This window comes from Geodermatophilus maliterrae (assembly GCF_041018925.1).
Classification (GTDB): domain Bacteria; phylum Actinomycetota; class Actinomycetes; order Mycobacteriales; family Geodermatophilaceae; genus Geodermatophilus; species Geodermatophilus maliterrae.
The window spans coordinates 1-55,861 of the sequence record NZ_JBFNXQ010000003.1 but is presented as its reverse complement, the minus strand read 5'-3'; the positions used below and the strand labels follow the sequence as shown (position 1 = coordinate 55,861).

At 73.5% G+C, this 55,861-nt stretch carries 56 protein-coding genes (1 of these 56 cut by a window edge); 35 read left to right on the top strand and 21 right to left on the bottom strand.

Annotated elements, in window-relative coordinates; translation table 11 throughout:
• Both ABQ292_RS01675 and ABQ292_RS01670 read right to left on the bottom strand, forming a co-directional pair.
• Positions 1-527 carry the 5' portion of a hydroxyacid-oxoacid transhydrogenase gene (locus ABQ292_RS01675; protein ID WP_369202587.1) on the bottom strand. The gene continues 766 nt to the left of window position 1, outside the view, so only the first 527 of its 1,293 coding nucleotides appear in the window; the start codon lies at positions 525-527; its stop codon lies off the left edge, out of view.
• Between the two features lie 81 nt (positions 528-608).
• A complete protein-coding gene (locus tag ABQ292_RS01670; protein WP_369202585.1) occupies positions 609-1,010 on the bottom strand; it encodes a cupin domain-containing protein in 402 nt (133 codons plus the stop codon).
• 186 nt (positions 1,011-1,196) lie between these two features.
• On the opposite strand from ABQ292_RS01670, the gene ABQ292_RS01665 reads away from it, so the two are divergent.
• Both ABQ292_RS01665 and ABQ292_RS01660 read left to right on the top strand, forming a co-directional pair.
• Positions 1,197-2,615 carry an MFS transporter gene (locus ABQ292_RS01665; protein ID WP_369202583.1) on the top strand — a complete coding sequence of 473 codons (1,419 nt, stop codon included), beginning with the start codon at positions 1,197-1,199 and terminating at the stop codon, positions 2,613-2,615.
• Positions 2,616-2,749: 134 nt separating this feature from the next.
• The gene (locus ABQ292_RS01660) at positions 2,750-3,508 is read left to right on the top strand and encodes a FadR/GntR family transcriptional regulator (protein ID WP_369202581.1); all 759 of its coding nucleotides are present in this window, start codon (positions 2,750-2,752) and stop codon (positions 3,506-3,508) included.
• 21 nt (positions 3,509-3,529) lie between these two features.
• Here the strand turns inward: ABQ292_RS01660 and ABQ292_RS01655 are convergent, their stop codons facing one another.
• From ABQ292_RS01655 to ABQ292_RS01645, 3 genes are read right to left on the bottom strand one after another with little or no spacing between them, the layout of a single operon-like run.
• Positions 3,530-4,306, bottom strand: coding sequence for a crotonase/enoyl-CoA hydratase family protein (locus ABQ292_RS01655; RefSeq protein ID WP_369202579.1), 777 nt, complete (start codon positions 4,304-4,306; stop codon positions 3,530-3,532).
• Positions 4,303-5,070 (bottom strand): SDR family NAD(P)-dependent oxidoreductase, encoded by a 768-nt coding sequence (locus ABQ292_RS01650; RefSeq protein WP_369202577.1) that lies wholly within the window; start codon positions 5,068-5,070, stop codon positions 4,303-4,305. The genes ABQ292_RS01655 and ABQ292_RS01650 overlap by 4 nt, the downstream gene beginning before the upstream one ends.
• A 14-nt stretch (positions 5,071-5,084) precedes the next feature.
• The gene (locus ABQ292_RS01645) at positions 5,085-6,275 is read right to left on the bottom strand and encodes a thiolase family protein (RefSeq protein ID WP_369202575.1); all 1,191 of its coding nucleotides are present in this window, start codon (positions 6,273-6,275) and stop codon (positions 5,085-5,087) included.
• 143 nt (positions 6,276-6,418) lie between these two features.
• On the opposite strand from ABQ292_RS01645, the gene ABQ292_RS01640 reads away from it, so the two are divergent.
• From ABQ292_RS01640 to ABQ292_RS01630, 3 genes are read left to right on the top strand one after another with little or no spacing between them, the layout of a single operon-like run.
• A complete protein-coding gene (locus tag ABQ292_RS01640) occupies positions 6,419-7,552 on the top strand; it encodes an acyl-CoA dehydrogenase family protein (protein WP_369202573.1) in 1,134 nt (377 codons plus the stop codon).
• 28 nt (positions 7,553-7,580) lie between these two features.
• Positions 7,581-8,627, top strand: a complete 1,047-nt coding sequence (locus ABQ292_RS01635; RefSeq protein WP_369202571.1) for an LLM class flavin-dependent oxidoreductase — start codon at positions 7,581-7,583, stop codon at positions 8,625-8,627.
• 31 nt (positions 8,628-8,658) lie between these two features.
• Positions 8,659-9,486, top strand: a complete 828-nt coding sequence (locus ABQ292_RS01630) for a mycofactocin-coupled SDR family oxidoreductase (protein WP_369202569.1) — start codon at positions 8,659-8,661, stop codon at positions 9,484-9,486.
• Between the two features lie 193 nt (positions 9,487-9,679).
• On the opposite strand, the gene ABQ292_RS01625 is transcribed toward ABQ292_RS01630, so the two are convergent.
• Both ABQ292_RS01625 and ABQ292_RS01620 read right to left on the bottom strand, forming a co-directional pair.
• Complete coding sequence (locus tag ABQ292_RS01625; protein WP_369202567.1) at positions 9,680-11,350, bottom strand: flavin-containing monooxygenase; 1,671 nt, start codon at positions 11,348-11,350, stop codon at positions 9,680-9,682.
• Between the two features lie 61 nt (positions 11,351-11,411).
• Positions 11,412-12,353 (bottom strand): alpha/beta hydrolase, encoded by a 942-nt coding sequence (locus ABQ292_RS01620; RefSeq protein ID WP_369202565.1) that lies wholly within the window; start codon positions 12,351-12,353, stop codon positions 11,412-11,414.
• A gap of 275 nt (positions 12,354-12,628) precedes the next feature.
• Here ABQ292_RS01620 and ABQ292_RS01615 point away from each other — a divergent pair, with 275 nt between their 5' ends.
• The 18 genes from ABQ292_RS01615 (at position 12,629) to ABQ292_RS01530 (ending at position 30,590) form a co-directional block, all read left to right on the top strand.
• The gene (locus tag ABQ292_RS01615) at positions 12,629-13,750 is read left to right on the top strand and encodes an NDMA-dependent alcohol dehydrogenase (RefSeq protein ID WP_369202563.1); all 1,122 of its coding nucleotides are present in this window, start codon (positions 12,629-12,631) and stop codon (positions 13,748-13,750) included.
• Positions 13,751-13,761: 11 nt separating this feature from the next.
• Positions 13,762-14,208, top strand: coding sequence for a nuclear transport factor 2 family protein (locus ABQ292_RS01610; RefSeq protein WP_369202561.1), 447 nt, complete (start codon positions 13,762-13,764; stop codon positions 14,206-14,208).
• A 27-nt stretch (positions 14,209-14,235) separates the two neighbouring features.
• Positions 14,236-15,702: an aldehyde dehydrogenase gene (locus ABQ292_RS01605; RefSeq protein ID WP_369202559.1), complete on the top strand. Its 1,467-nt coding sequence runs from the start codon at positions 14,236-14,238 to the stop codon at positions 15,700-15,702.
• 300 nt (positions 15,703-16,002) lie between these two features.
• Complete coding sequence (locus ABQ292_RS01600) at positions 16,003-17,217, top strand: ABC transporter substrate-binding protein (protein WP_369202557.1); 1,215 nt, start codon at positions 16,003-16,005, stop codon at positions 17,215-17,217.
• A gap of 64 nt (positions 17,218-17,281) precedes the next feature.
• Entirely contained in the window at positions 17,282-18,172 is an 891-nt protein-coding gene (locus tag ABQ292_RS01595; RefSeq protein ID WP_369202555.1) for a branched-chain amino acid ABC transporter permease, read from the top strand.
• Positions 18,169-19,122, top strand: coding sequence for a branched-chain amino acid ABC transporter permease (locus ABQ292_RS01590; RefSeq protein WP_369202553.1), 954 nt, complete (start codon positions 18,169-18,171; stop codon positions 19,120-19,122). Before ABQ292_RS01595 ends, ABQ292_RS01590 begins: the two co-directional genes overlap by 4 nt.
• Positions 19,119-19,925 carry an ABC transporter ATP-binding protein gene (locus ABQ292_RS01585; RefSeq protein ID WP_369202551.1) on the top strand — a complete coding sequence of 269 codons (807 nt, stop codon included), beginning with the start codon at positions 19,119-19,121 and terminating at the stop codon, positions 19,923-19,925. The genes ABQ292_RS01590 and ABQ292_RS01585 overlap by 4 nt, the downstream gene beginning before the upstream one ends.
• Positions 19,909-20,637 (top strand): ABC transporter ATP-binding protein, encoded by a 729-nt coding sequence (locus tag ABQ292_RS01580; protein ID WP_369202549.1) that lies wholly within the window; start codon positions 19,909-19,911, stop codon positions 20,635-20,637. The genes ABQ292_RS01585 and ABQ292_RS01580 overlap by 17 nt, the downstream gene beginning before the upstream one ends.
• Positions 20,634-21,176, top strand: a complete 543-nt coding sequence (locus ABQ292_RS01575) for a nuclear transport factor 2 family protein (protein ID WP_369202547.1) — start codon at positions 20,634-20,636, stop codon at positions 21,174-21,176. The genes ABQ292_RS01580 and ABQ292_RS01575 overlap by 4 nt, the downstream gene beginning before the upstream one ends.
• A gap of 50 nt (positions 21,177-21,226) precedes the next feature.
• Positions 21,227-22,894: an AMP-binding protein gene (locus ABQ292_RS01570; RefSeq protein WP_369202545.1), complete on the top strand. Its 1,668-nt coding sequence runs from the start codon at positions 21,227-21,229 to the stop codon at positions 22,892-22,894.
• A 10-nt stretch (positions 22,895-22,904) separates the two neighbouring features.
• Entirely contained in the window at positions 22,905-24,071 is a 1,167-nt protein-coding gene (locus ABQ292_RS01565; protein WP_369202543.1) for an acyl-CoA dehydrogenase family protein, read from the top strand.
• A gap of 14 nt (positions 24,072-24,085) precedes the next feature.
• On the top strand, positions 24,086-25,012 hold the full coding sequence (locus ABQ292_RS01560) for an HpcH/HpaI aldolase/citrate lyase family protein (protein ID WP_369202541.1): 927 nt from the start codon (positions 24,086-24,088) through the stop codon (positions 25,010-25,012).
• A 2-nt stretch (positions 25,013-25,014) separates the two neighbouring features.
• On the top strand, positions 25,015-25,530 hold the full coding sequence (locus ABQ292_RS01555) for a MaoC family dehydratase (RefSeq protein ID WP_369202539.1): 516 nt from the start codon (positions 25,015-25,017) through the stop codon (positions 25,528-25,530).
• Positions 25,527-26,999, top strand: a complete 1,473-nt coding sequence (locus ABQ292_RS01550; protein WP_369202537.1) for an aldehyde dehydrogenase family protein — start codon at positions 25,527-25,529, stop codon at positions 26,997-26,999. Before ABQ292_RS01555 ends, ABQ292_RS01550 begins: the two co-directional genes overlap by 4 nt.
• 22 nt (positions 27,000-27,021) lie before the next feature.
• Complete coding sequence (locus tag ABQ292_RS01545; protein WP_369202535.1) at positions 27,022-28,251, top strand: CaiB/BaiF CoA transferase family protein; 1,230 nt, start codon at positions 27,022-27,024, stop codon at positions 28,249-28,251.
• Positions 28,248-29,000 (top strand): SDR family NAD(P)-dependent oxidoreductase, encoded by a 753-nt coding sequence (locus ABQ292_RS01540; protein ID WP_369202533.1) that lies wholly within the window; start codon positions 28,248-28,250, stop codon positions 28,998-29,000. The genes ABQ292_RS01545 and ABQ292_RS01540 overlap by 4 nt, the downstream gene beginning before the upstream one ends.
• Positions 28,997-29,827, top strand: coding sequence for an amidohydrolase family protein (locus ABQ292_RS01535; RefSeq protein ID WP_369202531.1), 831 nt, complete (start codon positions 28,997-28,999; stop codon positions 29,825-29,827). Before ABQ292_RS01540 ends, ABQ292_RS01535 begins: the two co-directional genes overlap by 4 nt.
• Entirely contained in the window at positions 29,820-30,590 is a 771-nt protein-coding gene (locus tag ABQ292_RS01530; protein WP_369202529.1) for an enoyl-CoA hydratase/isomerase family protein, read from the top strand. The genes ABQ292_RS01535 and ABQ292_RS01530 overlap by 8 nt, the downstream gene beginning before the upstream one ends.
• A 270-nt stretch (positions 30,591-30,860) precedes the next feature.
• On the opposite strand, the gene ABQ292_RS01525 is transcribed toward ABQ292_RS01530, so the two are convergent.
• Positions 30,861-31,376: a pyridoxamine 5'-phosphate oxidase family protein gene (locus ABQ292_RS01525; RefSeq protein WP_369202527.1), complete on the bottom strand. Its 516-nt coding sequence runs from the start codon at positions 31,374-31,376 to the stop codon at positions 30,861-30,863.
• 99 nt (positions 31,377-31,475) lie between these two features.
• On the opposite strand from ABQ292_RS01525, the gene ABQ292_RS01520 reads away from it, so the two are divergent.
• The 4 genes from ABQ292_RS01520 to ABQ292_RS01505 are packed head-to-tail and all read left to right on the top strand — an operon-like array spanning position 31,476 to position 35,051.
• Positions 31,476-33,011, top strand: a complete 1,536-nt coding sequence (locus ABQ292_RS01520; protein ID WP_369202525.1) for an AMP-binding protein — start codon at positions 31,476-31,478, stop codon at positions 33,009-33,011.
• Positions 33,011-33,763, top strand: a complete 753-nt coding sequence (locus ABQ292_RS01515; RefSeq protein WP_369202523.1) for an enoyl-CoA hydratase/isomerase family protein — start codon at positions 33,011-33,013, stop codon at positions 33,761-33,763. Before ABQ292_RS01520 ends, ABQ292_RS01515 begins: the two co-directional genes overlap by 1 nt.
• Before the next feature lie 17 nt (positions 33,764-33,780).
• The gene (locus ABQ292_RS01510; RefSeq protein WP_369202521.1) at positions 33,781-34,197 is read left to right on the top strand and encodes a nuclear transport factor 2 family protein; all 417 of its coding nucleotides are present in this window, start codon (positions 33,781-33,783) and stop codon (positions 34,195-34,197) included.
• Positions 34,194-35,051, top strand: coding sequence for a mycofactocin-coupled SDR family oxidoreductase (locus tag ABQ292_RS01505; protein WP_369202519.1), 858 nt, complete (start codon positions 34,194-34,196; stop codon positions 35,049-35,051). Before ABQ292_RS01510 ends, ABQ292_RS01505 begins: the two co-directional genes overlap by 4 nt.
• A gap of 103 nt (positions 35,052-35,154) precedes the next feature.
• On the opposite strand, the gene ABQ292_RS01500 is transcribed toward ABQ292_RS01505, so the two are convergent.
• The 7 genes from ABQ292_RS01500 to ABQ292_RS01470 are packed head-to-tail and all read right to left on the bottom strand — an operon-like array spanning position 35,155 to position 39,446.
• Positions 35,155-35,463 (bottom strand): EthD family reductase, encoded by a 309-nt coding sequence (locus ABQ292_RS01500; protein ID WP_369202517.1) that lies wholly within the window; start codon positions 35,461-35,463, stop codon positions 35,155-35,157.
• A 43-nt stretch (positions 35,464-35,506) separates the two neighbouring features.
• Positions 35,507-36,103, bottom strand: coding sequence for a nuclear transport factor 2 family protein (locus ABQ292_RS01495; RefSeq protein ID WP_369202515.1), 597 nt, complete (start codon positions 36,101-36,103; stop codon positions 35,507-35,509).
• Entirely contained in the window at positions 36,100-36,522 is a 423-nt protein-coding gene (locus tag ABQ292_RS01490; protein WP_369202513.1) for an acyl-CoA thioesterase, read from the bottom strand. Before ABQ292_RS01490 ends, ABQ292_RS01495 begins: the two co-directional genes overlap by 4 nt.
• A complete protein-coding gene (locus ABQ292_RS01485; RefSeq protein ID WP_369202511.1) occupies positions 36,519-36,935 on the bottom strand; it encodes a MaoC family dehydratase in 417 nt (138 codons plus the stop codon). The genes ABQ292_RS01490 and ABQ292_RS01485 overlap by 4 nt, the downstream gene beginning before the upstream one ends.
• The gene (locus ABQ292_RS01480; protein WP_369202509.1) at positions 36,932-37,453 is read right to left on the bottom strand and encodes a hypothetical protein; all 522 of its coding nucleotides are present in this window, start codon (positions 37,451-37,453) and stop codon (positions 36,932-36,934) included. The genes ABQ292_RS01485 and ABQ292_RS01480 overlap by 4 nt, the downstream gene beginning before the upstream one ends.
• Positions 37,454-39,007: a class I adenylate-forming enzyme family protein gene (locus tag ABQ292_RS01475; RefSeq protein ID WP_369202507.1), complete on the bottom strand. Its 1,554-nt coding sequence runs from the start codon at positions 39,005-39,007 to the stop codon at positions 37,454-37,456.
• A gap of 28 nt (positions 39,008-39,035) precedes the next feature.
• Positions 39,036-39,446, bottom strand: a complete 411-nt coding sequence (locus ABQ292_RS01470; protein ID WP_369202505.1) for a nuclear transport factor 2 family protein — start codon at positions 39,444-39,446, stop codon at positions 39,036-39,038.
• Positions 39,447-39,619: 173 nt separating this feature from the next.
• On the opposite strand from ABQ292_RS01470, the gene ABQ292_RS01465 reads away from it, so the two are divergent.
• Positions 39,620-40,483, top strand: a complete 864-nt coding sequence (locus ABQ292_RS01465) for an SAM-dependent methyltransferase (protein ID WP_369202503.1) — start codon at positions 39,620-39,622, stop codon at positions 40,481-40,483.
• A 41-nt stretch (positions 40,484-40,524) separates the two neighbouring features.
• On the opposite strand, the gene ABQ292_RS01460 is transcribed toward ABQ292_RS01465, so the two are convergent.
• The 3 genes from ABQ292_RS01460 to ABQ292_RS01450 all read right to left on the bottom strand — a co-directional run bounded on the left by ABQ292_RS01460 (position 40,525) and on the right by ABQ292_RS01450 (position 44,293).
• Positions 40,525-41,784, bottom strand: a complete 1,260-nt coding sequence (locus ABQ292_RS01460; protein WP_369202501.1) for a cytochrome P450 — start codon at positions 41,782-41,784, stop codon at positions 40,525-40,527.
• 296 nt (positions 41,785-42,080) lie between these two features.
• On the bottom strand, positions 42,081-42,920 hold the full coding sequence (locus tag ABQ292_RS01455) for a mycofactocin-coupled SDR family oxidoreductase (protein ID WP_369202499.1): 840 nt from the start codon (positions 42,918-42,920) through the stop codon (positions 42,081-42,083).
• 77 nt (positions 42,921-42,997) lie between these two features.
• Complete coding sequence (locus tag ABQ292_RS01450; RefSeq protein WP_369202497.1) at positions 42,998-44,293, bottom strand: cytochrome P450; 1,296 nt, start codon at positions 44,291-44,293, stop codon at positions 42,998-43,000.
• A gap of 15 nt (positions 44,294-44,308) precedes the next feature.
• On the opposite strand from ABQ292_RS01450, the gene ABQ292_RS01445 reads away from it, so the two are divergent.
• Together ABQ292_RS01445 and ABQ292_RS01440 are read left to right on the top strand one after the other, a co-directional pair.
• On the top strand, positions 44,309-44,575 hold the full coding sequence (locus tag ABQ292_RS01445; protein ID WP_369202495.1) for a ferredoxin: 267 nt from the start codon (positions 44,309-44,311) through the stop codon (positions 44,573-44,575).
• 14 nt (positions 44,576-44,589) lie between these two features.
• Positions 44,590-45,777, top strand: coding sequence for an NAD(P)/FAD-dependent oxidoreductase (locus ABQ292_RS01440; RefSeq protein WP_369202493.1), 1,188 nt, complete (start codon positions 44,590-44,592; stop codon positions 45,775-45,777).
• Between the two features lie 63 nt (positions 45,778-45,840).
• Here the strand turns inward: ABQ292_RS01440 and ABQ292_RS01435 are convergent, their stop codons facing one another.
• A complete protein-coding gene (locus ABQ292_RS01435; protein WP_369202491.1) occupies positions 45,841-47,073 on the bottom strand; it encodes an MFS transporter in 1,233 nt (410 codons plus the stop codon).
• A 136-nt stretch (positions 47,074-47,209) separates the two neighbouring features.
• Here ABQ292_RS01435 and ABQ292_RS01430 point away from each other — a divergent pair, with 136 nt between their 5' ends.
• The 4 genes from ABQ292_RS01430 (at position 47,210) to ABQ292_RS01415 (ending at position 53,310) form a co-directional block, all read left to right on the top strand.
• Positions 47,210-48,544: an MFS transporter gene (locus ABQ292_RS01430; RefSeq protein ID WP_369202489.1), complete on the top strand. Its 1,335-nt coding sequence runs from the start codon at positions 47,210-47,212 to the stop codon at positions 48,542-48,544.
• 48 nt (positions 48,545-48,592) lie between these two features.
• Positions 48,593-50,140 carry a gluconokinase gene (locus tag ABQ292_RS01425; RefSeq protein ID WP_369202487.1) on the top strand — a complete coding sequence of 516 codons (1,548 nt, stop codon included), beginning with the start codon at positions 48,593-48,595 and terminating at the stop codon, positions 50,138-50,140.
• A gap of 46 nt (positions 50,141-50,186) precedes the next feature.
• Complete coding sequence (locus tag ABQ292_RS01420; protein WP_369202486.1) at positions 50,187-51,647, top strand: GntP family permease; 1,461 nt, start codon at positions 50,187-50,189, stop codon at positions 51,645-51,647.
• Between the two features lie 88 nt (positions 51,648-51,735).
• Entirely contained in the window at positions 51,736-53,310 is a 1,575-nt protein-coding gene (locus ABQ292_RS01415) for a glutamate synthase-related protein (protein ID WP_369202484.1), read from the top strand.
• A 70-nt stretch (positions 53,311-53,380) separates the two neighbouring features.
• Here the strand turns inward: ABQ292_RS01415 and ABQ292_RS01410 are convergent, their stop codons facing one another.
• Positions 53,381-54,004: an FMN reductase gene (locus tag ABQ292_RS01410; protein ID WP_369202482.1), complete on the bottom strand. Its 624-nt coding sequence runs from the start codon at positions 54,002-54,004 to the stop codon at positions 53,381-53,383.
• Complete coding sequence (locus tag ABQ292_RS01405; RefSeq protein ID WP_369202480.1) at positions 54,001-55,146, bottom strand: LLM class flavin-dependent oxidoreductase; 1,146 nt, start codon at positions 55,144-55,146, stop codon at positions 54,001-54,003. The genes ABQ292_RS01410 and ABQ292_RS01405 overlap by 4 nt, the downstream gene beginning before the upstream one ends.
• A gap of 238 nt (positions 55,147-55,384) precedes the next feature.
• On the opposite strand from ABQ292_RS01405, the gene ABQ292_RS01400 reads away from it, so the two are divergent.
• Positions 55,385-55,861: hypothetical protein (locus ABQ292_RS01400; RefSeq protein WP_369202478.1), on the top strand; the 477-nt coding region annotated here is incomplete at its 3' end.

Below are 55,861 nucleotides of genomic sequence, written 5' to 3'. Positions count from 1 at the left end.
TTCACCTTGAGCGCGAGGACGTCGAGCACGCAGATCGTGGTGCTCTCCGCGCCGGTGCCGGTGGTCGTCGGGACGGCGACCAGCGGAGCGAGAGGGTTGACCGGCGCCCGGCCCTCGCCGACCGGCTTGTTGACGTAGTCCATGAGCTCACCGGGGTTGGTGGTGAGCAGGTCGACCGCCTTGGCGGTGTCGATGCTCGACCCGCCGCCGACGGCGACGAAGGCGTCCCACGGGCCGTGCGCGCGGGCCCAGTCGACGGCGGCCTGCAGGCTCTCGTCGGTGGGCTCGACGTGGCTGCCGTCGAAGACGTGCGCCTCGATGCCGAAGGCGGTCATCTGGTCGGCCACCCGCTGGGGGTGCCCGGTCGCGGCCACGCCGGGGTCGGTGACGACCAGGACCCGGCGGGCCCCGGTCTCGCTGAGGTCGTAGCCGATCTCGTCGGCGGCGCCGGCGCCGAACTTCAGCCGGGGGGCGCCGTAGGTGAACACGCTCTCCGGGTCGGCGGGCTGGTAGACGCTGGCGGTCATGCCGTCATCGTGCACCGAGCGGGGCCGGTCGCGCCGTCCCCGGTGTCGTCGTCGCGGCGCCGGCACCGGGGACGGGACGGCTCAGGAGGTCGGGGGCTCGTCCTTCCCCGACTCCTCGGCCTCGTCGGCCTCCTCCTTGGTGTGGTGCACCGCGCCGTCGGCGTGCTCCGGCGGGCCGTAGACCGTGTAGAGGACCAGCGGGTTCGGCCCGGTGTTGAGGAAGTTGTGCTTCGTCCCGGCCGGGACGACGACGAGGTCGCCCTGCGCCACCTTCTTGGTCGAGCCGCCGACCTTCGCCTCACCGACGCCGCTGACGAAGGTGAGGATCTGGTCGATGTCCTCGTGGACCTCCTCGCCGATCTCCCCGCCCGGCGGGATGGTCATCACGACGAGCTGGGTGTTCGTCCCCGTCCAGAGGACCCGGCGGAAGTCCGGGCTCTCCTCGGCGACGGTCGCGATCGTGAAGTGGATGACGGACGCCATCGGCGCTGCTCCTCGCTGTCTGGCGGCACCCGGTCGGTGCCCTCTCGCGGAGGGTCCTGCCCCCGACCCGCACCGACCATGCGCCGCGCGCCCCCGACCCGCTGTGCCGGGGGCCCGGGCCCTGCTACGGTGCCCGCAACGTCAGTTCGGGAATCCAACTGATAAGGCGACCGCCAGGAGGCGTGCGTGTCCCGTTCCCCGCAGCCCCGGGCCGCGGCCACCGCGGTGGCGCCACCGGTGCCGGACGCCCGCGTGCAGCGCCGCACCCTGGCCGTCGTCGCGACCAGCACGCTGGTGGTGCTCGCCGCCTTCGTGACGCCGCTGGCCACCGCGGTGGCCACCGCCCGCGAGCTCGGCACCGGCCCGGGCGGGCAGGCCTGGCTGCTGTCGGCGATGAGCGTCGGACTGGCCGCCGCACTGCTGGTCACCGGCGCGCTGGCCGACGACGTCGGCCGGCGGCGGGTCTTCACCGCCGGGCTGGTCCTGCTCGCCGGCGGGGCCGCGCTCACCGCCGCGGCCGGGGCCACCGGGGTCTTCGTCGCCGGCCGGCTGGTGCAGGGCGTCGGGGGTGCGGCCGTGCTGGCCTGCTCCCTGGGCCTGCTCGCCCAGGTCTTCCCGCTCGGCCCGTCGCGGGCGCGGGCGGCCGCGGTCTGGGGCGCCGGCCTCGGCGCGGGCACGGGTGTCGGCGGCCTCGCGGCGGTCGTCCTCGACGGCGACACCGGCTGGCGGGCCACCCACGCCGCCACCGCCGTCCTCACCGTCGTCCTGGCCGTCGCCGCCCGGCTGCTGCTGCCCGGGTCGCCGCGCGGGCGCCGTCCGCGGGTCGACGTCGCCGGCCCGCTGCTGCTCGTCGCCGCGGTGTGCTGCCTGCTGGCGGGGCTGCTGGCGCCTCGCAGCGGCGGGGGCACCGGCGTGGCGGTCGCGCTGCTCCTGGCCGGGGCCGTCCTCGCCGCCGGCTTCGTGCTCGCCGAGGCGCGGGCGCGGGCGCCGATGGTCGACCTCGCGCTGTTCCGCGTCCGCGGGTTCGTCGCCGCCCACGTCGGGGCGCTGGTCACCGGCGCGGCCACCGTCGGGCTGATGTCCTACCTGGCCACGGTGCTGCAGCGGGGGCTGGGCGAGAGCCTGCTGGCGACGACGGTGCTCGTGGTCGTCTGGTCCGGTGTCGCGACGGCGACGTCCTGGGGGCTGCGCTGGCTGCCCGGCGTCGACGGGCGGCTGCTGCTGGCCGGTGGGCTGGCGGTGTCGGGTGCGGGGCTGGCCGGGCTCGCCGTCCTGGACGCCGGCAGCGCGGGCACCGTGCTGCTGCCCGGGCTGGTCGTCCTCGGTGTGGGCTACGGCGCGGCCAACGCCGCCCTCGGCCGGGAGGCGGTGGCGCACGTCCCGGCCGAGCGTGCGGCCATGGGCAGCGGCGCGAACAACACCGCCCGCTACCTCGGCGCCGCCGTCGGGGTGACGCTCGTCGTCCTGCTGGTCACCGCGGAGTCGGCGTCCGGCGGCGGCGCGGCCGCCCTGGTCGACGGGTGGGACGCCGCCGCCCTCGCCGGCGCGGCGGTCAGCGCGGTCGGAGCGCTGGCGGTGCTGGCACTGCGACCGGCCCGCAGCTGACGGGGTCGCCGACGCGGTCGTCGCGATCCCGGCCGGGTCGGGTACCGGCCGGGCAGGGAAACCGTGCTAACCATTCGTGGGGATCGGGGTCCGCGGAGGGTCCACGACCGGTACCGGCCAGTACCCTCGGGTTCATGCTCACCGCCCCGCGTCCCCGTGCCGACGGCCCGGGTCCCCGCCCGATCAAGCGGGGTGCCAAGGTCGCCGAGGCCCTGGCGCAGGAGATCGTGCACGAGATCGTCTCGCGCAAGCTGCCGCCGGGCACGCTGCTGTCCTCCGAGGCGCAGATGCTCGAGGACTACGGCGTCGGGCGCGGGTCCCTGCGCGAGGCGCTGCGCATCCTCGAGGTGCACGGGCTGATCACCATGAAGCCGGGCCGCAACGGTGGCCCGATGGTCATCGAGGTCGGCACCCGCGACTACGGGCGGATGTCGACGCTCTTCTTCCACCTCGGCGGCATGACCTTCGGCCAGCTGGTCGACGCCCGGCTCGTCCTCGAGCCGATGATGGCCCGGCTGGCCGCCGAGCGGCGGGGCCAGGAGCTGGTCGGTCAGGTGGCCGACCCGGAGACGACGGCGGTCGAGGACGACATCGCCTACTACGACGCCACCACGGACTTCCACCGCGGCGTCGCCTCGATGTCGGGGAACCCGGTGCTCAACCTGGTGTCGGTGTCGCTGGAGGACGTGTTCCGCGACCAGGTCACCGGCCTGCTCTCGCCCAACGACGAGCGCCGGCACGTGCTCGAGGTGCACGCCGCGATCGCCAGCGCGATCGCCGAGGGCGACGCCGACGCCGCCGAGCGGCTCATGCGCGAGCACATGCAGGAGTACGCCGACTGGGTGCGCCAGCGGCACCCCCAGCTGATGGACCAGGTCATCAACTGGCGCTGAGTCGCCGACCCGCGCCGGTCGTCAGCGCCCCCGCCAGACCGGGGCGCGCTTCTCGGTGAAGGCCCGGGCGCCCTCCGTCGCGTCCTCCGACGCCCGGATCGGCGCGTAGACCTCCCACTGGCGGGCGAAGGCCTCCTCGGCCGGCCACCCGGGACCCTCGCTGAGGATCCGCTTCGTGCCCTGCACCGCCAGCGGCCCGTTCGCCGCGATCCGCCGGGCGAGCTCCAGCGCCGTCTCCAGCGCCCGGCCGGCCGGGACCAGCCGGTTGACCACCCCGGCGGCGTGCGCCTCCTGCGCGCTCACCCGGTCGCCGGTCAGTGCCCACTCGGTCGCCTTGGGCAGCCCGGCCTTGCGCGGCAACCGGAGCAGCCCGCCGCCGCCGGCCAGCAGGCCCCGCTTCACCTCCGGCAGCCCGAACGACGCGCCGTCGCCGGCCACCACCAGGTCGCAGGCCAGGGCGATCTCGAAGCCGCCGGCCAGCGCGGGACCCTCGACGGCGGCGATCAGCGGCTTGGCCGGCGGCCGCTCGACCAGGCCGGCGAAGCCGCGGCCGGGCACGTGCGGCTTCTCCCCGGCGAGGAAGGCCTTGAGGTCCATGCCCGCGCTGAACACCCCGCCCGCGCCGGTGAGCACCCCGACGAACAGCGAGTCGTCGGTGTCGAGCTGCTCCATCGCCGCGCCGATGCCCTCGGCGGCCGCGGTGTCGATCGCGTTCCTCGCATGCGGCCGGTCGATGGTGACGACGAGGACGGCGCCGTCGCGCTCGACCCGGACCTCCGGTGAGCCGGGCGGGCTCACTTGGGCTGCATCCGGATGGCGCCGTCGAGCCGGATCGTCTCGCCGTTGAGCATCGGGTTGTCCACGATCGCCAGCGCCAGGCGGGCGAACTCGTCCGGGACGCCGAGCCGCCGCGGGTGCGGGGTCATCTGGCCGAGCGAGTCGCGGACGTGCTGCGGGAGCCGGGCGAGGATCGGGGTGTCGAAGGTGCCCGGCGCGATGGTCACCACCCGGATCAGCCTGCTGGCCAGGTCGCGGGCGGCCACGAGGGTCAGCCCGACGATGCCGGCCTTGGCCGAGGCGTAGGGGAGCTGACCGATCTGGCCCTCCCACGCGGCCACCGACGCGGTCAGCACGCAGACGCCGCGCTCCTCGCCGTCGACCGGCTCGTGCGCGGCCATCCGCGCGGCGGCCTGGCTGAGCACGTTGAACGTCCCGATCAGGTTGACCCGCACGATCGACTCGTAGAACTCCAGCGACCCGGGCGCGCCCTCCTTGTCGACGACGCGCATGGCGCCGCCGCGGCCGGCGCAGTGCACCAGCGTGCGCAGCGGGGCGAGCTCGTCGGCCCGGGCGACGGCGGCGGCCACGGCGTCGGGGTCGGTGACGTCGGCGGCGACGAAGCGCGTCTTGCCGCCGAGGTCGGCCGCGACCTCGGCGCCGGCCGACGTCGGCAGGTCGACGAGGACGGTCGGCACCCCGCGTTCGACCAGGCGGCGGGCGGTGGCCAGGCCGAGGCCGGAGGCCCCGCCGGTGACGACCGCGGACCCTGCAGTGACGTCCATGGACCTGCCCTTCCCTAGTTCTCCGCGGAGAGGTTCTCGATCACCATGGCGTTGGCCATCCCGCCGGCCTCGCACATGGTCTGCAGCCCGTAGCGCTGCCCGGTGTCCTCGAGGAAGCCGAGGAGCGTGGTGGCCAGCCGGACGCCGGAGGCGCCGAGCGGGTGGCCCAGGGCGATGGCACCCCCGCGCGGGTTGAGGCGGGCGTCGTCGACGCCGAACTCGGCCTGCCAGGCCAGCGGGACCGACGCGAACGCCTCGTTGACCTCGACGGCGGCGACGTCGTCGAGCGACACGCCGGAGCGGGCCAGCAGCCTGTGGGTGGCCGGGATCGGCCCGGTGAGCATCATCAGGGGGTCGTCGCCGGTGACGGCGGTGGCCACGACCCGGCCCCGCGGCGTGAGGCCGAGCGCGGCCGCACGCTCCTCGCTCATGACCAGCAGGGCCGCCGCGCCGTCGGTGAGCTGCGAGGAGTTGCCCGCGGTGATCTTCCAGTCGAGCCCGGGGAAGCGGGCGGCCAGCGGGTGGGCGGCGAACGCCGGCCTCAGCCCGGCCAGCTTCTCCGGCGTGCTGCCGGGCCGGATCGTCTCGTCGGCGGAGACGGTGCCGTCGGGGGTGCTGACCGGGGCCAGCTCGCGGTCGAAGACGCCGGCCGCGGCGGCCTCGGCGGCGCGGGCGTGCGAGCGGGCGGCGTAGGCGTCGAGCTGCTCGCGGGTCAGGCCCCACTTGTCGGCGACCAGCTCCGCGGAGATGCCCTGCGGCACCAGGCCGGGGGAGTAGCGGGCGGTGACCTGCGGACCGTGCGGGTCGGCGTCGCCGCGCGCGGAGCCCATCGGCACCCGGCTCATCGACTCCACACCCGCGGCGACCACCACGTCGTAGGCCCCGGCGACGACGCCCTGGACGGCGAAGTCGAGCGCCTGCTGCCCCGAACCGCACTTGCGCTCGATGGTCACCGAGGGCACCGACTCGGGCCAGCCCGCGGCGAGGACGGCCTGGCGGCCCGGCGTGGCCGACTGCTCACCGTTCTGCCCGACGCAGCCGACGAGGACGTCGTCGACGGTGGCCGGATCGAGGTCGCTGCGCTGCGCCAGGGCCTGCAGCACCTGGGCCAGCAGGTCCACCGGGTGCACGCCGGACAGCGCCCCTCCGGGCTTCCCGCGCCCCATGGGACTGCGGACGGCGTCGACGATGACGGCTGCGGGCATGGGACCGTCCTCCTGGGATCGCTGTGGTCGTTGACACAATAACCATGAGCACCAATAACATGGATGCATCCGGTCGGTGGCCTCCGCGCCCTGCCGGCCGCCCCCGGCGACGGCGCCGGGGGGACCCCGGAGGGAGCCCGAGGATGTCGTTCGACCTGCCCGCCGCCCATCGAGACCTCCTCGAGCGGGCCCGGAAGACGGCGGACGAGGTCCGCTGGCGGGCCGGCGAGGCCGACGCCGCGACCGACGTGGACCCGGTGATGCGGGAGGCGCTGCAGGCCAGCGGCCTGGTCGCGGTCACCGTGCCCGCCGCCCACGGGGGCGCCTCCGACACCGTCGACTCCCTGGCGGTCACCGTCGTCCGCGAGGCCTTCGGCGGGGTGTCGGCGCACCTGGACTCGCTGTTCGCCATGCAGGGCATCGGCAGCTACGCGCTGTCGGTGGCCGGCAGCCCGCGGGTGCAGGAGGAGTGGCTGCCGCGGGTGGTCTCCGTGGAGGCGGTCGCCGCGCTGTGCCTGACCGAGCCCGACGTCGGCTCGGACCTGCGGTCGATCACCACGACGGTCGCCGAGCGCGACGGCGAGCTGGTGCTCGACGGGCACAAGTCGTTCATCACCAACGCGCCCGCGGCCGCCTTCTTCACCGTGCTGGCCAAGGAGGAGGCGGGGTTCTCGCTGGTCTTCGTGCCGGCCGACACCCCTGGCGTCACGGTCACGTCCGGGCCCGATCTCATCGCCCCGCACGTCATCGGCGAGGTCCGCTTCGACGGCGTCCGGGTGCCGCTGGACGCCCGGGTCGGCCAGCCCGGGCAGGCGTTCCCGCTGGTGCTGCAGACGCTGGCCACCTTCCGGGTGTCGGTGGCGGGCTCGGCCGTCGGCCTGGCCCAGGCGGCGCTGGACGAGGCCGTCGCGCACACCACCGGCCGCGAGCAGTTCGGCACCTCGCTCGCCCGGCTCGGCCCGATCCCGCAGATGCTCGGCACCTGCTGGACGGAGATCGAGCAGGCGCGCCTGCTCACCTACGCCGCCGCCACCAGGGCCGCCGCCGACCCGCAGGGGGCGCTGCACTGGTCCTCGATGGCGAAGGTGGCGGCCACCGAGACCGCGGGCCGGGTGGCCGACCGCTGCGTGCAGATGATGGGCCGCTTCGGCGTGGTCACCGGCTCGACCATCGAGCGGCTCTACCGCAACGCCCGCCCGATGCGGATCTACGAGGGCGGCAACGAGGTGCTGCTCGGCCAGCTGGCCAAGACCCTCACCCGTCCCGCCCGCGGCTGACGCCGCCCCCGGAGGAAGGACCGAGTCCATGGTCGCCGTCGGCATGCTGCTCTCCGACGTCCCGAGCACCGTTCCCCCCGCCCAGCAGTTCGACGGCGTGCGCCGCATCGTCGAGGCCGCCCAGCGGGTGGGGATGACCTACATCGCCATCGGCCAGCACTTCCTCTACGGGGACCTGCGCTGGCTGCAGCCGGTGCCGCTGCTCGCCCGGCTGGCCGCCGACTGCGACCGGGGGACCCGGCTGGCGACGCAGATCATGATCGCGCCGCTCTACCACCCGGTCATGCTGGCCGAGGAGCTGGCCACCCTCGACGTCGTCACCGAGGGCCGGCTGGTGTTCGGCGCCGGCATCGGCTACCGCCCCGAGGAGTTCGAGTACCTCGGCATCCCCTTCAAGGAGCGCGCGGCGCGCACCGACGAGATCCTCGAGCTGCTGGTGAAGCTCTGGACGCAGGACGAGGTCACCCACTCCGGCCGGTTCTGGCAGCTCGACGGCGTCCGCCCGCACCTCAAGCCCGTGCAGAGCCCGCACCCGCCGATCTGGGTCGGCGCGCAGAGCGTGGCCGGAGCCCGGCGGGCCGGCCGCTTCGGTGACGCCTTCCCGGTGACGCCGGAGGCCACCTACGACGAGATCGAGGAGCGCTTCGCCGCCGTCCGCGAGGGCTTCGCCGCGCGCGGCAAGCCGTTCGGCCCGCAGCCGGTGCGCCGCAACGTGCAGGTGGCCGGCTCCCGTGACGAGGCGCTGGTCGAGTACGCGCGCGTGTCGAAGGGGAAGTACCTGTCCTACGCCAGCAAGGGCATGACGCACGCCGGCGACGCCGAGACCCTCGACCGCGACTTCCTCGCCAGCGTCGCGCAGCACGCCGTCGTCGGCAGCGACGCCGAGGTGGTCGCCCAGCTCACCGACCTGTGCACCCGCTTCCCGGTCGACCCGCTGCTGCTGCGCCCGCAGTGGCCGTCGATGTCGACCGAGGACACCATCGCCGCGATCGAGCGACTGGGGAGGGAGGTCGTCCCCGCCATCCGGGCGCTGCCGACCCCCCAACCCGAGCCCGTGCCCGCGGGCGCGGCCTGAGCCGGCAGGACCGACGGACAGGAGAGGCAGCATGAGCCGTTTCGAGGGGAAGGTCGCGCTGGTCACCGGGGGAGCCCGGGGACAGGGCCGGTCGCACGCGGTGCGGCTGGCGGCGGAGGGGGCCGACGTCGCGGTCGTCGACGTCGTCTCGCAGTTCGACTCCGTGCAGTACGCGATGTCGACGCCGGACGACCTGGCCGAGACCGAGAAGCTCGTCCGCGAGCACGGCCGGGAGTTCCTCGGCATCCAGGGCGACGTGCGCGACGAGGAGCAGGTGGCCGGCGCCGTCCGGCAGGCCGAGGAGCGCTTCGGCGGCATCGACCTGGTCTGTGCCAACGCGGGGATCCTGCCCTCGACCGGCCCGCACGCCCAGCGGCTCGAGGCCTGGCACGACACCATCGCCACCAACCTCTCCGGCGTCTTCTACACGCTGCGCGCGGTCACGCCGGGCATGGTCGAGCGCGGCCGCGGCGGGGCGATCGTCATCACCGGGTCGACGTCGAGCTTCCGCGGCGTCGCCTACAAGACCGAGATGCTCAACCCGGGGCACATGGCCTACGGCGCGGCGAAGTCCGGCGTCCTGGCGCTGATGCGCAACTACGCGATGGCACTCGGCAAGCACGGCATCCGGGTCAACACGGTCATCCCCGCGGGCGTGGACACGCCCATGATCAGCAACGAGTTCTTCACCAGGGACCTGCAGGCCGACGCCCCGCCCGGGTGGATGGCCAACGTCATGGAGCACGGCCCGGTGCAGCCCGGCGACATCTCCGACGCCGTCCTGTTCCTGCTGTCGGACCAGGCGAAGTACGTCACCGGCACCGCGCTGCCGGTGGACATGGGCACGCTGCTCATCTGACCGGACCGCGCCGACGAGAGGGGAGGGGCCCTGCGGCTTCCTCCCCTCTCTGCGCGCTCGTCGTCGACCTGCTGTCGTCCCGGCGCGTCCGGGGCCGCCCCGGGTCGACGTGCGGCGCCGTGGTCCGCGCCCGGGACGTGACGGACCCGCGGAGGTGTCCGGGGCACCTCCGCGGGTCTGCAGGTGGAGGAGCTCAGCTCATGCCGGCCGGCACCTGCTGCGGACGGCGGACGAAGCCCTCGTAGCCGTTGGCCGCCACCTCGTCGCACTTCTGCCGGTAGACGCCCACCCCACCGATGTAGGGCATGAACACCCGCGGCTTGCCCGGCACGTTGGAGCCCATGTACCAGGAGTCGGCGGTCGGGTAGAGCGTCATGTGCCCCACCTCGTCGACGTGCGCGGTCCACTCGTCCTCGGCCTCGACCGTGGGCTCCATCGTCGACAGCCCCCCGGCGCGCATCGAGGCGATCGCGTCGGCCACCCACTCCACGTGCTGCTCGATCGAGGTAACCATGTTGGAGAGGACCGACGGGCTGCCGGGACCGGTGATGGTGAACAGGTTCGGGAACCCCGCGACCTGGATGCCCAGATACGTCCGCGGACCGGCGTGCCACTTGTCCTGGAGCCGCACGTCACCGCGACCGCGGATGTCGACCGCCGTCAGCGCACCGGTCATCGCGTCGAATCCGGTGGCGAACACGAGGTCGTCGAACTCGAACTCCTCCTGGGTGGTGCGCAGCCCCCGGTGGGTGATCTCCACGATCGGCGTCTTCCGCACGTTCACCAGGCGCACGTGCGGCAGGTTGTACGTCTCGTAGTAGTTCGTGCCGAGGCACGGCCGCTTGGTGCCGAAGGGGTGGTCGTGCGGCTGCAGCGCGGCGGCCGTCTCCGGGTCCTCGACGATCTCGGCGATCCGGTCCCGCACGAACTGGGCCGCGGTGTCGTTGGCCGCCTGGCTCGTGATCATGTCGTTGTAGCTGACCAGCATGTCGACGAGGTTGTTGTCCTCGTCGTACCAGACGCTCTCGTAGCGGGCCTGCCGCTCGTCCGGGCTCACCTCGAGAGCGGACTTCGTGGGCGTCGGGACGGCGATGCCGAAGCCGGACTCCCGTGCGGCGCGGCGGACCTCGTCGTAGCGCTCCTTGACCGAGCGCTGGTGCTCCGGGTCGATCGGGTGGTTGCGGGCCGGCAGCACGAAGTTCGGCGTCCGCTGGAAGACGGTCAGCTCGGCCGCCTGCTCGGCGATGAGGGGGATGGCCTGGACGCCCGAGGAGCCGGTGCCGATGACGGCGACCCGCTGCCCGCTGAAGTCCACCCCCTGTGCGGGCCAGTGCCCGGTGTGGAACCAGCGGCCGCGGAAGAGGTCGAGCCCCGGGACCTCCGGCACCTTGGACGCCGAGAGGCATCCGGTGGCCATGACCACGTACTGCGTGGAGAACTGATCGCCCTTGTCGGTGCGCACGTGCCAGCGCTCGACGTCCTCGTCGAAGACCGCCTCGGTGACCGTGGTCTCGAGCTTGATGTCGCGGCGCAGGTCGAAGCGGTCGGCGACGTGGTTGACGTAGCGGAGCAGTTCGTCCTGGGGCGGGTACTTCTCCGTCCACTCCCACTCCTGCTCGAGCTCGGAGTCGAACGAGAAGCTGTAGTCCATGCTCTTCACGTCGACCCGGGCGCCGGGGTAGCGGTTCCAGAACCACGTCCCCCCGACGCCGTCGCCCTTCTCGAAGACCTGGACGGTCAGGCCCATGCCGCGCAGCTTGTGCAGCATGTACAGGCCCGACATCCCGGCCCCGACGACGACGGCGTCGACCTCGGGGACACCCTTCACCGCCGAGTTCGACGGTTGCTGGTGCGTCTGTGTCATGTGTTCCGTTCCTCTCGGGAGGGTCCCGGGACGGCCGCGCCACGCGACCGGGGGACGGGGATCACGCCGGCTGGGCGGTGAGCTGGCGGTCGACGGCCTCGGCCACGTAGGCGATGCCGGCCTCGCTGCCGGGCAGCACGTTGACCATCGTGAAGAAGCCGTGCATCTGGCCCTCGAAGACGCGGGACTGCACGGGGACGCCGGCCGCGGCCAGCGCGTCGGCGTACTCCTGGCCCTCCTGGCGCAGCACGTCGTGCTCGGCGAGCAGGACGACGGCCGGTGGCAGGCCGGAGTGGTCCTCGAGCTTGGACGGTGAGGCCTCCGGGTGCTGTCGCATGTCGTGCTCGGGGGCGTAGAGGTCCCAGAACCACACCATCGACTCGCGGGTGAGCAGCGTCTGGTTCTCGGGGTCGCGGTAGGTCTCGTTGTCCAGGTTGCAGTCGGTCACCGGGTACACGAGGACCTGCATCGCGATGGCCGGCCCGCCGGCGTCGCGCGCCTTGTGCGCGACGATCGCGGCGAGGTTCCCGCCCGCGCTGTCGCCGGCGACGATGAGTGGCACGCGGGCCCCGGCGATCTCCTCCAGGTGCTCGTCGATCCACCGCAGCGCCGCCCAGGAGTCGTTCACGGCCGCCGGGTACGGGTTCTCCGGCGCCATCCGGTAGTCGACGAGCACGACCGCGCACCCGGTGCGCTGGGCGAGGGTCTTGCCGAGCGTCTCGAACTCCGGCAGCGCGCCGATCACCCAGCCGCCGCCGTGGTAGTAGACGAGCACGCCGCGGGGGCTCTCGTTCGGCACGAGGACGTGCAGCGGGATCGCGTAACCGTCGTCCGCCGGCGCGCTCGTCATCTCCGCCCGGTGCACGTCGGGCCCGGGCCCGTACATCTCACCGAGGGTCGCGGTCAGACCGCGGGCCTCCTCCGGGGTCATCTCGTGCAGCGGCTTGGCACCGCTCTCGGCCATCTGCGTGAGCAGCGCCGTCGTCGCCTCGTCCAGGGCCATGCCGCCTCCAGGGGTGTCCGCTCGCGTGCGGGACCGGATGGTCGTCACCTCGTCGGGTGACTCAGGCCACCCAAAGTAGGTAGACCATGCGCAGGGACACAACCCCCGCTCGGCGGGTCGCGGTGAACCTGCGAAAGATGCGCAGGGACTCTTCCGCTGCCTCCGGCATTGTGGCTACGGTCACTGCGCCGGGCCCGTCGACGCCTCTCCGGCCGCCGGCCCGCCGCACGCCCCGGGGCGACGACGCCCCGGGACCGTCGACACCGAGGAGCGCCGTGAAGACCGTCGGAGCACTGCTGTGGGAGCCCGGGACGCAGTCGGGGTGGAGCGTCGAGGAGATCGAGGTCGACCCGCCGGAGCGGCGGGAGGTCACCGTCAAGCTGACCGCGTCGGGCATCTGCCACAGCGACGACCACCTCGACACCGGGGACATCCCGCTGGGCTGGGCGCCGATCCTGGGCGGTCACGAGGGCGCCGGCGTCGTCACCGAGGTCGGGCCCGAGGTCACCGAGCTGACCGAGGGCGACCACGTCGTCATGTCGTTCCTGCCCTCGTGCGGCAAGTGCCGGATGTGCGTCTCCGGCCGCTCGAACATGTGCGACCTCGGCGCCGGCGTCCTCGCCGGCTTCGCCCCCGACGGCACCCACCGCGTGCACGCCCGCGGGAAGGGCGTCGGCGCGATGAGCTATCTGGGCACCTTCGCGCCGTACGCCACGGTGCCGGTCGACGCCGTCGTGAAGATCGACCCGTCGGTCCCGCTGATGCCGGCCTCGCTGATCGGCTGCGGCGTCCCCACCGGCTGGGGGTCCTCGGTCTACGCCGCCGACATGCAGCTGGGCGACACCGTCGTGATCTTCGGCACCGGTGGCGTCGGCATGAACGCCGTCCAGGGGGCGGTGCACCGCGGGGCGAAGAACATCGTCACGGTCGACCCGGTGGCCTTCAAGCGTGAGAAGGCCAAGGAGTTCGGCGCCACCCACCCCGTGGGCTCCTTCGAGGAGGCCCGGCAGCTCATCGAGCACATGACCAACGGCCAGGGCGCCGACCGGGTGATCATCACCGTCGACGTCGCCCGCGGGGACATCGTCGAGCAGGCCAACCAGCTCACCCGACGCGGCGGGGTGATCGTGCTGACGGCGGCCGCGCCGGTGCTGCAGCGCGACGTCCAGTTCGACCTGTTCAGCTTCGCGATGTCGGGCAAGCGGCTGCAGGGCTCGCTCTACGGGACGACGAACTCGAAGAACGACATCCCGCTGATCGCCGACATGTACAAGAACGGCCAGTTCAAGCTCGACGAACTGATCACGAAGACCTACAAGCTCGAGGACATCAACGAGGCCTTCGCCGACCTCCGCGACGGAAAGAACATCCGCGGCGTCATCGTCTACGACGACTGAGGGCCCACGCGATGACGCTCACCCGGCCCGACACCCCGGTGGCCGACCTGCTGGACATCCAGCGGGCCACCCACGTCTACGCCCGCGGCCTGGACCGCTTCGACCCGCACGAGGCGGCGTCGGCGTTCACCGACGACGCCGTCTGGGACGCCACCGCCGTCGGCCTCGAGCGGTTGGAGGGGATCGCGGCGATCCTCGGCTTCTTCGAGCGGGACGCCTCGGCGATCGCCGACCAGTTCCACGTCATCACCAACCACGTCGTCGACCTCGACGACGACGGGACGACGGCGCGCGGCACCAACTACGTGTTCTCCGAGGGGCACACGAGGAGCGGTGCCGCGTTCAAGGCGATCGCGCTCAACGAGGACACCTACCGCCGCACGCCCGCGGGCTGGCGCATCGCCACCCGCCGCATCTCGGCACTCACCCCGCCCGAGCTCGAGGGCTTCGATGCCTGAGCCCGGCACCCACCTGGAAGGACCGGCATGACCGCAGTGGAGGAGCGCGCCGGCACCGGCGTGCGTTCGTTCGACAAGCTCTTCATCGGCGGCCACTGGGTGCCGCCGGCCACCGACGCGGTGATCGAGGTGGTCAGCCCCATCACCGAGCAGGTCGTGGCCACCGTCCCGCACGCGAGCCCGGCGGACATGGACGCCGCCGTCGCCGCGGCCCGGAAGTCCTTCGACGAGGGACCCTGGCCCCGGATGTCACCGGCCGAGCGGGCCGCCGCGCTGCGCCGGGTGGGGGAGGAGGTGGGCAAGCGGATCCCGGAGATGGAGGCCTCCTTCACCGTCGAGATCGGTGCCCCCGCCATGATCAGCAAGGCCTTCCACGCCAACGCCACGGCGATGTGGGACGACGCCGCGACCCTGGCGGCCACCCTGCAGCTCGAGGAGCGCCGCACGGTGACCGGCGGCGGCGAGGCGACGATCGTCAGGGAGCCGGTCGGCGTCGCCGCGGTGATCATCCCCTGGAACGGGCCGGTCGCCACCGCGTCGCTGAAGATCGCCCCGGCGCTCGCGGCCGGCTGCACCGTCGTCCTCAAGCCCGCACCCGAGGGTCCGGTGTCGGTGATGATCCTGGCCGAGGCGCTCGAGGCCGCCGGACTGCCCGACGGCGTCGTCAGCGTCCTGCCCGGCGGGCGCGAGGTCGGCGAGCACCTGGTGAAGCACCCCGACGTCGACAAGGTGTCCTTCACCGGCTCGACGGCGGCCGGACGCCGGATCATGGCGCTGTGCGCCGAGCGGATCGCCCGCGTGACGCTGGAGCTCGGCGGCAAGTCGGCGGCGATCGTGCTGCCCGACGCCGACCTCTCCGCCGTCGCGCAGACGGTCACCTTCGCCGGCATCGGCAGCTCCGGCCAGGTCTGCGCCGCGCTCACCCGCCTCGTCGTCCCCCGGGACAAGCAGGACGAGGTCGTCGAGCAGGTCAAGGCGATCATGGAGTCGGTGAAGGTCGGCGACCCCCGTGAGGAGGGGACCGTGCTGGGCCCGCTGGCCGCCGAGCGCCAGCGCGACCGCGTCGAGGGCTACATCGCCACCGGCGTCGAGGAGGGTGCACGCCTGGTGACCGGCGGCGGCCGGCCCGAGGGTCTCGACCGCGGCTACTACGTCCAGCCGACGTTGTTCGCCGACGTCGACAACGCCATGCGGATCGCGCAGGAGGAGATCTTCGGCCCGGTCATCGTGGTGATCCCCTACGACACCGTCGACGACGCCGTCCGGATCGCCAACGACTCCCAGTACGGCCTCTCCGGCGCGGTGTTCACCGCGGACAAGGAGGCCGGCGAGGCGATCGCGCGTCGGGTGCGCACCGGCCAGATCTACGTCAACGACTGGGGCATGTGCGTCACCCAGCCCTTCGGCGGCTACAAGCAGTCCGGTCTGGGCCGGGAGGGTGGTCCCGAGGGCATCGCCGCCTTCCTCGAGACGAAGATGATCCAGGGCATCTGAGAGGGCCCTCCTGCCCCCACCGCTCGCGAGCTCGCGGCGGGGCCCTGCAGGAGTCCACGCGGCTCCGGTCCCCCACGGGGGACCGGAGCCGCGGCGCGTCCGGGGCCGGCCGTCGACACGATCCACTGCCGCGGCACGGGACCGCCCACCCGTCGCCGCTGCGGCGGGTGCCGAGCGACCCGGGCGGACCCCGGCACCACCGGCTGCCCGGCGGCCCGTCGGGGGTCTGGACACCGCCTGTGGCCGTCATTACAGTCCCCGACTAAACCTGCACATGATTACAAGCCTTCGGGAGCGCGCATGGACACCAGGGTCAGGACAGGTCGGCGCAGGGCGCTGAGCGGAGCAGGGGCCCTGCTGCTGGCCGCCGGCCTGGTCGCGTGCACCTCGCCCGGTTCCGACTCGTCCGGCGGCAGCGGCTCCGGCGGCGCGGGCGGGGGCGGGGGCGGGGAGGGCCTGCCCGACACCGTCCGCGTGATGAGCATCCGGGCGCTCACCGGGCCGGTCTCCTTCGCCGGGCTCAACGCGCAGAAGGGCATCGACCTGGCCGTCGAGCAGATCGAGGCCGACGGCCTGCTGGGCGAGACCACCATCGAGGTCGACTCCCGCGACAGCGCGACCAGCCCGCAGGAGGCGGCCAGCTTCGCCAGCCAGGCGATCGCCGACCCGGGCTACGTGGCGATCATCGGCCCCGAGGCCAGCGCGCAGGCCACCGCCGTCTCGCCGATCGTCGACCAGCAGGGCATGCCCACCGTCTACGTGCAGGCCGGCAGCGAGGGCGTCGTCATCGGCGACTACACCTTCCGCATCACGCCCCCGGCGGCCTCCTACTTCGACCTGGCCGGCGAGTACGCCGAGCAGCAGGGCGTCACGACCGCCTCGGTGCTGTTCAACAGCGGCAACCCGACGCTGGTCCAGCTCGGCCAGGAGGTCGTCCCGGAACTGGCCTCCGAGCACGGCTTCGAGGTGCTCAGCACCGGCGGGGTCGAGGCGACCCAGCAGGACTTCACGACCCCGGCGTCCTCGATCGCGGGCGAGGGCCCGGACGCGGCGTTCCTCATGGTGCAGGGCCCGCAGTACCCGGTGGCGATCACCCAGCTGCGACAGGCCGGCTACGACGGCGAGCTGATCGGCATGAGTGCCGCGGGTGCCGGCAACCTGTCCTCGGCCGGGGAGGGCGCGGCCGGCTTCGTGTGGCCCACCAACTTCACCGCGGACCAGGACGTCGAGAGCACCCGGACGTTCGTCGAGGCCTACCGCGAGAAGTACGACGGCGAGGCGCCCAACAACTACGCCGCCGAGGCCTACGACGCGATGTGGTTCCTGGCGCGCGGCATCGCCGAGGCCGACAGCACCGACCGCACCGCGGTCCAGGAGGGCCTGGCCACCGTCGCGGGCGAGGGCTTCGACGGCGCCCAGGGCGAGATCACCTTCGAGGGCAACGACGCCCGGGTCCCCGGGGTCCTCGTCCGGTGGGACGGCACCGCCGAGGTCCCCGTCGAGGCCGGCTCCTGACCCGCTGACGGCCGGCCGGTGCCGGCGGGCGACCGCCGTCACCGGCCTCCGGGAGGAGGACCCCATGGCACAGGACGTGCTCAACGCGCTGACCCTCGGCTCGCTCTACCTGCTGTTCGCCCTCGGGATGAGCCTGGCCTGGGGGACGATCGGCATCCTCAACTTCGCCCACGGCTCGATCTTCGTGTTCGCCGCGTTCACCGCCCACCTGCTGGTGCAGGAGGTGCCGCTGCCGCTCCCGGCGATGCTGGCCGTCGGCGTGCTGGTGGGTGCAGTGCTGTCGCTGCTGGTCCAGGTGCTGGCGTTCGAGCCGATCCAGCGGCGCGCCACCGACCACCGCAAGGCCGAGATGCAGATCCTCGTCGGGGGCATCGGCATCGCGATCATCCCGCTGGCGGTGGCGCAGTACCTCACCCGCAGCGTGCCGTTCGGCTACTCCGGCAGCACGTTCCGCGTGACCACGTGGGACTGGGGCTTCGTCCGGGTCGGCAACGTCCAGCTGGTCACCCTGGTCGCCGCGTTCGGGCTGGCCGCCGTCATCGGCTGGTGGCTGCGAGCGGCGCGGCCGGGGCTGGCACTGCGCGCGATCGGCGTCGACGCGGAGGTCGCCTCGATGATGGGCGTCGACCGCCGCCGCCTCGCCCTGCTGACCATGGCGGTCGCCGGCGGCCTCGCAGGCCTGGCGGGCGTGCTGCTCACCTACTACCTGGGCTCGATCGCCCCGGAGACCGGCGACGCGTTCCTGCTCAAGGCGTTCGCCGCGATCATCCTCGGCGGCGTCGGCAGCATCGCCGGCGTCGTGCTCGGCGCCATGGTCCTGGCCGGCATCGAGACGCTGGTGCTGGTCACGACCTCGGGGACCTGGGCGCCGGCCATCGCGTTCGGCGTCATCTTCCTCATGCTCCTCGTCCGGCCCAACGGCCTGCTGGGCCGTCAGGAGGTCCGCCGAACGTGAACGCCTGGTACTTCTCGCACCTGGTCCTCATCCAGTCGACGTTCATCAGCTTCCTGCTGGCGCTGTCGATCCAGGTCCCGCTGCGTGCGGGGGTATTCTCCTTCGCCGGCGTCGGGAGCTACGCGATCGGTGCGTACACCGCGGCGATCCTCACCATCCGCGCCCAGCTCGCCCCGGTGCTGGCGATCGGCGCCGGCATGCTGATCGCCGCCGCGGCCGGGTACCTGCTGGCGCTGCTCGTCGCCCGGCTCTCCGGCCTCTACCTCGGCATGGCGACCATCTCCTTCGCGCTCTTCCTCGGGGTGCTGGCCACCAACGGCGGCGAGCTCACCGGCGGGGCCACCGGCCTCTACGGCGCGATCAGCACGCTGACCACCACGCACGTGGTCGTGGTGACCGTCGTGGTGGTGCTGCTGCTCGCGGGCAGCGAGCGCGGTGCCTACGGCCGGCGGGTCGACGCCGTCCGCGAGGACCCGCACCTGGCCGTCTCCCTCGGCATCGACGTCACCCGGGTCCGCCGGCGTGTGTTCGTCGTCAGCGGGGCCCTCGGTGCCGCGGCCGGCGGGATGAACAGCCTGCTGCGCACGACCGTCTCGCCGGAGACCGTCGGGTTCCACCTCGTGGTCACCGCGCTGACGATGATCATCGTCGGCGGGGCGCTGTCGTGGGCCGGAGCCGCCATCGGTGCGGTGATCTTCACCTGGCTGCCGAGCGTCCTGCAGGTCGTCGGCGACTGGCAGCTGGTCGTCTACGGCGTCATCGTGGCGGCGGCCGCCGTCTGGGTGCCCAACGGCCTGCTCGGTCTGGCCCAGGACGGCTGGCACCGGCTGCGGACGCGACGCCGGCGGATCCCGGCCGGAGGTGCCGCTGCGCCGGTGACCACGGTCGCGGCCGACCCGGAGCAGGAACTCGCCGCCCTCGGCGGCCCGGCCGCGGAGGCGCGGCCGTGACCGCCCTCGACCAGCGCCCGGAGGGCGCGGTGCCCGTCCCCGGCGCCCCGGTGCTGCAGGGCGCCGACGTCGCGGTGCACTACGGCGGCATCAAGGCCGTCGACGGCGTCGACCTCGCCCTCGAGACCGGCCGCATCCTCGGCATCCTGGGGCCCAACGGGTCGGGCAAGAGCACCCTGCTGGCCGCGCTCACCCGGCTGGTGCCGCTCACCCGCGGCCGGCTCACCCTCGACGGCGAGGACTACGGCCGCACCCCGGCGTCGCGCCTGGCGCACCGCGGCATCGCGCGGACGTTCCAGACCGTGCGGCTGCTGCCCGACCTCACCGTGCTCGGCAACATCCAGCTCGGGGCGGACCTGCGGCTGGGCCGCGCCGCCCGGCTGCGGGAGCTGGCCCGCCGCAGCGTGCCCGAGCCGGTCGAGGAGGCCGTGGAGCGCACCGGCGTCGGCGACCTGCTCGACCTGCGGCCGGGCGAGCTGTCCTACGGCACCGCCCGCCGGGTGGAGATCGCCCGCGCGCTGGCCAGCCGGCCGCGGGTGCTGATGCTCGACGAGCCGACGGCGGGGATGAACCAGCCCGAGCGGCTGGAGGTGGCCGGCCTGCTGCGCCGGCTGCGCGACGAGGGGCTCACGCAGCTGCTCGTCGAGCACGACGTCTCGATGATGGTCGACACCTGCGACCGGCTGCTGGCGATGAACCAGGGTCTGCCGATCGCCGAGGGCGCCCCCCGCGACGTCGTCCGGGACCCGTCGGTCCAGGAGGCCTACCTGGGGAAGAGGTGGAACCGTGCTGGAGATCGCTGACCTGCACGTCCGGTACGCGACGGCGGAGGCCGTGCGGGGGGTGGGCCTCTCGGCGACGCCGGGCCGGGTCACCCTGGTGCTCGGCGCGAACGGCGCCGGCAAGACCAGCACGCTGCGCGCCGCCGCCGGCCTGGTGAAGGCACACGCCGGCCGGGTGGTGCTCGACGGCCGCGACGTCACCGGCCTGGCGCCGCACCGCATCGTGCGGGCCGGCATGGTGCTGGTGCCCGAGGGGCGCCGGGTGTTCGCTCCGCTGACGGTCGAGGAGAACCTGGTCCTCGGCGGCTACACCGCTTCCCGGGACCGCTCCCGGGAGGTCCTCGACCGGGTCTTCACCATGTTCCCGATCCTGCGCGAGCGACGGTCGGGCCCGGCCGGGCTGCTGTCGGGCGGCGAGCAGCAGATGCTCGCCTTCGGCCGGGCGCTGATGAGCTCGCCGCGGGTGATCATGCTGGACGAGCCCTCGATGGGTCTGGCGCCCACGATGGTCGAGTCGGTGCTGGAGGCCGTCCGCGCGATGGCCGACGAGGGCCTGTCGGTGCTGCTGGTGGAGCAGAACGCCGAGATGGGTCTCGAGGTCGCCGACGACGTCGTGGCGATGGCCCGTGGCGAGATCGTCTTCACCGGCCCGGCCGCCCGGGCGCGGTCGAACGCCTCGGTGCTGCGCGCGTTCCTCGGCGAGGCCGCGCTGACCGGGAGCGGTGGCGGATGACCGCCGCGGCCCCGGGCGACCCCGCCCTGCTCGGTGCCCGCAGCGCCCGGCTCTACGCGCGCTACGCGCTCGCGGTCGACACGGGCGACCTCGGTGCGCTGCGCGCGATGGTGACCGACGACGTCGGCGTCACCCGCGGGGAGCTGCCGCCCACGTCCGGCGTCGAGGCGTTCCTGGACGTCTACCGCGCGCACGTGGCGCTGCGGATCCCGGTCTGCCGGCACGTGGTCACCAACGTCCTCGCCGAGCCGGCCGGCGACCTGATCCGGACGTCGGCCTACTTCTCGGCCACGATGTTCGAGGAGCAGGGCACCCGGGTGGTGACCGGCACCTACGCCGACGACCACGTCGAGCACGGCGGTGAGCTGCTCATTGCGCACAAGCGCATCTCCGTCGACCGCGTCGTGCACCTGCCGGCCGCGGACAGCCACTTCGCCCACGCCGGGACGCCGGAGCCGGTGGAGCTCCGCCGGCGCGGGCCTGGTCCGGGTGCCGCGTCCGCAGCCGAGGACTGGTCAAACAACCATGCACATGATTAGGTGGGTTCACTCGCGCGCGAAGTGTGCGGGACCCCGTCGGTAGGGGAGAGATGCGCTACTACACGGAGCTGGTGCCGGCCTTCCCGGACCAGGGCGACTGGACGCTCGCGACGGTACTGCGGCACCACGCGGCCCGTCGCCCCGACGCCGTCGCGCTCGACCTGCCCGAGGAGGACCTGACCCTCACCTACGCGCAGGCGCTGCAGCAGGCGGAGTCGGTGGCCGACCGGCTCGCCGAGGCCGGTGCCCGCGCCGGTGACCGGGTACTGGTCATGGCGGCCAACTCCTCGCAGTTCCTGCGCACCTGGCTGGGCACGGGGATCGGCGGCACGGTCCAGGTGCCGATCAACACCGCCTACGAGGGCGTCTTCCTCGAGCACCAGGTGGCCACCGCGGCGCCGCGGTTCGCCGTCATCGACGACGTCCACGCCGCGAAGTTCGCCGCCGTCGGTGACGTCGCCCAGGTGATCGAGCGCTTCTGGGTGGTCGACACCGGCAGCCGCGAGCAGGCGCTGGCCCTGCTGCGCGAGCACGGCTGGAGCGCCGGCCGGTGGGAGGACCTCGCCGTCGGCGCCCGCCCCGGGGTGGAGTTCCGGACGCCGCCGCCGCACGCGCTGGCCTCGATCTTCTTCACCTCCGGCACCACCGGCCCGTCCAAGGGCGTGGCCATGCCGCACGCGCAGATGTACTTCTTCGGGCAGGAGGTGGTCAGCCTCCAGCGGCTGACCCCCGAGGACGTCTACTTCACCTGCACGCCGCTGTTCCACGGCAACGCACAGTTCATGGCCGCCTACCCGGCCCTCATCGCCGGGGCCCGGCTGGTCTGCCGGCCGCGGTTCAGCGCCAGCCGCTGGGTCGACCAGCTCCGGGACTCCGGCGTCACCGCCACCAACCTCATCGGCGTGATGATGGACTTCGTCTGGAAGCAGCCCCCGCGCCCGGACGACGCCGACAACGTGCTGCGCACCGTGTTCGCGGCCCCCACGGCCAGTTCCATCGTCGACGGCTTCCGCGCCCGTTTCGGCATCGAGGCCTTCACCGAGGTCTTCGGCCTCACCGAGACCAGCGCGCCGATCCTGTCGCCCTACGGCGAGGAGCGGCCCGCTGGTGCCGCCGGGCTGCAGGCAGCTGACTGGTTCGACGTCCGGCTGGTCGACCCCGAGACCGACCGCGAGGTCCCGGTGGGGGAGGTCGGCGAGCTCGTCGTCCGCCCGCGGCACCCGTGGACCTGCTCGCTGGGCTACTTCGGCATGCCGGAGAAGACCGCCGAGGCCTGGCGCAACCTGTGGTTCCACACCGGTGACGCCCTGCGCAAGGACGCCGGGGGCTGGTTCTACTTCGTCGACCGCTACAAGGACGCGCTGCGCCGGCGCGGGGAGAACATCAGCTCCTACGAGGTCGAGCAGGGGCTGCTGTCGCACCCCGGTGTCCTCGAGGTCGCCGTCGTCGGCGTCGCGGCGGACTCCGAGGCCGGCGAGGACGAGGTCATGGCCGTCGTCGTCGCCGACCCCGCCGGCCCGGGCGTGACCGCCGCCGAGCTGTGGGAGTGGTGCGAGGGCCGGGTGCCGGCCTTCGCGATCCCGCGCTACGTCCGCTTCACGGGCTCCCTGCCCAGGACGCCCTCGGAGAAGGTCCAGAAGGCCCAGCTCAGGGCCGACGGCGTCACCGCCGACACCCACGACCGGACCGCCGTCACCGCGGTGGCCGGCGCCCGCTGAGGAGACCGCCGTGGACTACGCCGAGGACCCCACCCACCGGGAGATCCGCGAGGCCGTCCGAGCCATGTGCAAGGCGTTCCCGGACGAGTACTGGATGCAGCACGACGACTCCCACGAGTTCCCGTGGGAGTTCTACGACGCGGTCAAGGACGCCGGCTGGCTCGGGCTGACGATCCCCGAGGAGTACGGCGGCGGCGGTCTCGGCGTCACCGAGGCGGCCCTCGTCGAGTACGAGATCGCCGCGTCCGGCGCCGGCATGGGCGGCTGCAGCGCCGTGCACATCGGCATCTTCGGCTTCCACCCGGTCATCGAGCACGGCTCGGAGTCGCTCAAGCGGCGGTTCCTGCCGCAGGCGGTCAGCGGCGAGCTGCACGTCTCCTTCGCCGTCACCGAGCCCGACGCCGGCACCGACACCACCAACATCTCCACCACCGCCCGCGAGGTCGACGGCGGCTGGCTGGTGTCGGGCAAGAAGGTGTGGATCACCAAGGCGCAGGAGGCGCAGCGGATGCTGCTGCTGGCCCGCACCAGCCCGCGCGACCCGGCCGCGAAGAAGACGGCGGGGCTCACGCTGTTCTTCGCGCCGATGGACCGCGAGCACGTGCATATCCGCGAGATCCCCAAGATGGGCCGCAACGCCGTCGACACCAACGAGCTGTTCATCGACGACCTCTTCGTCGCCGACGAGGACGTCGTCGGGGAGGTCGGGCACGGCTTCCGCACCATCCTCGGCGGCCTGAACGCCGAGCGGGTCATCAGCGCCAACGCCGCGCTCGGCATCGGACGGGCGGCGCTGCGCCGCGGCGTCGAGTACGCCAAGCAGCGGGAGGTGTTCGGCCGGCCGATCGGGCAGAACCAGGGCATCTCCTTCCAGCTCGCCGACGCCGCGATCCGCCTCGACGCCGCCGAGCAGGTCGTGCACAAGGCGGCCTGGCTGGTCGACCGCGGGCTGCCCTGCGGGCGGGAGGCCAACGCCGCCAAGTTCCTCTGCGCCGAGGCCGGCTTCCTCGCCGCCGACGTCGCCCTGCAGGTGCACGGCGGCTTCGGCTACGGCAAGGAGTTCCACGTCGAGCGGTACTTCCGCGAGGCGCGGCTCATGCGGATCGCGCCGATCAGCCAGGAGATGGTCCTCAACTACACGGCCGAGCACGTGCTGGGCCTGCCCCGTAGTTACTGAGAGGAGGCGCGCTGATGGTCCCGTACCGCTCGATCCTGTTCGTCCCCGGCCACAAGCCGCAGTGGCTGGACAAGGCGCTGGCCGCCGGCGCCGACTGCATCGTGCTCGACCTCGAGGACTCGGTGCCCGCCGACCTCAAGGCGGGCGCCCGCGCGACCGTCGCGGACTCCATCCGCGCCGTGCGCGAGCGCGACCGGCGCGTCGGGCTGTTCGTCCGGGTCAACCCGCTGGACACCCGGCTGACCGGCGCCGACCTCGAGGCCGTCGTCGCCCCCGGGCTCACCGGTGTCTTCGCGCCGAAGATCGACACGGCGACCGACGTGCTGCGCTACGACGCGCTGCTGGACCACTTCGAGGCCCGCAACGGCGTGCAGGGGCTGGAGTACATCGTGCCGGTCGAGATGGTCGCGGCCATCCAGAACGCCCGGGAGATCGCGTCGGCGTCCCCGCGGGTCGGCGCGATGATCGGCCCCACCGCCGAGCACGCCGACATCGCCCGCGCCGTCGGCTACCGGTGGACGCCGGAGGGGGAGGAGACCCTCTACCTGCGCAGCCGGGTGCTGCTGGCCTGCCGCGAGGCCGGCATCCACCCGCTGACCGGCCTGTGGGAGCGCCTCGACGACCTGGTCGGCCTGAAGACCTTCGCCGAGAAGGGCCGCCAGCTCGGCTTCCGCGGCATGATCGCCATCCACCCCAGCCACGTGCCGGTGGTCAACGAGGCGTTCACGCCCACCGCTGACGAGGTGGAGTTCCACGAGGGGCTCGTGGCCGCGTACCAGGCGGCGGCCGCGGCCGGCTCCGGGGCGGCCCGCTACCGGGGCGTGCACATCGACAAGGCGCACGTCGACACCGCGCGCGACTGGCTGGCGCACGCCCGCTCGCTCCCGGGTGCGGCGAGCGCGCCCGTCCCCACCATCGACGCACCCGAGGGAGGGCGCTGACCGTGCGAGGCCTGTACTTCGAGGAGTTCGAGGTCGGCCGGGTCTACCGGCACCCGTTCACCCGGACCGTGACCGAGTCGGACAACGTGCTGTTCACGTCGCTGACGATGAACACCCAGCCGCTGCACCTCGACCACGAGTTCGCCAAGGGCACCATCCACGGCCGGCCGCTGTTCAACAGCCTGTTCACCCTCGCGCTGGTCGGCGGCTTCCACGTGCTGGAGCTGACCTTCGGGACGACACTGGGCAACCTCGGCTACGACAAGGTCGAGTTCCCGCACCCCGTCTTCCACGGCGACACCCTGCGCGGCGAGACGACGATCCTCGACAAGCGGGAGAGCCGCAGCCGCACCGACAGCGGCATCGTCTGGTTCGAGCACCGCGGCTACAACCAGGACGACACGCTGATCATGCGGTGCACCCGCGTCGGCCTCATGGCCAAGAGCCCCGAGCACGGCGGGTCGAACCCGGCGGTGCAGGGCGACCAGACCCCCGTCATCGAGGAGCAGCGGGCATGACCAGCACCGAGGCCGACCTGCGCACCTGGGTCCCGTCGACCCGCGAGCTGCTCATCGGCGGCCGGCTGGTCCCGGGGGAGGGGCCGGTCATCGAGGCGGTCAACCCGGCCACCGAGCAGGTCACCGCCACCGTGCCGACGGCGACGGTCGAGCAGGTCGACGCCGCCGTCGACGCCGCCCGCCGGGCCTTCCCCGCGTGGGCGGAGGCGAGCCCGCAGGAGCGCAGTGCCGCCCTCACGCGGCTGGCCGACGTCTTCGAGGCCAACGTCGAGCGGCTCACCGCCTCGATCGTCAACGAGGTCGGCACCCCGGCCGCCTTCGCCGAGGTCATGCAGGTGCGGCTGGGCGTCACCCACCTGCGCTGGCAGGCCGAGGCGGCGCTGGTGGACCGCACCGTGCAGCTCGGGCCCTGGCACGACCCGGTGCTCAGCTACTCCGAGGTGGCCTACCGGCCGGCCGGGGTGGTGGCCTGCATCACCGGCTACAACTACCCGATCAACCTCGCCGTCTTCAAGTTCGGCGCCGCGCTCGCCGCCGGGTGCACCACCGTGCTGCTGCCCTCCCCGCGGACCCCGCTGACCACGCTGTGGATGGGCGAGCTGTTCGAGGAGGCCGGCATCCCCGCGGGCGTCATCAACGTCCTCGTCGGCGACGGGCCCTCCGTCGGGCAGCACCTGACCACCCACCCCGGCGTCGACCGGGTGTCGTTCACCGGCTCCGACGCCGTCGGCGCCCGGATCATGGAGCAGGCCGCCCGCGGGCTCAAGGGCGTCACCCTCGAGCTCGGCGGCAAGTCGCCCAACATCCTGCTGCCCGGCATCGACGTCGCGGCGCTCGCCCGTGACATCCACCTGCGCTGGGCGCGCAACGGCGGTCAGGGCTGCGCGGCGCTGGCGCGGATGCTGGTGCACGAGAGCCTCGTCGACGACTTCCTCGCCGCCTCCCGGGAGGCGTTCACCGCGCTCAAGGTCGGCGACCCGTGGGACCGCTCGGTCAACATCGGGCCCATGATCCGCGAGGACCACCGGCAGCGCGTGCAGTCGTTCGTCGACGACGGCCTCGCCGACGGCGGGGAGATCGTGCTGTCGCTCGACACCCCTGTCCCCGACCGCGGGTACTTCGTCAACCCGGTCGTGTTCGCCGGCCTGCCGCACGACAACCGCCTCGTGCAGACCGAGGTGTTCGGCCCGGTCGGCGTCGTCGTGCCCTTCGCCACCGAGGAGGAGGCGATCACCCTGGCCAACGACACCGCCTACGGCCTGGCGGCCAACGTCTACACGCCCGACGTCGAGCACGGCCGGGCCCTGGCCGCGAAGCTGCGGTCCGGGACGGTCTGGGTCAACGGCGGCGGCAACATGCGCCCCGACGCGCCGTTCGGTGGCTTCGGCCTCTCCGGCGTGGGCCGGGAGATCGGTGAGTGGGGCATCCGCGAGTACCTCGAGCCGCAGCACGTGCAGTGGCGGCCGTGACCACCAGGGGGGACACCACACCATGAGCAGCGATCCGGCGGGCTCCCCGCCCCTGGCGGGGATCACCGTCCTCGAGCTCGGCACCATGTACGCCGCCCCGACGGCGGGCCGGATGCTGCGCGACTTCGGCGCCCGGGTGGTCAAGGTGGAGGACCCGCGCACCGGGGACTTCGCGCGGCAGTGGACGCCGCAGCACGAGGGCGTGTCGATGGGCTTCGCCCGGCTCAACAGCGGCAAGGAGTCGATCGGCATCGACCTGCGCCGGTCCGAGGGCCGCGACCTGGTCCGCCGGCTGGCCGCGCGGGTCGACGTCGTCGTCGAGTCCTTCCGGCCCGGCCGGCTGGAGGACTGGGGACTGGGCTACGACGTCCTGTCCGCCGAGAACCCGGGCCTGGTGCTCACCCGCGTGTCCGGGTTCGGCCAGACCGGGCCCTACCGCGAGCGGCCGGGCTTCGGCACCGTCGCCGAGACCGTCAGCGGCTACGCCTACGTCAACGGCTGGCCCGACACCCCGCCGACCTCGCCGCCGTTCGGCTTCGCCGACTCCATCGCCGGGCTCTCGGCGGCGTTCGGGACGACGACCGCGCTGTTCAACCGGTCGCGGACGGGCCGCGGCGACGTCGTCGACGTGGCGCTGTACGAGCCGCTGATGTTCATCCTCGGCGACCTGATCGTGAACTACACCGCCACGGGCTTCGTCCAGGAGCGGGTGGGCAACGGCTCCGGCTCGGCCTCCCCGCGCGGCATCTACCAGGCCGCCGACGGCCAGTGGCTGTCGATCGCGGCGTCCAACCAGACGATCGCCCTGCGGCTGTTCGACGCGATGGGCCGACCGGAGTTCAAGGACGACCCGCGCTACGCCACCAACGTCGCCCGGATGGCGAACAACGAGGAGCTGCAGGAGCACGTCAAGGCATGGGTGGCGCTGCGGCCGCGCGCGGAGGTGCTCGCCGACCTCGACGCGCACGAGGTGGTGGCCGCCGCGGTCAACGACGCCCGCGACATCGTCGAGGACCCGCACTTCCGCGAGCGCACGCTGGTCGAGCTGGCCGGCACGGCGCTGGGCCGGGTGCTGGTGCCCGGGCCGGTGCTGCACCTGGGGAGCTACGCCGGGCCGGTCTACGACGGCGTGCCGGCCATCGGCGAGCACACCGAGCCGGCCCTCACCGAGCTGCTCGGGCTGGCACCCGACGAGATCGCCCGGCTGGGCAGCGGCGACGTCGTCGGGCCGACGCCGGTGCGCGCGGCGTGAGCGTCGCCGTCGACCTCTCCGGCAAGGTCGCGCTGGTCACCGGGGGCAGCCGCGGGCTGGGCCGGGAGATGGTGCTCGGGCTGGCCGCGGCCGGTGCCGACGTCGTCGTCGCCAGCCGGGACCTGGCCAGCTGCGAGAAGACGGCGGCCGAGGTGCGCGAGACCACCGGACGGCGGGCGCTGCCGGTGTCGGCGCACGTGGGCCGCTGGGAGGGCCTCGACGAGCTGGTCGAGACCGTCTACGGCGAGCTCGGCCGGGTCGACGTCCTCGTGAACAACGCCGGGATGAGCCCGCGCTACGACACCCTCGCCGACGTCTCCGAGGTCCTCTTCGACAAGGTGCTCGGGGTCAACCTCAAGGGCCCGTTCCGGCTGGCGGCGCTGGTCGGCACGCGGATGGCGGCCGGCGAGGGCGGCTCGATCATCAACGTGAGCAGCACCGGCGCGGTGCGCCCGCGGGCCGACATCGTGCCCTACGCCGCGGCCAAGGCCGGCCTCAACGCGGTCACCGTCGGCCTGGCGCACGCCTTCGGCCCCACCGTGCGGGTCAACGCCATCATGTGCGGCACCTTCCTCACCGACGTGTCCGCCGCCTGGGACATGGACGCCTTCGCCCGCCGGGCGGCGACCTTCGCGCTCGGCCGCGGCGGGCAGCCGTCGGAGGTGGTGGGGACGGCGCTGTACCTCGCCTCGGACTGGTCGTCGTTCACCACCGGCTCGGTCATCACCGTCGACGGAGGACAGCCGTGATCATCGACGTGCACTGCCACGCCTGGCCCGACCAGCTCGCCGAACGGGCGCTGGGCCCGCGGGTGCCGCAGTTGCCGCGGGTCGGCGACGGGAGGATCTCCACGCTGCCCGGCGTGCTGGAGCGTTCCGGCGTCGACCGCGGGGTGCTGCTCGGCATCGCCGACACGGCGAAGTACGTCGACGGCACCAACCGGTTCGTGGCGCGCAGCCGCGGAGGGAACCTGCTCGGCTTCGGGACCGTGCACCCGGACCTGTCCGTCGACGAGAACATGGCCTCGCTGCGCCGCAACGGCATCCCGGGGGTGAAGCTGCACTCGCTGTTCCAGGGCTTCGCCTACTCCGACCCGCGCGTGTGGGACCTCCTGGAGGCCTTCGGCTCGGAGATCGCCGTCATCGCGCACGTGGGCGCCGGCGGCGACCGGGAGAGCAACGAGCGGGCGACGCCGGGGATGATCCGCGACATCGTCCGGCGCTTCCCCGACCTGCGGATCGTGGCCTGCCACTTCGGCGGCTACCACCGGCTGGAGGAGGCCGAGGCCGAACTGCTCGGGTTGCCGGTCCACCTGGAGACCTCCTGGCCGCCGACCATGGCCGAGCTCGCGCCCGACCGGGTGCGGTCGATCGTCGACCAGCACGGCGCCGACCGGATCGTGTTCGGCTCCGACTGGCCGATGGCCGACCCGGCGCGGGAGATCGCCGCCATCCGGGCGCTCGGTTACGACGAGGAGACCACCGCCGGCATCCTCGGCGGCAACTTCGCCCGGCTGATGGGCATCGCCGAGGGGGAGCCCGCGCCCGGGCCCTCGGTGGAGCCGGCCCGTGGCTGACCCCGTCCTGGTCGACCAGCGCGGCGACGCAACCTGGATCACCCTCGACCGGCCCGACCGGCGCAACGCCTACGACCCCGAGATGGCCGAGGCGATCGTGGACGCCCTGGACGGCAGCACCCGCAGCCGCGCCGTCGTCATCACGGGGGTGCCCGGCTCGTTCTGCGCCGGCGGGGCGCTGACCAACCTGTCGGCGCCGGACGTGACGAACATGCGCGGGCTCTACCGGGCGTCGCTGCGGCTGTTCGACGCGATCCGCACCCACCCGCGCCCGGTGATCGCCGCGGTCAACGGCCCGGCGGCCGGCGGGGGCAACGAACTGGTCGTCGCCTGCGACCTGGCCATCGCGGGGGAGTCGGCCACGTTCGGCCAGACCGGGCCGCGGGTGGGCAGCGCGCCTGTCACCGGCGCCACGAACGTGCTCGGTGTGCAGATCGGGGAGAAGCGGGCCAAGGAGATGGCCTTCCTCTGCCGGCGTTACACCGCCGCGCAGGCGCTGGAGCTGGGGCTGGTCAACGCCGTCGTGCCCGACGACGAGCTCGTGGGCGCCGTGGACGCGCTCGTCGAGGAGCTCGCCGTCCTATCGCCGCGCTACCTGGAGATCGCCAAGGTGAGCTCCAACATCTGGTGGAACGCCGCCCGCGACTCCTTCACCAACGGCCTCGGCATGCTCGTGCAGGCGATCGGCAGCCCCGACATGGCCGAGGGGGCGACCGCCTTCCTCGAGAAGCGCCGCCCGCGGTTCCCCGCCCCCGACGCCTGACCCGCCCCTCCGGTGGCCGTTCCTGCCGCTGCGCGACCCCACCGCCTCCGCACCTCGCGATCACGGCGGTGCGGTGGCGACACGCCGGGGGGTGCCGGTGTGTCGCCGCGACGGCTCCATGATCGTTGGCGGCGGTTGCTGCAACGCCGTCCCCGGCTCGCCGCCCCCCGGCGCCTGACGCGCCCGGACGCCGGACCCGTCCCGCGCGGGCGAAGGTCACCTCGACCTTCCTGTCCTCGGTCGGGAGCGGTACGGGTCCGGCGGGGAGGGTCAGCGGCCGCCGCGGCCGTTGCCGGCGATCCTGCGGCTGTCGTGGCTCTTCTGCCTGCCCGTCGGGGTCACCTCCAGCACCGCGCGGTTCGGGCTGTCGAGCAACCGCACGAAGGCAGCCGGGTCGTCGGCGGCCATCCGCTCGGCGAAGGCCGGGTAGAACCACTCCTTGGTCGCGCGGTCCTCGTGCACGACGACCGTGCCCTGGACGGCGAGCATCCGGCGCCCGGGCAGCCCGGTGCCGCGGTTGTCGACCACCAGGGTGAGCCGGCCGTCGAGCCGCAGCGACTCCAGGTGGTCGCGGCCGCCCACCGCGGTCAGCCAGAACCGGTCCCCGGAGCGCAGGAAGCTCATGACCACCGCGGCCGGCCACCCCTCCCGCGAGGCGTAGGCGACGGTGCACTCGGTCTGGGCGTCGAGCAGGTCGTCCTGGTCGGCGGGGGTGAGGTGCGTCCCCCGCAGGTCCTCGATGTCCCGGACGCCGACCTGCGGGCGCCCCTCGGCGGATGCGGACACGACACCTCCTGATCGCTTGTGAACCTGCGCATGTTATGGCTGGATAGTGGCACAGGTCATCGTCCCGGGTCACCGGGACGACAGGACACCGGAGGTGGCATGTCCGGCACCCCGTCGATCGGCGACTGGCTGGCGGCCGCCGCGGGCCGAACCGCGGCGGCCGCCGGGGTCCGGGTCGCCGGAGAGCCGGTGACCTGGCGCGACCTCGACGCGCGCGCCGACCGCGCGGCCACCGGGTTCCGGGCGCTCGGCCTGCGCACCGGTGACCGCGTGTGCGTGCTCATGCGCAGCAGCGTCGCCACGCTCACCGTCTGGTTCGGCCTGGCTCGCGCCGGTCTGGTCGAGGTGCCGCTGAACCCGGCCAGCGGGCCGACCCTGCTGCGTCACCTGCTCGAGCACTCCGGCGCGCCGGTGGTCGTCTGCGACGCCGAGTTCGCCGACGCCGTCCGCGCCTGCGCCCCGGACACGGTGCGGGCGCTGGTCGTGCACGGGGACTCCGAGCCCTCCGACACCGACCTCGCCGACCTGCTCGCCACCGCACCGGAGCCGCTGCCCGCCGTCGACCCCACCGCCCCGGCCGTCGTCCTCTACACCTCGGGGACCACCGGCCCGCCCAAGGGCGCCGTCCTCTCGCACCGGGCCAACGTCAACCTCACCCGGCACACCGTGGCGCTCATGGGGTACACGGCGGCCGACCGGCTCTACAGCGTCTTCCCGCTGTTCCACTCCAACGCCCGGTACTGCAGCGTGATGGCCGCCGTCGAGGCCGGCGCCGACCTGGTCCTGGACCGCACCTTCTCGGCCAGCCGGTTCTGGGACACCTGCCGGGCGCACGGCATCACCGCGTTCAACTACCAGGGCGCGATGACGAGCATCCTGCACAAGCAGCCGGCGCGGCCCGACGACGTCGACAACCCGGTGCGGGTGGGCTTCGGCGCCCCGTGCCCGCCGGAGGTGTTCGAGTCCTTCGAGCGGCGCTTCGGCGTGCGGCTCACCGAGATCTACGGCAGCACCGAGGTGTCGATCGTCTGCGACATGCCGCCCTCGGCCCGGCGCATCGGCACCGCCGGCCGCGAGTCGGTGAACTACACCGTCGCGGTCGTCGACGACCACGACGAGCCGGTGCCGCCGGGGACGCCGGGGGAGATCGTCGCCCGACCGAAGAAGCCCGGGTGGATGTTCGACGGCTACGCCGGCGACGCCGCGGCGACGGCGGCCGCCTGGCGGGAGCTGTGGTTCCACACCGGCGACCGCGGCGTGCTCGACGCCGACGGCTTCCTCACCTTCCTCGACCGGATGAAGGACATCATCCGCCGCCGCGGGGAGAACGTCTCCTCCTGGGAGGTGGAGCGGGTCGTCGCGGAGCACCCGTCGGTCGCCCAGGTCGCCGCCTACGGCCTCCCCTCGGAGCTGTCGGAGGAGGACGTCGCGGTCGCCGTCGTCCCGGCCGAGGGCGCCACCGTCGACCCCGCCGAGCTGGTGGAGCACTGCCGGCACGGGCTCACCTCCTTCGCCGTCCCGCGCTACGTGCGGGTCCTCGACGTCCTGCCGCTGACGCCGAGCCAGCGGGTGGAGAAGTACAGGCTGCGCGCCGACGGCGTCCCGCCCGGCACCTGGGACCGGGAGGCCCGCTGATGGAGCGCTTCACCCGCACCGACCCCGAGCCCGGCGTCGCGGTCCTCACCATGAGCCGGCCGGAGAAGCTCAACGCGATGGACGAGACCTGGTTCCGCGAGCTCGTCGAGGTCATGGGCACGATCGGCGTGGACGACGACGTGCGCGCGGTGGTGCTCACCGGGAGTGGCCGGGCGTTCTCCGCGGGCGGGGACATCGACATGTTCGCCGGGCTGGCCGGTGACGTGACCCGGGTGCGGCCGCACCTGAAGCTGGTCTACGACGCCTTCTCCGCGGTCGAGCGGTGCGCCGTCCCGGTGGTCGCGGCGGTCAACGGGCTGGCCTACGGCGGCGGTACGGAGCTGGCGCTGGCCTGCGACGTCGTCCTGGCCGCGGAGTCGGCGCGCTTCTCGTTCAAGGAGGCCACCGTCGGCCTGATGCCCGGCTACGGCATCGTCCGCGGGCCCGACGTCCTGGGCCGGCACTGGACCCGCTACCTCGCGCTCACCGGCCGGGTCGTCGACGCCGCGCGCGCCGAGCGGGCCGGGCTGGTGCAGGAGGTGCACCCCGACGACGAGCTGCTGCCGGCCGCCGGTGCGCTCGCCGCGGAGATGGCCGCGCACTCGACGCTCGCCGTCCGGGTCTGCAAGGCCTTCGTCAACCGCGACGCCGTCGGCGGCTTCAACGAGTCGGTCGAGGCGATCGCGCTGCTCTTCGGCACCCCGGAGCACCGGGACGCCGTCACCGCCTTCCGGGCCGCCCGCGGCCGCTGACCCACCGAGGAGGAGACATGACCGATCCCGAGGGCCGCGCCGTCGTCGTGGCCTACCTGGACGCCGTCGGCCGGCTGGACCTGCCGGCCATCGAGGCGACCTTCGCCGACGACGTCGAGCTGGTGCTGCCCTACGCGCCGCCCGGGTTCCCGAAGGTCAGCCGCGGGCGCGCCGAGGCGATGAAGGTCTACCCGGAGGGCCTGATGGACCCCATGGACTTCGCCGACCACCGGATCGACGCGCTGGCCGACCGGCCCGGCGAGTGGGTGGCCGAGTACACGAGCAACACGCGGGTGCTCACCACCGGCCGGCCCTACCGGAACACCTACATCTCCCGGTTCAGCGTCCGCGACGGCCGGATCACCCGGCTGGCCGAGTTCTTCGACCCGATCGTGCTGGTGACCGCCCTCGGCGGAGAGGTCAGCATGCCGTGAGCCGGCTGGAGGGGAAGGTCGTCCTGGTCACCGGCGCCGCCCGCGGGCAGGGGAGGGCGCACGCGGTCGCCTTCGCCCGCGAGGGCGCGGAGGTGATCGCCGTGGACATCGACGCACAGATCGACTCGGTGCCCTACCCGACGGCGCGGGCCGCGGACCTGGCCGAGACCGCCGCGCAGGTCGAGGCGCTCGACCGACGGGTCGTGGCCCGCACCGCCGACGTCCGCGACGGCGCTGCGCTGGCCGCGGCCGTCGCCGAGGGGCTGGAGACCTTCGGGCAGGTCGACGCGCTCGTGGCCAACGCCGGCGTCTTCTCGCAGGCGCCGTTCTGGCAGATGCCCGAGCAGCAGTTCCGCGACGTCCTCGAGGTCAACCTCATCGGCGTGTGGCGGTCGATGAGCGCGGTGGCGCCGCACATGATCGAGCGCGGCAGCGGCTCCATGGTGCTCATCTCGTCGGTCAACGGCGTGCGGGGCAACGCCGGCGCCGCGCACTACGCGGCGAGCAAGCACGGCGTCCTGGGCCTGATGCGCAGCGCCGCGCTGGAGCTCGGCCCGCACGGCGTCCGGGTCAACGCGATCTGCCCGGGCCTGGTGGACACCCCGATGACCAACTGGCCGGGCGTCTACGACGGGATGGCCGGCCACCCCGGCGGGACCCGCGACGACTTCGAGGCCGGGGCGCTGCACTACGGGATCCTCGGCGGCCAGGGCGCGCTGGGCCCGGAGGCGATCGCCGATGCCGCCGTCTGGTTGGCCTCCGACGGCGCCTACGGCGTCACCGGCCAGGCGATCCCGGTCGACGCCGGCCATCTGGCCCTGCCCGGGTACAACCCGGCCCCGGTCCGGCCCTGACGTCGCGCACTCCCGCGGAAGTGCGCGACGCCCGGCCCTGACCTGGCCCCTCCGCAGGGTCCCGCTGCGAGCTCGCGAGTGGTGGCGGGCAGCGGGTCCCCTCTCAGACGACGGTCTCCAGGTCCAGCGTGTACATGGAGACGCCGGCCTGCGCGAAGTTGGCCATGTCGGCCGACGCCGCCTGGCCCTGCTCGGAGCCGAGGTCGGCGAGGGCGGCGTCCTTCGAGGGCCAGTCGAGGACAGCGGTGACGAAGAACGGCGGCTGCGACCCGTCGAGCGTCTCGGACACCCCCCATGTGTACGCGGACAGCCCGGCCAGGTTCTTCGCCAGCGGTGCGTGCGTGCTGCGGTAGTGCTCGAGGAAGGCCTGGGGGTCCTCGGGGTGGTGGTAGTTCACGACGACTCGGTACACGGGTCCTCCGTCTCGTTGCCCGGGGCCTCGGTGCCCCGGGAGTTCATGCCCGGTACGTCTCCCAGGTGGGTGAGGTCTCCGGGTAGTCGCCGGCCTCGGGGACGGTCCGCGGCCAGCGGATCCGTTCGACCGAGCCGAAGCTGCCGGCCAGCTGGTCGGCCGGCACGGCGTACATGAAGGTGATCGACCGCCGGGCGAACAGCCAGCGGCCGGCCTCGCAGCGGTAGTCGTCCTCGTAGCGGAACGAGGCGAGCACCAGCGTGCTGCTCGTGGCCAGCTCCGCGTGGCCGTGCGACCAGCCCGACGCCGTCCCGTCGCCGTGCAGCCGCACGACGCCGGGGTGCGGGGTGTGCAGCATCGTGCGGTAGGTGTCGAAGCTGGCGACGTAGGCCGCGCGGATCGCCTCGGCACCGGTCGCGGCCACCCCGCGGCGCTCGAACACGCCGTCGGCGGTGTACATCGCCACGACGCTGTCGACGTCGTGGTCGTCGACGGCGCGGGCGTAGAGGACACCGAGGTCGGTGATGGCCTGCCGGTCGGTCTGGGCGCGCACGGCGGCGGCGAGCGTGGCGAGGTCCCCCTCGGGCAGAGGGTTGACCGTGGTGAGGTCCGCGGTCACGGCGGGCAGGTCGAGGGTCATGCCGGCACCTCCGCCGGGGTGGGCAGGGTCCGGAGGACTTCCATGAGCCGCCCGGGGATCGCCGCCTTGCCGCCCTCGGGCGTGCGGCAGACGAAGGTCATCGCGCCGTGGGTGACCACCGAGCCGTCGCGGACGAAGTCGAAGCCCAGCGTGTACGACGACGTCCCGACCCGGTCGAGGGTGATCTCGATGGTCAGCTCGTCGAAGACCCGCACCATCTGCTTGTAGGTGCACTCGGAGTGCACGCCGACGGTGAGGATGCCGAGGTCCTCGACGAGCTCGCCGCTGCGCAGGCCGTGGGAGTGCAGCCACAGCGTCTGCGCGCGCTCCATCCACGGGTAGTAGATGGCGAAGTAGGCGATGCCGACGACGTCGCAGTCGCCGTAGGCCAGCTGGAACCGCAGCGGCTCACGGCTCACGACAGCACCACCGTCGCCGTCCCGGACACCACCGGGTCCCCCTCGACCACCTCGAGGACGACGTCGCAGTCGGCCAGCCGCACGCCCTCCTCCTCGCGCAGGCCGCTCACCGTGCCGCGCACCCGCAGGTGCTGCCCGGCGAGCACCGTGCCGAGGAAGCGCACCCGGAGCCGGCGCAGCGACCGCGGCCCGCCGGCCCAGGCGGTGACGGCGTTCATGACGTAGCCCATGTTCAGCGGGCCCTGGTTGACCGGCCGGTCGCCCATGCCGAGTGCCTGCAGCGTGGCGACGTCCCAGTGGATCGGCGTGGGGTCGGACAGCAGCGCCGCCATCGTCTTCATCTTCTCGGCGCTCACCGAGGGGACGTCGTAGACGGGCAGCTCGGTGCCGACCTCGACCGTGGGCGTGCTCACGCGTCCCTCCGGGGGAAGACGATGGAGTTCCAGCAGCGGGCGACGTGCGCTCCGCCGCCGTCGTCGTGCAGGTCCATGTCGTGCAGGTCCATGTCGTGCAGGTCCATGTCGTGCAGGTCCATGTCGTGCAGGTCCATGGCGTACCCGACCACGTCGAACACGCCGGTGCGCCGGCCGACCTTGCGCTCGGCGGACTCGATCCCGCCGCTCACGCGGTAGGTGGCGCCCACCCGCAGCGGCCGGTGCAGCGTCGTCTCGTGCTCGCCGAACACCGGCCCGTCGGCGGCGCTCGAGCCGAACCACGCGAACAGCTCGTCCCAGGTGATGCCCATGGCCCCGGTGGCCGCCATCCAGGCGAACAGCGGGTGGGCGACCTGCTCGCCGTCGTCCCGCAGCGAGGGCGGCTCGGCGAGCACGGTGTCGGCCAGCAGCCAGGCGCGCCAGGGCGCGACGGTGTAGCTGCCGCCGGGGAACCGGCGGCCGACGACGGTCTGCAGGTCGGCCTCCGCGAAGGCCACTCAGACCCCCCGGTCGCGGTCGGCCCAGTAGGGGCTGCGCAGCTCCCGCTTGAGGATCTTGCCGGTGGGCGCCTTGGGCAGCTGGGGGACGAAGTCGACCGAGCGGGGCTTCTGGTAGCCGGCCAGGTGCTTCTTCGCCTCGTCGATGATGTCCTGCTCGGTGGCCTCGGTGCCCGGCTTCAGCACGACGACGGCCTTCACCGACTCGCCCCACTCCTCGTCCGGGACGCCGAAGACGGCGCACTCCAGGACGGCGGGGTGCTGGTTGATGGCCTCCTCGACCTGCACGCTGTAGATGTTCTCGCCGCCGGAGATGATCATGTCCTTGGCCCGGTCGACGATGAAGACGTAGCGGTCCTCGTCCCAGGTGGCCATGTCGCCGGTCCACATCCAGCCGTCCCGGATGGTCTGCGCGGTGAGCTCGGGCTGGTTGAGGTAGCCGATCATGTTCTGCTCGCCGCGCACGACGATCTGCCCAGCCGTCCGCCCGTCGCGCGGCACGTCGTGGCCGTACTCGTCCACCACCCGGATCTGGGCGGTGAAGCCCTCCCGGCCGCAGGAGCGCAGCCGCTCGGGGTGGTCGCCGGCGACGGCGCGCAGGTGGTCCTCCTGCGACAGGAACGTCATCCCGGCGCCCTCGGTCTGCCCGTAGCCCTGGATCATCGTGCAGGGGAAGTTGTCCATCGCCGCGCGCACCACGGTCGAGGGCATGGGACCGCCCCCGTACTGGAAGTTGCGCAGGCTGGACAGGTCGTAGCTCGCGAAGTCGGGGACGGCCATCATCCAATTGATCATCGTGGTGATGCCGAGGAAGGCCGAGACGCGCTCCTCCTGGATGATCTCCAGTGCCTGCTTGGCCTCGAAGTTGACCAGGACCAGCGGACAGCCGTGCCGGTTGTAGTTCATCGCCAGCACCGTGGGGATGTGGTACATCTGCCCGGTCAGCATGTAGACGTCGCTGGGCACGATCCGCTCGGCCACCGTCTGGGCCAGCATCATCGCCCCCGCGCTGCGATGGGTGTGCACCGCGCCCTTGCTCTTCCCGGTGGTGCCGCCCGTGTAGAGGATGAAGAACGGGTCGTCGTCGAGGGACTGCGCAGTCCAGACCGGTTCGTCGTCGCTGGCGGCCTCGACCATCCGCAGGAACGAGCCGTCGCTCTTGTCGCCGAACTGCAGCCAGTTCGGCACGTCGACGTCGCGCTGCAGCTGCTCGACGGTCTCCGACCACTCGTCCGCGCTGATCACCGCCTTCGGGGCGGCGTCGCGGACGATGGTGGCCAGCTCCGCGCCGGCCAGCCGCCAGTTGAGCGGCTGGAGCACCAGCCCGGCGCGGCCGGCGGCGTAGTAGAGCGCCATGTACTCCGCGCAGTTGCGCGACAGGACCGCGAACCGGTCGCCCTTCTGCATCCCGAGGCCGCGCAGCCCGTTGGCCAGCCGGCGCACCAGCTGGTCGAACTCCGCGTAGTCCATCCGGCGGCTGTTGGGGACGTCGACGATCGCCTCGGCGCGCGGTGTCAGCGCGGCCCACTTGGCCGGGATCAGGCCCTGGTTCACGGCGGGTCTCCTGCGGTCCGGGTGCGCGTCAGTAGGGGAGGTCCAGCTGGATGTGGCGCTTGGTGAACCGCCAGGCGCCGTCGTCCTCCCGGCGCAGCTCGTCCTCGTAACGGGCGGTGGAGAGCACCGTCGCCGCGCCGTCCTTCACCGAGATGAGCGTCAGGTAGGAGCTGACCACCGCGCTGTCGTCGGTCTCCTTGCGGACCACGATGTTGGTGGTGACGTGCCGGCGCTGGTCGGTCTGGCCGGCCAGGCTGTCGGTCATCAGCTTCATCACGCCCGCCTTGCCCTCGAACGGGCCGATGAGGTCGCCGTCGGCGATCCGCATCGAGAGGACGGCGTCCTCGGTGAAGGTGTCGGCCATCTCCGCCATGTCGTTCTCGTCGTAGGCGATGGAGTACCGGTTGAGGACGTTCTCGATGGCACCGCGAGCGGACATGGCGAGCTCCTGGGCGAAGGCCGGCGTCTGGGCCGGGCACGGGATGTGACCACGGTTACCCTATGCATGGTTCGCCTGGTTGGCCAGACCCTTGGTGTGCGAGGCGTCCGGAGGGTCGGCCGTCCGATGGCAGGGGCCAGACCCGCTCGACGACGGGCACGCGTCGACGACAGGTGAGGCGAACATGGGCTCTTCCGGATCCAGAGGCGTCGGGCGCGGCGTCGGCGGGTGACCCGCCGCTCCGGGCGAGCATCGCCCGTGTCTACGACGCGGCCCTGGGTGGCACGCACAACCTCGAGATCGACCGCCAGGTGCTCGCGCAGGTCCGCGCCGTGGCTCCAGAGGTCGACGACCTAGCGTGGTCGAACCGGCGGTTCCTGGGCCGGGCGGTGCGCTTCCTCGCAGAGCAGAGCGGCGTGCGCCAGTTCCTCGATTGCGGTTCGGGGCTGCCCACCGCGGAGAACACCCACCAGATCGTGCTGCGCACCGACCCCACGGCCCGGGTCGTCCACGTGGACACCGACCCCACGGTCATCGCCGAGGGCGGCGCGCTGGTCGCCGGGGACCCGTGGTGCCGGTTCGTGGCGGCCGACGTCTTCGAGCCGGCTCAGGTGCTGGGGCACGAGGACGTGCGCGACCTGCTCGACCTCGCCGAGCCGCTGGCGCTGCTGCAGGTCGGCACGCTGCACCACCACAGCGGCGACGACGGTGCCGAGCTGATGCAGGAGTACGTCGACGCGCTCCCGTCCGGCAGCTGGGTGGTGGTCGCGCACTTCCTCGACCCGGGCGCCGAGGGGCTCGGCCCGCTGGCGCGGCGCATGGAGCAGGTGTTCCTGCACAGCCCGATGCGCTCGGGGGTCTTCCGGGCCCGGGAGCAGATCGCCGCGTTCCTGCCCGGCCTGGAGATCATCCCGCCGGGTCCCGGCCGGCCCGGGGAGCTGGAGCTGTGCGACCTGTGGTGGCCCGACGGTCCCCGCCTGCGACCGCTGAACCCGGTGCAGCAGTGCATCGCCGGGGCGGTGGCCCGCAAGCCCTGATGCCGCGGTCGGGACCGGATGGCGGGGTCGAGGACGGCGGGTCAGGCGGGTGTGGGGTCGAACTCGACGAGCAGGCTCTCCACGCTGCGGGTGTACAGGCCGGCCTCGCGGGGGGAGAAGCCCTCCTGGTAGCGCAGGCCGGGCAGCCGGTCGAGCACCAGGTCGAGTGCGACCGTCATCTCGGTGCGGGCCAGCAGCGATCCCACGCAGAAGTGCCGGCCGAGGACGAACTGCACGTGGTTGGCCGCGCCGCTGAACGCCTTCGCCACGTCGAGGTCGGTCCGCGCGATGTCGAAACGGTCGGGGTCGGCGAAGTGGCGCTCGTCCCGGTTGGCGGCGGCGAGCATGAGGATGCAGGTCGCGCCGGCCGGGATCGTCGTCCCGGAGAGCGTCACCTCCTCCTCGGTCTGCCGCATGATCATGTGCACCGGTCCGGAGAAGCGGAGCGTCTCGGCGATGACGGCGTCGGCCAGTGAGCGGTCGGCGCGGACGGCGGCCATCTGCTCCGGGTGGTCGAGCAGGTTGCGGACCATGCTGGCGATCGCCTTGTCCGTGGTCTCGCCGCCGGCCACCAGCAGCAGGCTGACGAAGGCCTTGATCTCCTCGTCGCTCATCCGCTCGCCGTCGACCTCGGCGCGGCACAGGCGGGAGAGCAGGTCGTCGCCGTCGCCGTCGCGGCGCTCGCGGATGATCGGCAGCACGTAGTCGCGCAGCTCCTCGCGGGTCTGGTCGGCCCGGGCCGTGACGGCCGGGTCGCCGGCGAGGTTGTTCAGGTGCGCCATGATCGAGTGGTACCAGTCGTGGAACCGCTGGTGGTCGCTCTTGGGCAGGCCCAGCATGTCGACCATCACGTTGATCGGGAACCACGTGGTGAAGTCGGCGACCAGGTCGGCCCGTCCCCGCCCGGCGAAGCCGTCGACCAGGTCACCGGCCGCCCGCGTCACGACCCCCTCGACCAGCTCCGCCGCGTTCCGCGTGATGACCGGCAGGAAAGCCTCGAGGCCCTTGCCGCGGAAGAACGGGTTGAGCAGCGCCCGGTGGGTGGCGTGCTCCTTCCCCTCCATCTGCAGGATCGTCCGGCCGTGGATCGGCTCGAGCTGCCACTCGTAGTTGCGGCTGGAGAAGGCCGGGCTGCGGAACGCCGCCGCGCAGTCGGCGTACCGGCTGAGCAGCCAGCTCTGCGTGGCCTCGTGGAAGGTCACCGGGTGGGAGTCGCGCAGCACCTTGTGGAACGGGTAGGGGTCGGCGAGGTACTCCGCCGAGAGGATGTCCGGTGCCTGAGGGGTCACGGTCGAGGTCATGGACGAACTCCTGACGGGTGGGCGGCGCTGCCACGGAACCAGGCTCACGATATGCAGGATGTGAGGCCGCTCACAAGGCGCCGGGGAGGACCTCGCGGGCCACGGGCTGCACGGCGCGGCGCGGGAGGAGACCACCGACCTGCCGCACCGGCCCGTGGGCGACGTCTCCGTCCGGGTCACCGACGACGGGGCCGCGAGCACCTGCTCGTCCACCCGGCGGCTGGTGCCCCTCTGGCGCGACAGGGCCTCTCCGGGGGGTCCCCGCGGGCCCTGTGTCGGGGCGTCGGGCCCCGCGGCTACTTGACGTAGGCGCCGGCGTCCACGGGGAAGGTCACCCCGGTCACGTAGCGGGCCTCGTCGCTGGCCAGGAACAGCACGGCGTTGCTGATGTCGACCGACTCCACCCACGGCACCGGCAGGGTGTTGAGCGACATGAACCCCGGCATCGCCTTCTCCCGGCTGGGCTCGGGGTCGCCGGGGGAGAACATCGCCCAGGTCCCCGGGTTCTGGATCATGATCGTGTCGACGTTGGTCGGGTGGATGGTGTTCACCCGGATCGAGTAGGGCCCCAGCTCGTTGGCCAGCGTCCGCATCAGGCCGACGATCCCGTGCTTGCAGGAGACGTAGTGGGCGACCTGCTGGATGCCCTTGAGCCCGCCGATCGAGCTGGTGAACAGGATGCTGCCGCCGCGCCCGGCCTCGATCATCGACGGGATGGCCACCTTCGCGGTGTGGAAGACGCCGGTGAGGTTGACGTCGATCATGTCCCGCCACTGCTCGCCGGTGAGCTCCCACGCCCTGCCGTAGGTCGCGATGCCGGCGTTGGCGACGACGGTGTCCACGTGCCCGAACTCGGCCAGACCCTCGTCGAAGGCGGCCTGCAGGCCGGCGAGGTCGCGGACGTCGGCCTTCCGGGCCACGATCCGCCGGTCGAGTGCCTCCACCGCCGCGACGGTCTCGGCCAGCTCGTCCTCGGTGGCCAGCGGGTAGTAGGGCGTCACGGTGTCGATGTCGGCGCAGATGTCGACCGCGACGATGTCGGCGCCCTCCTCGGCCAGCCGGATCGCGTGGCTGCGCCCCTGCCCCCGGGCGGCGCCGGTGATGAAGGCGACCTTGCCGGTCATGCGTCCAGCCATGAGTGCTCCTCTGCTCGGGGCGGTGCCTGCTGTGAGCGGTGCCTGCTGTGAGCGGTGCCTGCTGTGTGCGGTGGGGCTCAGCTGCGCGCGGAGGCCGCGGACACGCCCGCGGGGACCGCGCCCGGCGGCAGCCGGCGCTCGCCCGGCGTGAAGGTCGCCGGGATCCGCTGCCAGCCCTTGTTGACGCCCTGCCGCGGGTAGCGCCTCAGCCCGGACAGGTCGACCTCGTAGTCGGGCATCCGCTCGAGGACCTGCTTGAGCATCTCCTTGGCCATGCGCTTGCCGAAGTGCGACCCGGCGCAGCGGTGGACGCCGACGCCGAAGGCCAGGTGCCGGTTGGGCCAGCGGTGGATGTCGACCTCGTCGGGCTCGGTGAACTGCGCCGGGTCCCGGTTGGCCGACGACCACGCCAGCAGCGCACGGTCGCCCACGTGCATCGGGCAGCCGTGGAACTCCGTCTCCCGCAGCACCGTGCGGGCCAGTGCCTGCGTGGGGGAGAAGTAGCGGAGGAACTCCTCGATCGCCCGGTCCAGCAGCGACGGGTCGTCGATGAGCTCCTGGCGCACCTCGGGGTGCTCGTAGAGCCAGACGAGGGCCTGGCTCACCAGCGAGGCCGTGGTCCCGACGCCGCCGCTGACCAGGAGCTCGACGATCGAGAAGACCTCCTCCTGGGTGATCGGCCGGTCGTCGACCTCCTGCTGCACGAGGTAGCTGATGACGTCGTCGCGCGGCTCGGCGGCACGGGCGGCGATCACCTGCCGCATCTGCTCGGAGCAGTAGGGCAGGTCGACCTCGACCGCCCGCCGGTACACCGGGCTGTCGGTGGGCTCGGCGAGGGTGGCCTGGTGCGACCGGGCGTAGACCTGCCAGTCCGCCACCGGCAGACCCAGCCAGTCGATCGTGCAGATCGCCGGGACGCCGATGACCTGGGCGAGGTCGGCCTCCCCGGACTCGACGAGCTCGTCGATGAACCACGTGGTCCACGTGACGATCATGTCCTCGACCTTGGCGACGGCGGCCGGGGAGGCGATCGGGTTGACGACCTTGCGGTAGGAGCGGAACTCCGGCGGGTCGAGCTCGATCGGGATGTGCTTGTGCATGGGTGTCTTCGGGATGACCACCGACAGCCCGGGGCCGCCGTACTGGTCGAGACGCTGGGAGGAGAAGACGTCGTCGTCTCGGGCGGCCTCGAACACCGACTCGTAGTCGGTGAGGACCCAGAAGCCGCCGTACAGGTCGCTCCACGCGACAGGATGGGTCTCGCGTAGCGCGCGGTAGGCGCCGACGGTGTCGTCGGCGTGCTCCTGTGAGTGGTGGTCGAAGTGGACGACGGGGCACCGGCCACTGCGCATGTGGTCCTCGTCTCTGTTCACCGTCACAGTGTGATAATGCTTATCCTGGTTTTGCTCTGTCAACAGGGTCGACCGCCGGTCGCGGCGACGCCGACCCGGGGAGGGGAAGAGATGCACGTCACGGTCGATCTGGGAGCCTGCCAGGGTCACGGCGTCTGTCACATGAGCGCCCCCGACGTCTTCGAGCTCGACGAGACCGACGGGCACGCCATCGTCGTCGCCGACCCGGTGCCGGCCGGCCTCGAGGCCGACGCCCAGCTCGGGGCCGACAGCTGCCCCGAGCGGGCGATCACGGTCTCCTGAGGGGCGGCACCGACGTGCGCATCGTCGTCGTCGGGGCCTCGCTGGCCGGGGTCCGGACCGTCGAGGGCCTGCGCCGCCGCGACAGCGACGCCGACGTCGTGCTCGTCGGTGCCGAGCCCGAGGCCGACGACGGCGTCGCCGCCGACCGGCCGCCGCTGTCCAAGGCGTTCCTCGCCGGCCCCGGCGTCGAGGCGCCGCCGCTGACCAGCCGCGAGCGGCTCGGCGCGCTGGGCGTGGGGCTCGTGCCCGGTCGGGCGGTCGACCTCGACCTCGACCGGCGCCGGGTGGGGCTGCACGGCGGCGAGTCGGTCGCCTTCGACACCCTCGTGGTGGCCACCGGCTCGACCCCCCGCACCGTTCCCGGCCTGGAGCCGCGGCCGGGGGTGTTCTCCCTGCGCACGGCCGCCGACGCCGCGGCGATCCGGGCCGCCTGCACCGAGGGCGCCCGGGTGGTCGTCGTGGGCGGTGGTTTCATCGGCGCGGAGATCGCCTGGACGCTGCGGCAGCTCGGCCGCGAGGTCGCCGTCGTCGAGCCGCTGCCGGCTCTCATGATCCGCGGTCTGGGCCCCGAGCTCGGCGCGGCCTTCACCCGCCGGCACGCCGCCGCGGGGGTCGACCTGCACCTCGGCGCCGGTGTCGCGGCGATCGAGGGGGGCGAGCGGGTCGAGGCGGTCGCGCTCACCGACGGCACCGTGCTGCCCGCCGACGTCGTCGTCCTGGGCCTGGGCACGGTGCCCGAGACCGGCTGGCTCGTCGGGTCCGGCCTCGACCTGCGCGACGGTGTGGTGTGCGACGAGCGGCTGGCCGCCGTCGGGGTCGAGGGCGTGTGGGCCGCGGGCGACGTCGTCCGGTGGCGACACCCCCGGTACGGCGAGGACGTCCGGGTCGAGCACTGGACCAACGCGGTGGAGACCGCGGGCGTCGTCGCGGCCAACCTGACCGGCGCGCCCACGGTGCACGACGCCGTCCCCTACGTCTGGACCGACCAGCTCGGCGGCCGCCTGCAGGTGTTCGGGCGGGTGCGACCGCAGGACGAGCTGCGGGTCGTCGTCGGCGACCTCGACGGCAGCTTCGTCGCGCTCACCGGCGGCGACGGGCTGCTGCGCTCGGTGGTGGGCTACGGCGCGGTCAAGGCGCTGATGCCCTTCCGCAAGCTGCTGCTCGCCGGCGCCGGGTGGGACGAGGCCCTCTCCGCCGCCTGAGGAAGGACCCCGCTGCCCCTCACCCCTCGCACGCTCGGGCCGGGACCCTGCAGGAGGGCCGCGCTACCGCTGGGTCGGTCGGGCCCCGGCCGGCTCGACGGCGGGCGGCCGCACCGCGACCGCCGGTGGCACCCGGCGCTGGACGACGGCGTAGGCGGTCACCGACAGCGCCATGGCACCCGCGGTCACCGCCCACGGCAGGTCGTAGCCACCGGTGAGGTCGGCCAGCGCGCCGAAGGCCAGCGGCGAGACGAGGGCGCCCAGGTAGTAGCCGCACGACATCACCGCCGTCGCGCGCCCCACCGCGTGCGGGGCGCGGTCGACGGTGACGGCGTGCGCGAACCCGGCGCCGACCATCGCGCAGAGCAGGCCGGCCACCGCACCGACGGCCACCGCCGCGAGCCCCAGGTGGGTCCCCGCCCAGAGCAGCAACGTGCCGCAGAGGCCGACCAGGCACACGAGCGCCGCCGTCCCGGCCCGGGTCCGCGGTCCGCGCCGCTCGCTGCGGTGTGCCACGAGCACCATCGCCACCGTGCCGGTGCCGGTGCCCGCCGCCGACACCAGGCCGGCGGTGACGGGGGAGATCCCGCCGTCGACCAGGCTCACCACCAGGAAGGCGCTCAGCGGGTTGGTGCCGACGACGAAGCAGGTCGCGGCCAGCACCACCCAGACGAAACCGCGCGGGAGCGCCGAACCGCGGTCGCCGGTGGGGCCGGGGGTGGGCCGGCGGCTGGGGATGCAGAGCAGTGCCAGCACGGCGTTCACCGCGGCCAGGCCGGCCATCACCAGGACGACGCCGCGCCAGCCGACCGCCTCGGCCGCGGGCGGGCCGGCCAGTGCCACGACGGTGAGCAGCGCGGGGATCCCGGCCGTCTTGACCGCGACCGCGGTGGCCGCCTGGTCGGGGCGGGACACCGTGGTCACCGCGACGCTGGTACCGGCGTTGACGAAGGCGTAGCCGCACCCGGTCACCACGCTGCTGACGAGCAGCGCGGTCAGCGAGCCGACGGCGGCGACCGCGGCGAGGCCGGCGGCGGTGAGCGCCTGGTCGCCGGCCACCCACCAGCGGGCACCGAGCCGGTCGACCACCCGTGACCCGAGCAGCGAGGTCACCCCGGTGGCGCCGTAGAAGACGCCGACGACGAGGCCGAGTTGTGCGCCGGTCAGGCCGAGGTCGGCCCGCATGGCGGCACCGAGGTAGCCCACGATCGGCATGGGAGCGGCGCCCAGCCCCATGGCCAGCGTGCTCACCGTCAGGACGGCGGCGCGGGGCGGTGCCGCTCGGGTCTCGCTCATCAGTGCTCATGCTTATCCTAGTTCGTGCGCGCGCGACATCCCCGTCGTCCGCCGACGCGCTGCCGGCGACACCGCCGGTGAGCCGACTCACGGCTCGGGCGGGAACAACCCGGAGCGGGCCGCTGTCGTCCCCTGGGTGACGCCCCCGACGCCTGTCCGCACCCCCCTGCGCGCCTACGCCGTCTGGCTCACCGCGCTGGCGGCCTACGTCGTCGCCGTCTTCCACCGCGCCTCCCTCGGCGTGGCCGGGGTCGAGGCCCAGGAGCGGTTCTCCGCCGGGGCGTCGGCGGTCTCGCTGTTCCTGGTGCTGCAGCTGACGGTCTACGCGGGCCTGCAGGTGCCGGTCGGGGTGGCGGTGGACCGGTTCGGGTCGCGCCGGCTCATCCTGGCCGGCGGGCTCACCATGGCCGCCGGCCAGCTGGTGCTCGCGCTGGCCACCGACGTCCCCACCGCCGTCGCCGCGCGCGTGCTGGTCGGCGCCGGCGACGCCATGACGTTCATCAGCGTCCTGCGGGTCATCGCCTTCTGGTTCCCCGGTCCCACCGTCCCGCTGGTCACCCAGCTCACCGGCATCCTCGGCCAGGTCGGGCAGATCGTGGCCGCCTACCCGCTGGTCGCGCTGCTGCACGCGGCCGGCTGGCGCAGCACCTTCCTCGGCGCCGCGGCGGTCGGCCTCCTCGTCGCCGTCCTGGTCCTGACCACGCTGCGCGACGCCCCCTCGGGCACCGCGGCCACCAGTCCGGCCGGCCTGGCCGAGGTGCGCCACAGCCTGGCGCTGACCTGGCGTGAGCCCGGCACCCGCATCGGCCTCTACACCCACCTGGTCACCCAGTTCTCCGGCACGGTGTTCGCACTGCTGTGGGGCTACCCCTTCCTCGTCGTCGGCCAGGGTCTGTCCCCGGGGACGGCGGCCGGCCTGCTCACCCTGCTCGTGCTCGTCGGCATGGGCGTCGGCCCGCTGCTGGGCCGGCTGTGCGGCCGGTGGCCGCTGCGCCGCTCGGTGCTGGTGCTCGCCATCCTCGCCGCCACGGCCACCACCTGGACGGTGGTGCTGCTCTGGCCGGGGCGGGCGCCGCTGTGGCTGCTGGTCGTGCTGGTCCTGGTCCTCGGGACCAACGGCCCGGGCTCGATGATCGGCTTCGACTTCGCCCGCACCTGGAACCCGGCCGAGCGCCAGGGCAGCGCCAACGGGGTGGTCAACGTCGGCGGCTTCGTCGCCTCGCTGCTGACCGTGCTGGCCATCGGTGCGGTGCTCGACGTCCTCACACCGGGCGGCTCGACCGCCTACGACCTCGACGGCTTCCGCGCCGCCTTCGCCGTCCAGTACGTGTTCTGGGCGCTCGGCCTGGTCGGCGTGCTGCGCCACCGGAAGGCGCTGCGCGCACGGATGGCCGACGACGGCGTGGTCCTCGCGCCGCTGCACGTCGCCGTCTCCGCCCGGTTGCGCGGGGAGTCGGCCTACCACCGCTGACCCGGCAGGGGTCGCGCGCCCGAGCCGTCCTCGGCACGATCACCGGACATGGACGTGGTGGTCGGGCTGGACTCGGGGACGACGGCCACCAAGGCGGTGACCGCGGGCACCGACGCCCGCGTCCGCGACGTGGTCAGCGTCGGCTACCCGCTTTCGGTCCCCGCCCCCGGCCGCGCCGAGCTCGACGCGGACCGCCTGGCCGACGCCGCCGTCGAGGCCCTGGCCGCCGTCGCCGCCCGCGCCCGCGAGCGCGGCGACCGGGTCGTCGGCGTCTGCCTGTCGGCGGCCATGCACGGCCTGGTGCCCATGGACGACGACGGCCGGCCGCTGGGCCCGGTCGTCACCTGGGCCGACGACCGGGCCGCCGGGTACGCCGAGGCGCTGCGCCGCGACGGCCGGGCCGGCGGCCTGCACGAGCGCACGGGGACGCCGGTGCACCCGATGTCGCCGCTGCTCAAGCTCGCCTCGCTGCGCGCCGAGGACACCGACCGGCTGGCGGGGGTCCCGCGCTGGGGCGGCGTCAAGGAGCTCGTCGTGTCGGCGCTGCGCGGCGGCCCCCAGGTGCTCGACCGGTCCTGCGCCTCGGCCACCGGCCTCTACGGCATCCGCACCGGGCGGTGGGACCCCGAGGCGCTCGCGGTCGCCGGCGTCCGGGCCGGCCAGCTCGGCGAGGTCCTCCCGACGACGGCGGTGCTCGAGGGCCTGCGGCCGGACGTGGCGCGGGCGACCGGGCTGCCCGCGGACCTCCCGGTCGTCCTCGGCGCCTCCGACGGCGTGCTGGCCAACCTCGGCATCGGCGCCGTGCGGCCCGAGGTGGCCGCCGTGTCGCTCGGCACCAGCGGCGCGATGCGGGTTGTCGTCCCCGCCCCGACGGCCGACCCCGCGCACCGGCTGTTCTGCTACGCCCTCACCGACGAGCACTGGGTGGTCGGCGGCGCGGTCAACAACGGCGGCTCGGTGGTGCGCTGGGCCTCCCAGGCGCTCGCCGCCGGCGACGGGCCGCCGCCGGAGGGCGAGGCGGCCGACGAGGTCGACGCCCGGCTGCTCGCGGAGGCCGCGGAGGTCCCGCCCGGCAGCGCCGGGCTGCTCTGCCTGCCCTACCTGCTGGGGGAGCGGGCGCCGTGGTGGCGCTCCGGGCTGCGCGGCGCCTACGTCGGGCTGCGCCGCGAGCACCGCCGTCCGCACCTGGTGCGCGCCGCGGTCGAGGGGGTCTGCCAGCAGCTGGCGCTGGTGCGCGACGCCTTCTCGGCCACCGGCCTGCCCGTCTCGGAGGTCCGCGCGACCGGCGGGGCGGTCGCCTCCCCGCTGTGGGTCGCGACGCTCGCCGCGGCGCTGGACCTCCCGGTGCGCATCGCCGACTCCCCGGAGGGCACCGGGCTCGGCGCCTGCCTGCTGGGCCTGCACGCGCTCGGCGCGCTGCCCGACCTGGACGCGGCCACGGCGCTGGTCGGGGTCTCCGGTCCCGTCGAACCCGACCCCGCGGCCGCCGACCTGTACCGGCGGACGCGCCCGCTGGTCGAGCAGTCCACGCGGGCGCTGGCCGACGTGCTCACCACGCTCGACACCCTCGACGACACCCCCGGCCACCCCGTCTGACCCAGCCCGACCCCGCCCGACCCCGCCCGACCCACAGGAGGAGCCCGTGCCCGAGGTCGAACCGGTACTGAGCGCCGGACCGCTGCTGCTCATCGCGGCCGCCGCGGTCGGCGTGCTGCTGTTCCTGATCATGAAGCTGAAGCTGCACGCCTTCCTGGCACTGGTGCTCATCAGCCTGCTCGTGGCGCTGGCCACCCGGATCCCGATCGAGGACGTGGTCACCACCCTGACCAGCGGGTTCGGCACCACGCTGGCCAGCGTCGCGCTGCTGGTGGGCCTGGGCGCGATGCTCGGCCGGCTCCTCGAGCACAGCGGCGGGGCGCAGGTGCTCGCCGACAGCCTGATCGGCCGGTTCGGCGAGAAGCGCGCGCCACTGGCGCTGGGCGTGGCCGCGCTGCTGTTCGGCTTCCCGATCTTCTTCGACGCCGGGCTCGTCGTCTTCCTGCCGATCGTGTTCACCGTCGCCCGCCGGCTGGGCGGCTCGCTGCTCACCTACGGGCTGCCGACCGCCGGCGCCTTCGCCGTCATGCACGCCTTCGTGCCACCGCACCCCGGACCGGTCGCGGCCGCCGAGCTGATCGGCGCCGACATCGGGCTGGTCCTGGTCTTCGGCCTGCTCATCGGGCTGCCCACCTGGTACCTGGGCGGTTACCTGTTCGGCCTGTGGGCCGGCCGCCGGTACGACGTCGCGGTCCCCGACATCATGGAGGACGAGCCGAGGACGGCCGACGACGAGCCCGACCCCTCGGTGGAGGGCACCTCGCCGGCGATCGCGTCCCCGGGCGGGCGGGGGACCGAGACGGCGATCCGGCCGGCGCCGCCCCGCTTCGGCACGGTCGTCGGCATCCTGCTGCTGCCGCTGGTGCTCATCTTCCTGAACACCGGGCTGAGCACGCTGGCCACCGCCGGTGCGGTGGACGAGGGCTCGTTCCTCGTGCGGGCCGGGCAGCTGGTCGGCGCCACCCCGGTCGCCCTGCTGGTCACCGTGCTCGTGGCGATGGTCGTGCTCGGCATCCGGCGCGGGGAGAGCGGCGCCCAGGTGGAGTCGATCGTCAACAGCGCCCTCGGCCCGGTCTGCGCGATCATCCTGATCACCGGCGCGGGCGGCATGTTCGGCGGCGTGCTGCGCGCCAGTGGCATCGGGACGGCGCTGGCCGACGTCCTCGGTGACATCGGGCTGCCGGTCATCGTGGCCGCGTTCGTCATCTCGGTGCTGCTGCGGGTCGCCCAGGGCTCCGCGACGGTCGCACTGACCACCGCGGCCGGGCTGATGGCCCCGGTCGTGGAGGCGACCGACGGGCTGTCCTCGGTCGACCTCGCGCTGATCGTCATCGCGATCGCCGGCGGCGCCACGGTGCTCTCGCACGTCAACGACTCCGGGTTCTGGCTGGTCAGCCGCTTCTTCCAGATGGACGAGAAGACGACGCTCAAGACCTGGACGGTGATGGAGACGCTGCTCGGCACGATCGGCTTCGTCCTGGCCCTGGTGCTCAGCTTCTTCCTCTGACGCCGGACTCCCTGTCCGCCGCGCGTCCCCGGGGCCACGATGGCCCTCCGGGGCCGACCGGGCCGCGACGGAGCGGGGAGGGACTGTCATGAGGGGTGCCGGACGGGCCGCGGTGGCCGGGCTGGGGGCGGTGGCGGCGGTGGCCGCGCGCGACCTGCTGCAGCGGGAGCACACGCTGCTGCGCAACTTCCCGGTGCTCGGGCACGCCCGCTACCTGCTGGAGTCGGTCGGGCCGGAGCTGCGGCAGTACCTGGTCGCCGGCGACAACGAGGAGCGGCCCTTCACCCGCGACCAGCGCCGGTGGGTGTACGCCTCGGCCAAGCGCGAGAACAACTACTTCGGCTTCGGTACCGACAACGACCTCGAGTACACCGCCGGGTACGCGGTCATCAACCACCGCACCTTCGGCCGCGCGGTCCCGCCGTCGCACCCGGCGTCGGCGGCCGACGTCTCCCTGCCCTCGGCGAAGGTGCTCGGCGGCCCGCGCGGCCGGAGGCACGCGTTCCGGCCGGCGTCGGTGGTCAACGTGTCCGCGATGAGCTTCGGCTCGCTGTCCGGGGCGGCCGTCGAGGCCCTGAACCGGGGTGCGGCCCTGGCCGGGTGCCTGCACAACACGGGCGAGGGCGGGCTGTCGGTCCACCACCGGCACGGCGGCGACCTGGTCCTCCAGCTCGGCACCGCCTACTTCGGCTGCCGCGACGAGCACGGCCGCTTCGACCTCGACCGGCTGCGCGACCTGGTGGCCGGCGCCCCGGTGCGGGCGGTGGAGATCAAGCTCAGCCAGGGCGCCAAGCCCGGGCTGGGCGGCGTGCTCCCGGCCGCCAAGGTGTCCGCCGAGATCGCCGCGGCCCGCGGGGTGCGCGAGGGGGTCGACTGCGTGAGCCCGTCGCGGCACGCGGAGTTCAGCGACGTCGACAGCCTGCTCGACTGGGTGGAGCTGCTCGCCGCCGAGACCGGTCTGCCGGTGGGCATCAAGTCCGCCGTCGGGGACATGGCGTTCTGGGACGAGCTCACCGAGCTGATGGCCACGACCGGCCGCGGCGTGGACTTCGTGACCGTCGACGGCGGCGAGGGCGGCACCGGCGCCGCACCGCTGATCTTCACCGACTCGGTGTCGCTGCCGTTCCAGCTCGGCTTCGCGCGGGTCTACGCCGCCTTCGCACGGCGCGGCCTGGCCGAGCAGGTGACCTTCACGGGTGGGGGCAAGCTCGGCCTGCCCGACAACGCCGTCGTCGCCTTCGCCCTCGGCTGCGACATGGTGAACGTGGCCCGCGAGGCGATGCTGGCGATCGGCTGCATCCAGGCGCAGAAGTGCCACACCGACACCTGCCCGACCGGCGTCGCCACCCAGAACGCGTGGCTCGCCCACGGCCTGGACCCGGCGCTGAAGTCGGTGCGGCTGGCCAACTACCTGGCCACGCTGCGCCGGGACCTGCTCAAGGTCTCCGAGGCCTGCGGCGTCGAGCACCCCGGGCTCATCGACACCGGCTCGGTGGAGATCCTCGACGGGCGCACCGCGTCGACGCCGCTCGGGGACGTGTACGGCTACGGGCCCGGCTGGGGGCTGCCCTCGGCCGCCGACCGGGCGGAGATCGTCCGGATCATGACGGCCGAGGGGCCCCAGGGCGGTGCCGCGGCCCCGTCCGAGGACGCCACCGGCTGAGGGAAGGACCCCCTCGTCCCCACCCCTCGCACGCTCGGGGCGGTGCCCTGGAGGGGGCCGGGGTCCTTCCTCAGGGGTTGCCGCGGAGGAGGTCCTCGAAGGAGGGGACGTCGGCGAACGGGTCGGCCGGGCGGGCCGAGGCCGGCCGGCCGGTGACGACGTCGGCCAGCTCGCCGGCCGCGCGGGTGATCCGCCCGGCCAGCTCCTGGCTGGTGCCCTCGCCGCCGGCCCAGTCCTCCGCGGCCGCGAACACCGCGGTCGGCACGGTCACCGCCCGCAGGTAGGCGAACAGCGGCCGCATCGCGTGCTCGAGCACCAGGGAGTGCCGCGCCGTGCCGGCGGTGGCCGCCAGCAGCACCGGCGTGCCGGTGAGCGCGTCCCTGTCGAGCACGTCGGCGAAGGACTTGAACAGCCCGCTGTAGGAGGCGGTGAACACGGGGGTGACCGCGATGACGCCGTCGGCGCCGGTCACCGTCTCGATCGCCGCGCGCAGCGCTGCGTTCGGGAAGCCGGTGACGAACGCGTCGGCCAGGTCGCGGGCGTGCTCGCGCAGCTCGACGACCTCGACCGTGGCGTCCTCGCCCCGCTCACGGAGGGCGGCGACGGTCGCGGTGGTCAGCCGGTCGGCCAGCAGCCGGGTGGACGACGGGACGCCCAGCCCGGCGCTCACCACGGCCAGGGTGCGGGTGGTCATGCCGAGACCTCCTCGACGGTGCGCCCGGTGACGTCGTCGCCCCGGGCGGGGACGGTGCTGTCCTGCGCGCCGCCGCGGGCGGTGACGCGCGAGGCGTGGGTGGGCGCGTCGGGCACGTGCGCGGGCTTGAGCGCGGCGAACTCGCGGCGCAGCACCGGCACGACCTCCTCGCCCAGGACGTCCAGCTGCTCGAGCACGGTCGTCAGCGGCAGCCCGGCGTGGTCGACGAGGAACAGCTGCCGCTGGTAGTCACCGACGTAGTCGCGGAACCCGAGGGTGCGCTCGATGACCTGCTGCGGGCTGCCCACGGTCAGCGGCGTCTCGCGGGAGAAGTCCTCCAGCGACGGGCCGTGGCCGTAGACCGGCGCGTTGTCGAAGTAGGGGCGGAACTCGCGGACGGCGTCCTGGCTGTTCCTGCGCACGAATACCTGCCCGCCCAGGCCCACGATGGCCTGGTCGGCGCTGCCGTGGCCGTGGTGCTCGAACCGCGAGCGGTAGAACTCCACCATCCGCTGCGTGTGCTCCTTGGGCCAGAAGATGTGGTTGGAGAAGAAGCCGTCGCCGTAGTAGGCGGCCTGCTCGGCGATCTGCGGGGAGCGGATCGAGCCGTGCCAGACGAACGGGGGGACGCCGTCCAGCGGGCGCGGCGTGGAGGTGAAGCCCTGCAGCGGCGTGCGGTACCGGCCGGACCAGTCGACGACGTCGGAGTCCCACAGCCGGCGCAGCAGCGCGTAGTTCTCGACCGCCAGCGGGATGCCGTTGCGGATGTCCTGGCCGAACCACGGGTACACCGGCCCGGTGTTGCCGCGGCCCATCATCAGGTCGACCCGGCCGTCGGCCAGGTGCTGCAGCATCGCGTAGTCCTCGGCGATCTTCACCGGGTCGTTGGTGGTGATCAGCGTGGTGGCCGTCGACAGCTGCAGGCGGGTGGTCCGCGCGGCGACGTAGGCCAGCGTGGTCGTCGGCGAGGAGGAGAAGAACGGCGGGTTGTGGTGCTCGCCGAGGGCGAAGACGTCGAGCCCGACCTCCTCGGCCTTCTCCGCGATCGCGACGATCGCCTTGATCCGCTCCGCCTCGCTCGGCGTGCGGCCGGTGGTGGGGTCGGTCGTGACGTCGCTGACCGAGAAGATCCCGAACTGCATCGCGGACTCCCTGTGGTTGAGCATGCAACTATCAGTCGGGTGAACGGGCTCGGGTCACAGGACATTCCCAGCTCTTGTCGCTTGCAGTAGTCGGGTGACCACGCCGCGGCTGACCACTCCGTCGGTGACCGTCCCGTGACCTGGGGGAGATCCCCAGGTGGGTGGCCCGCTGGGAGTCTGGCGTCCACCACCTGGATCGCCTGACGGGCCCGGGAGGACGACGGACCGGGGGGACGGGATGTCGAAGCACTCGCAGGAAGTCGCGCCGGACACCGGGGCGGACGGGACCAGACGGACGGCCTTCACGGGCAACACCGCCGCGGAGCACGCCCCGGCGAGGGGCCTCGACGGACTGCTGGGCACCGGCCCGGTCTTCACGCACGCCGTCCGCGGCTACGACCGCCTCCAGGTCGACGACTACGTGGCCGCGGCCGAGACCGAGCTGCTGGTGCTCCGCCGGGAGAACGAGCACCTGCTCAGCCGCTACGCCGCCTGCTCCGGCGAGCTGCAGAACGCCCGCCGCCGGCTGGCCCAGCTGGTGCGCGAGCGCGAGACGCTGCCCAGCCCCGAGGACGCGCGTGCGCTGATCGAGCGCGCCCAGGAAGAGGCCGAGCGGGTGCGCGCCGAGGCGCGCGCCGAGGCCGAGGCCCGGCTGGCCAAGGTCGCCAGCATGCGGGAGGCGGTGATCGCGCTGCGCGAGCAGGCCCACGGCGAG

Excerpts from the sequence above, each read along its gene's own strand:
- ABQ292_RS01470 (WP_369202505.1), bottom strand. The coding sequence starts at position 39,446 with ATGTCCGCTCGCGGTGCCATCGAGAACGTCCTCAACCGGTACTCCATC.
- ABQ292_RS01545 (WP_369202535.1), top strand. The coding sequence starts at position 27,022 with ATGAGCAGCGATCCGGCGGGCTCCCCGCCCCTGGCGGGGATCACCGTC.
- ABQ292_RS01640 (WP_369202573.1), top strand. The coding sequence starts at position 6,419 with ATGTCGTTCGACCTGCCCGCCGCCCATCGAGACCTCCTCGAGCGGGCC.
- ABQ292_RS01630 (WP_369202569.1), top strand. The coding sequence starts at position 8,659 with ATGAGCCGTTTCGAGGGGAAGGTCGCGCTGGTCACCGGGGGAGCCCGG.
- ABQ292_RS01635 (WP_369202571.1), top strand. The coding sequence starts at position 7,581 with ATGGTCGCCGTCGGCATGCTGCTCTCCGACGTCCCGAGCACCGTTCCC.
- ABQ292_RS01405 (WP_369202480.1), bottom strand. The coding sequence starts at position 55,146 with ATGCAGTTCGGGATCTTCTCGGTCAGCGACGTCACGACCGACCCCACC.
- ABQ292_RS01660 (WP_369202581.1), top strand. The coding sequence starts at position 2,750 with ATGCTCACCGCCCCGCGTCCCCGTGCCGACGGCCCGGGTCCCCGCCCG.
- ABQ292_RS01410 (WP_369202482.1), bottom strand. The coding sequence starts at position 54,004 with ATGACCACCCGCACCCTGGCCGTGGTGAGCGCCGGGCTGGGCGTCCCG.
- ABQ292_RS01455 (WP_369202499.1), bottom strand. The coding sequence starts at position 42,920 with ATGGCTGGACGCATGACCGGCAAGGTCGCCTTCATCACCGGCGCCGCC.
- ABQ292_RS01600 (WP_369202557.1), top strand. The coding sequence starts at position 16,003 with ATGGACACCAGGGTCAGGACAGGTCGGCGCAGGGCGCTGAGCGGAGCA.
- ABQ292_RS01670 (WP_369202585.1), bottom strand. The coding sequence starts at position 1,010 with ATGGCGTCCGTCATCCACTTCACGATCGCGACCGTCGCCGAGGAGAGC.
- ABQ292_RS01605 (WP_369202559.1), top strand. The coding sequence starts at position 14,236 with ATGACCGCAGTGGAGGAGCGCGCCGGCACCGGCGTGCGTTCGTTCGAC.
- ABQ292_RS01510 (WP_369202521.1), top strand. The coding sequence starts at position 33,781 with ATGACCGATCCCGAGGGCCGCGCCGTCGTCGTGGCCTACCTGGACGCC.
- ABQ292_RS01570 (WP_369202545.1), top strand. The coding sequence starts at position 21,227 with ATGCGCTACTACACGGAGCTGGTGCCGGCCTTCCCGGACCAGGGCGAC.
- ABQ292_RS01620 (WP_369202565.1), bottom strand. The coding sequence starts at position 12,353 with ATGGCCCTGGACGAGGCGACGACGGCGCTGCTCACGCAGATGGCCGAG.
- ABQ292_RS01610 (WP_369202561.1), top strand. The coding sequence starts at position 13,762 with ATGACGCTCACCCGGCCCGACACCCCGGTGGCCGACCTGCTGGACATC.
- ABQ292_RS01445 (WP_369202495.1), top strand. The coding sequence starts at position 44,309 with ATGCTTATCCTGGTTTTGCTCTGTCAACAGGGTCGACCGCCGGTCGCG.
- ABQ292_RS01495 (WP_369202515.1), bottom strand. The coding sequence starts at position 36,103 with ATGACCCTCGACCTGCCCGCCGTGACCGCGGACCTCACCACGGTCAAC.
- ABQ292_RS01595 (WP_369202555.1), top strand. The coding sequence starts at position 17,282 with ATGGCACAGGACGTGCTCAACGCGCTGACCCTCGGCTCGCTCTACCTG.
- ABQ292_RS01460 (WP_369202501.1), bottom strand. The coding sequence starts at position 41,784 with ATGACCTCGACCGTGACCCCTCAGGCACCGGACATCCTCTCGGCGGAG.
- ABQ292_RS01415 (WP_369202484.1), top strand. The coding sequence starts at position 51,736 with ATGAGGGGTGCCGGACGGGCCGCGGTGGCCGGGCTGGGGGCGGTGGCG.
- ABQ292_RS01520 (WP_369202525.1), top strand. The coding sequence starts at position 31,476 with ATGTCCGGCACCCCGTCGATCGGCGACTGGCTGGCGGCCGCCGCGGGC.
- ABQ292_RS01625 (WP_369202567.1), bottom strand. The coding sequence starts at position 11,350 with ATGACACAGACGCACCAGCAACCGTCGAACTCGGCGGTGAAGGGTGTC.
- ABQ292_RS01645 (WP_369202575.1), bottom strand. The coding sequence starts at position 6,275 with ATGCCCGCAGCCGTCATCGTCGACGCCGTCCGCAGTCCCATGGGGCGC.
- ABQ292_RS01560 (WP_369202541.1), top strand. The coding sequence starts at position 24,086 with ATGGTCCCGTACCGCTCGATCCTGTTCGTCCCCGGCCACAAGCCGCAG.
- ABQ292_RS01435 (WP_369202491.1), bottom strand. The coding sequence starts at position 47,073 with ATGAGCGAGACCCGAGCGGCACCGCCCCGCGCCGCCGTCCTGACGGTG.
- ABQ292_RS01550 (WP_369202537.1), top strand. The coding sequence starts at position 25,527 with ATGACCAGCACCGAGGCCGACCTGCGCACCTGGGTCCCGTCGACCCGC.
- ABQ292_RS01425 (WP_369202487.1), top strand. The coding sequence starts at position 48,593 with ATGGACGTGGTGGTCGGGCTGGACTCGGGGACGACGGCCACCAAGGCG.
- ABQ292_RS01575 (WP_369202547.1), top strand. The coding sequence starts at position 20,634 with ATGACCGCCGCGGCCCCGGGCGACCCCGCCCTGCTCGGTGCCCGCAGC.
- ABQ292_RS01515 (WP_369202523.1), top strand. The coding sequence starts at position 33,011 with ATGGAGCGCTTCACCCGCACCGACCCCGAGCCCGGCGTCGCGGTCCTC.
- ABQ292_RS01650 (WP_369202577.1), bottom strand. The coding sequence starts at position 5,070 with ATGGACGTCACTGCAGGGTCCGCGGTCGTCACCGGCGGGGCCTCCGGC.